Here is a 57,671-nt window from a genome sequence, read left to right as displayed (position 1 = left end):
CGCCGATCAGGTCAACCTCAACAATCCGGTAATGGAGACCATCTTCAATACCGGCGGCAGCGCCAACCTGCAGAACAAGGGCCAGAAGGGTTACGCGCTGCAGAACGATTTCACCTTCTTCGGCTGGCAGGGCCACACGATCAAGGCCGGCTTCAAGTACAAGCTGGTCGACATCAGCGCCTACCAGCGCCAGCCGGCCAATCCGCAGTTCCGCTACGACATCAACCGCAGCCTGACCCAGCCCTACGAGGTCAACTTCTCCTCGACCGGCATCGGCCAGACCGGACCGGTGGAAACCGACAACAAGCAGTTCGGCATCTACCTGCAGGACGATTGGGAGGTCAACGAGCACCTGACCTTGAACCTGGGCCTGCGCTGGGACTACGAGACGTCGCCGGCCTACGAGGATTTCGTCACGCCGGCGGCGGTGGTCACCGCGTTGCGCAACTATCCCAACATCAATAATGCGCGCGTCGACTACGACTACAACGACTTCATCAGCACCGGCAACAACCGTAAGGCGTTCAAGGATGCCTGGCAGCCGCGGTTGGGCTTCTCCTACGATTTCGCCGGCGATCAGCGCCACGTGATCTTCGGCGGCGCCGGGCGTTCCTACAACCGCAACCAGTTCGATTTCCTGGCGCGCGAGCGCTACAACCTGGCCTTCCAGAGCTACACCTATTTCTTCAACGGCCCCGGCCACGTCTGCACGACCAGCACGCCGGACCGTTGCCTGACCTGGGATCCCAAGTACCTCAACCAGAACGAACTGGACGCGCTGGTCGCGGCCAATCCCAATCGCGGCACCCAGGTGGTGTTGCTGGACAACAACCTGAAGACGCCGTACTCGGACCAGTTCAGCCTGGGTATGCGCAACAGCTTCGGCCTGTTCGGCCACGACTGGAATTCGTCGGTGACGGTGATGCACGTGCTCAGCCACGACGGCATCCTGTTCTCGGTCGGCAACCGCCGCCCGGACGGCACGTTCTTCCCGCCGGGCCGTAGCTTCGGCAACACCACGCCGGCCAATCTGCCCGGCTTCGGCCAGTTGCTGATCGGCCGCAACGCGGTGGAGACGCGCCTGACGTCGCTGCTGCTGTCGCTGGAGAAGCCCTATACGCAGGAGTCGGGCTGGGGCGTCAGCCTGGCCTACACCTACAGCGACGCCAAGGAGAACCGCAACAACTCCGACACGTTCTCGTTCGACTATCCCAACCTCGACGACGTGGCGTTCACCGAGGCCCTGGGCATCGCCAAGCACCGCTTCGTGGCTACCGGCATCGTCGATCTGCCGTGGGACATGACGTTCTCGGCCAAGCTCAAGCTGACCAGCCCGATCGCGCGCGAATCGCTGAATTTCATGGCCATCGACGTCAACAACGGCTACTTCGATCCGTACTTTCCGGGCGAAGACATCGCCTTCAAACAGTTGGATGTAGGCTTGCAGAAGGTGTGGGACACCGGCACCGACCTGAAGTTGCGGGTACGTGGCGATGTGCTGAACGTGTTCAATTGGCGCAATTGGAACAATTTCGACAGCGGCCGCGGCAGCGGCTTCAACCCGGCCAACCCGAACGTGCCGGCGCGGCCCAACCCCAACTTCGGGCGCCGCAACGGCGACGGGATCGACCAGCCGACGCGTACGTTCAAGCTCACGTTCGGCGTAGATTGGTGACCGGGCCGGTCGCCCGCTTTCCGGCCGGAAGCGGGCGACGGGTTCGATCGACAGATCCGGCCTCCACCCCGAACGTCCAAGCGATCCCCCACGATCGAAAGGTCTGCTCTCTTCATGTTGCAAGCTGTATCCCGCTCCCGTCAGGTCGTACTCGCGCTGCTGATCGCGGCGCCGTTGTCGTTCATCGGCTGCCAGCGCAATACGCCCACCTCGCAGACCTATCCGATCGCGCCGGCCGGCACGGTCGAGGTCGAGCCGCTGAAGGCGACCAAGATGGAGCTGCCGCCGCTGTTCCGCGACGTCGAGCGGCGCACCTTCCAGTTCTTCTGGGACACCACCAACGAGCAGAACGGTCTGACGCCCGACCGCTATCCGTCGCGACCGTTCGCCAGCATCGCCTCGGTGGGTTTCGCGCTGACCGCGTACCCGATCGGCATCGAGAACGGCTGGGTCAGCCGTAACCAGGCCGTCGACCGCACCCTGTTGACGCTGAAGTTCTTCCGCGACTTGCCCAGCGGCCCGCAACGCACCGGCAAGGGCGCCTACAACGGCTTCTACTACCACTTCCTGGATATGCAGACGGGCGCCCGCTACAACAGCTGGGTGGAGCTGTCGAGCGTGGACACCGCGCTGCTGATGATGGGCGTGCTGTTCGCGCAGTCCTACTACGACCGCGACGACGCGCGCGAGAAGGAGATCCGCGAGATCGCCGACACGCTGTACCGCCGCGTCGACTGGAACTGGCTGCAGAAGAACAAGCCGCTGGTGTCGATGGGCTGGTTCCCCGAAAGCGGCTTCATCAAGCACGACTGGACCGGCTACAACGAGGCCATGCTGCTGTACGTGCTGGCGCTGGGCTCGCCCAGCCATCCGGTCAGCCCCGACGCGTGGACGGTGTGGACGCGGACCTACAACGACGTCTGGGGCGTGTACCAGGGCGAGGAGTTCCTGGCCTTCGGCCCGCTGTTCGGCCATCAGTACAGCCACGTCTGGATCGATTTCCGCGGCATCCAGGACGACTACATGCGCGAACGCGGCATCGATTATTTCGAGAACAGCCGCCGCGCCGCCTACGCCCAACGCGCCTACGCCATCGCCAACCCGATGAAGTGGGAGGACTACGGCCCGGAAGTGTGGGGCCTGACCGCCAGCGACGGACCGCAGCAAACCCTGCAGGAATATCGCGGCGAGCAGCGCCAGTTCCGCCACTACTCGGCGCGCGGCGCCGGCCTGCGCGAGAACTTCGACGACGGCACCATCGCCCCGACCGCGGCGATCGCGTCGCTGCCGTTCGCGCCGGAGATCGTGATCCCCAGCACCGTGGCCATGCACGAGCGCTACGGCGACTATCTGTACTCCAGCTACGGTTTCCTGGATTCGTTCAATCCCAGCTTCAAGTACGACATCCCGCTCAAGACCGGACGCGTGGTGCCGAACAAGGGCTGGGTGGCCAGCGACTACATCGGCATCGACCAGGGCCCGATCCTGGCCATGATCGCCAACTACCGCAACGACTTCGTCTGGAACGTGATGAAGCGCAATCCCTACATCCGTTCCGGCCTGGAGCGCGCGGGCTTCAAGGGCGGTTGGCTGGAGCCGGCCAAGACGCAGGCCGACGGCAAGCCGGCGCAGCCGGAGACGGCGCCCAAGCCGCAGTCCCAGGCCGAAAAGGACGCCGCCACCGCGCGTGCGCTGGGCGAGGCGGAATCGCGTGCGGGCCGTTCCAACGACGCCCAGGCGCCCAAGCCGCAGCCGGAATAAGCTGCGGCCCATGCCTATCCCGACTCTATCGCCGGATCGCCGCTGCCTGCCGCGCGCAACGCGGGTGCGCGCGGGCTGGGCGTGGCTGATCGTCGTGCTGATCTGCCTGCTGGCGACCGCCTGCACGCGCCAGAGCGATCGGCGCGAAGTGGTGCGGTTTTGGGCCATGGGTTACGAGGGCGAGATCGTCGCCCAGCTGATCCCTGAGTTCGAGCGCCTCAATCCCGGCATCCGCGTCGAGATCCAGCAGCTGCCGATCATCTCCGCGCACGAGAAGCTGCTGACCGCTTTCGCCGGCGATTCGCTGCCGGACGTATGCGCGATCGGCAATACCTGGATCCCCGAGTTCGCCTTGCTCAACGCCCTGCAACCGCTGGACCAGCGCATCGCGGCGACACCGTCGCTGGCGGTGCAGGACTACTTCACCGGCGCCTGGGACAGCGGCGTGATCGGCGGGCAGGCCTACGCGGTGCCCTGGTACGTGGAAACGCGGTTGCCGTTCTATCGCCGCGACATCGCGCAGCGCGCCGGCATCGAGACGCCGCCGCGGACCTGGGACGAATGGCGCCAGGCCATGGCCGCGATCAAGCGCGAAGTCGGACCCGAGCGCTACGCGATCCTGCTGCCGCTCAACGAACCCGAGCCGCTGCTGAACCTGGGTATCCAGTCGCCCGAACCGCTGTTGCGCGAAGGCGGCCGCTACGGCAACTTCCGCAGCCCGGGCTTCAAGCGCGCGCTGACCTTCTACCGCGAGATGTTCGACCAGCGCTGGGCGCCGTTGCTGAGCAACACCCAGGTCGCCAACGTCTGGAACGAGTTCGGCCGCGGCTATTTCAGCTACTACGTCAACGGCCCCTGGAACATCGCCGAGTTCCGCAAGCGCCTGCCGGCCGAGGTGCAGGGCGATTGGATGACCATGCCGCTGCCGGGCGAGCACGGCCCCGGCGCCTCGGTCGCCGGCGGCGCCAGCTTCGTGGTGTTTCGCGGTTCCAAGCGCCAGGACGCGGCCTGGAAGTTGGTCGAGTACCTGTCGCGCACCGACACGCAGATCCGTTTTCACGGCCTGACCGGCAACTTGCCGCCACGCCGCAGCGCCTGGAACGCGCCCGCGCTCACCGCCGACCCGTACGCGCGTGCCTACCGCGATCAACTCGAACGCGCGCGTCCGACACCGAAGGTGCCGGAGTGGGAGCGCATCGCGATGGAGATCAAGCTGGTCGGCGAGCAGCTCGCCAATCGTCGCCTGAGCGTGGACGAGGCCGCGGCCGAACTGGACCGCCGCACCGACCGCATCCTCGAAAAACGCCGCTGGATGCTCGACCACCAGGCGGCGCAGGCGGGGGCAGGGCGATGAAGGCCTCGACCGCCGGCTGGGTGTTCGCGGGCCCGGCTCTGACCGTGATCGGCGTGTTCTTCGGCCTGCCGGTGCTGGCCGCGCTGGCGCTGAGCCTGACCGACTTCGACATCTACGCACTAGCCGACATCGGCAACCTGCGTTTCGTCGGCTTGGACAACTACTGGAACCTGCTGCAGAACCCGCTGTTCTGGCGCGCGCTGGGCAATACCTTCTATTTCGTGCTGGTCGGCGTGCCGCTGTCGATCGCGGTGTCGCTGGGCGCCGCGCTGCTGCTGCATTCCAAGCTGGGCTACCTCAAGCCGTTCTTCCGCACCGCCTATTTCGCGCCGGTGGTGACCACCGTGGTCGCGGTGGCGGTGATCTGGCGCTATCTGTTCCATACCCGCTACGGCCTGGTGAATTGGGCGCTGTCGGGGCTGGGCATCGACCCTATCGACTGGCTGGGCGATCCGACCTGGGCGATGCCGACCATCATCCTGTTCGCGGTGTGGAAGAACTTCGGCTACAACATGATCATCTTCCTGGCCGGCCTGCAGGCCATTCCCGAAGACCTGTACGAAGCCGCGCGCATCGACGGCGCATCGCCGTGGCGGCAGTTCCGTCACGTGACCCTGCCGATGCTGGGGCCGGTGCTGGTGCTGGTCGGCATCCTGACCCTGGCCGGCTATTTCCAATTGTTCGCCGAGCCCTACGTGATCACCCAGGGCGGGCCGCTGCAGAGCACGGTCAGCGTGCTGTACCTGATGTACGAGGAAGGCTTCAAGTGGTGGAACCTGGGCAACGCCTCGGCGGTCGCGTTCCTGCTGTTCGTGCTGATGACCGCGGTGACCAGCGGGTTGCTGTGGTTCGCGCGCCGCAAGGGGGTGGAGTGATGCACCCGCGTCTGGCGCGCGCGATCGTCAACGGACTGCTGCTGGGCCTGGCGGTGCTGAGCCTGGCGCCGCTGCTGTGGATGCTGTCGGTGTCGTTGATGCAGCCCGGCGAGGCCGCGAGTTTTCCGCCGCCGCTGCTACCCTCGCGTCCGACCCTTGGCAACTATCACGAGCTGTTCGATCGCATCGGCATGGGCGGTTACCTGCTCAACAGCTTCCTGATCGCGTCGCTGACCACGCTGATCGCGCTGCTGCTGAACACCATGGCCGGCTACGCCTTCGCCAAGCTGCGCTTCGCCGGCCGCGAGCGCGTGTTCCGCGCCCTGCTGGCGGCGCTGGTGATCCCGGCCCAGGTCACGATGATGCCGCTGTTCCTGATGCTCAAGCAGATCGGCCTGATCAACACCTACGCCGGCGCGGTGGTGCCGGGCATGGCCGGCATCTTCGGCATTTTCCTTGTGCGGCAGTACGCGCGCTCGATCCCGGACGAACTGCTGGAAGCGGCGCGCATCGACGGCGCCGGCGAGTTCCGGATCTTCTTCCAGATCGTGCTGCCGGCGCTCAAGCCGATCCTGGTCACGCTGGCGATCTTCAGTTTCCTGGGCGCCTGGAACGATTTCATGTGGCCCTTGATCGTGCTCAGCGACAACGGCCTGCAGACCCTGCCGGTGGCGCTGGCCTCGCTGTCGCGCGAGCACGTGCAGGACAACGAACTGATGATGGCCGGCTCGGTGGTGACCGTGCTGCCGGTGTTGTTGCTGTTCCTGGTGCTGCAGCGCTATTACCTGCAGGGCCTGCTGGTGGGCAGCGTCAAGGGCTGAGCGGCCTGCATGAAGAGGAGCGGGATGTTGGCGAATGCGGCGCGGTGGCTTTGGAGCAAATCCCCCACAGTCCCCCTTTTTCAAAGGGGGAAGACCAGCGGGTTTTCGCAAAGGGGGAGCAGCGTGGGCGAGACGGCAATTCCGGCCCTCGCGCGCTGGATTCCCCCCTTTGAAAAAGGGGGGCTAGGGGGGATTTGCTTCACCGCTTTGCTGCTCGCCAGCCTTCCCGCGGCCGCCCAGTCCCGCCTGCTCGACGACTTCGAATCCACCACCCCCTGGACCCTCGTCGCCTCCAACCAGGTCAGCGGCCAACTGCGCATCGCCGACGGCGCGCAGGGCAAGGCGATCTGCCTGGACTACGACTTCAACGGCGTCTCCGGCTACGTCGGCCTGCAACGCGCCTTGCCGATGCAGTACCCGGACAACTACGCCTATTCGTTCCAGTTGCGCGGCGACTCGCCGGTCAACGATCTGCAGTTCAAGCTGGTCGACGCCAGCGGCGACAACGTGTGGTGGGTGAACCGGCCGAAATACGCGTTCCCGCAGCAATGGACCCCGGTGGTCTACAAGCGCCGCCATATCAGCCGCGCCTGGGGGCCGGCGCCGGACCCGACGCTGCGCCGCAGCGCCAAGCTCGAGTTCACCATTTACAACAGCAGCGGCGGCAAGGGTTCGGTGTGTTTCGACCAGCTCGCGTTCGAGCCGCTGCCGAAGGACGACGGCGCGCCGTTGACCGGCCGTGTCGTCGCGACCACGTCGGCGCAAGGCAGCCGCGCCGAGTACGCCGTCGACGGCAATCCCAAGACCGCCTGGCACGCGGGTTTCGCCACCGATCCCGATCCGGCGCTGACCCTGGACCTGGGCCGAAAACGCGAGTTCGGCGGCGTGGTGCTGCGCTGGTCCGATGAGGAGTACGCCTCGGATTACCGCCTGCAGTTGTCCGACGACGGCAGGCAGTGGCGCGAAGCGCGCGCCGTGCACGGCGGCGACGGCGGCAGCGACTACCTGGCCCTGCCGGAATCGGAAGCGCGCTACCTGCGCCTGCTGCCCGAGAACGGCCTGGGCCTGGGCTTCGGCCTGAGCGAGTTCGGCGTGCAACCGCTGGCGTTCGCGGCCACGCGCAACGATTTCGTCGCGGCGGTCGCCCAGGATCAGCCGCGCGGCCGCTATCCGCGCGGTTTCAGCGGCGAGCAGCCGTACTGGACCGTGGTCGGCATCGACGGCGGCGAAGATCAGGGCCTGATCTCGGAAGACGGCGCCATCGAAGTGGGCAAGGGCGCCTTCAGCATCGAGCCGTTCGTGATCGCCGCCGGCCAGCTGGCGACCTGGGCCGACGTCAAAACCACGCAGTCGTTGCAGGACGGTTATCTGCCGATACCGTCGGTGCACTGGGCCCATCCCCAGTTCGGCCTGACGGTGACGGCGTTTGCCAACGGCACGCGCGAGCGCTCGCGCTTGTATGGGCGCTACAAGCTCAGCAACACCACTCCGGCCAAGCAGCGCTATGTGTTGGTGCTGGCGGCACGGCCGTTTCAGGTCAATCCGCCCAGCCAGTTCCTCAACACCATCGGCGGCGTGAGCGCGATCCGCGGCTTGCGCGCCGACGCGCACGGCTTCGGCGTGGAAGGGCCGGGCGGCGCCGCCTCGGCGAGGCGGGTGCAGACGGTCGCGGCGGATGCGGCCGCGGTCGGCGGCTTCGATGGCGGCGAGATCGTCGCCCGACTCGCGCGCATGCCCTGGAACCAGGAGTGCGCGAACTGCACGCCACAGGGCGAGATTCTGCGGCGCTTGGGCGGCAGCACGGCGACCGAGTTGCAGAACGACCGCACCGAACTGGCGTCCGGGGCCGTGTTCTACAGCGTGGAACTGGCGCCCGGCGAGTCGCGCGAGTTCGGTTGGAGCAGCGCCCTGTCGGGGCCGGACAGCGGCGCCTTCGCCGGCGTCGAAGAACTGGAGGCGACGCAGGCGCTGGTCGCGCAGCAGTGGCGCGACAAACTGGACCGCGTGCGCATCGCCGTGCCGCAACAGGGTCAGCACGTGGTCGACACGCTGCGCACCGGCCTGGCCCACATGCTGATCAGCCGCGTCGGACCGCGTCTGCAGCCGGGCACACGTTCCTACTCGCGCGCCTGGATCCGCGACGGCGCGATGATAGGCGAGGGCCTGCTGCGCATGGGGCGCGAGGACGTGGCCGAGGAATTCCTGCGCTGGTACGCGCCGTACCAGTTCGATAACGGCAAGGTTCCGTGCTGCGTGGACGATCGCGGCAGCGACCCGGTGCCGGAGAACGACAGCCATGGCGAGCTGATCTTCACCGTCGCCGAGGTCTACCGCTACCGCCGCGACCGCGCCCTGCTGGAGGCGATGTGGCCGCACGTGGCCGGCGCGGTGAAGTACATGGACGAGCTGCGCCTGAGCGAACGCACCGATGCCAATCGCGCGGTCAATCCGGCCTTCTACGGCATGATGCCGGCCTCGATCAGCCACGAGGGCTACTCGGCCAAGCCGATGCACTCGTACTGGGACAATTTCTGGGCGCTGCGCGGGTACAAGGACGCGGTCGAGATCGCGCGATGGCTGGGCAAGGACGAGGAGGCGCGGCGCTTCGCCGCCTCGCGCGACCAGTTCCGCGAGGATCTGTACGCGTCCATCGCCGCGGCCACGCGCGACCGCGGCATCGACTTCATCCCGGGCGCGGCGGAGCTGGGCGACTTCGACGCCACCTCGACCACCATCGCGTTGGCGCCGGGCGGCGAGCAGGGGCGCCTGCCGGAACGCTTGTTGCGCAATACCTTCGAGCGCTATTGGAAGGAGTTTGTAGACCGCCGTGACGGCCGCCGCGAATGGAAGGACTACACGCCGTACGAGCTGCGCACCATCGGCAGCTTCGTGCGCCTGGGCTGGCGCGAGCGTGCGCACGAGGCCTTGGATTTCTTCTTCAAGGACCAGCAGCCGCGGGGCTGGAACCAGTGGGCCGAGGTGGTGTCGCGCACGCCGCGCAAGCCGTTCTTCGTCGGCGACCTGCCGCATGCCTGGGTCGAGTCCGATTACGTGCGCTCGGCGCTGGACCTGTTCGCCTATACCCGCGATCTGGACGAGGCGCTGGTGATCGGCGCCGGCCTGCCGGCGGATTGGCTGGACGGCGAGGGCGTCTCGGTCGAGGGCTTGCGCACGCCGTATGGCGCGCTGTCCTACGACTGGCGACGCGAGGGCGCGCAGCTGCGGCTGACGCTGAAGCCTGGGGTGACGCCGCCGGAGGGCGGTGTGGTGTTGAGTTGGCCGTATAGGCAGCCGCCGGGCGCGACGCGTATCGATGGCAAGGCGGCACAGTGGCGCAATGGCGAGCTGCGGATCGATCGCGTACCGGCGGAGGTTTCGATCGAGCAGGGGCGCTAGTAGCAGGAGGTTGTAAATGGCCGCGCCCGGAAGCGATCCCTGTGGGAGCGACGTGAGCCGCGATCGCGTCGCCACGGCCACCTACGCAATCGCGACTCACGTCGCTCCCACAGAAAGCGGGTGCTTTATGCGGGTCCATTACGCCGCAATGCCCGCGCTAACCGCTGTAAGAGCGAGTAAGTTGCGACCGCGCAAGTTGCCGGAGTCGCGTGGTCGCGACTTACGTCGCTCCTACCCCAAAGCCGCGCTGGCTCTAAGTCGCGTCAGAGGGACGGCAGCGCATGGGTTCGAGCTTGCGCGATCGCGACTCACGTCGCTCCCACAGAAAGCGGGTGCTTTTATGCGGGTCCATTACGCCGCAATGCCCGCGCTAACTGCTGTAAGAGCGACGTAAGTCGCGACCGCGCAAGTTGCCGGAGTCGCGTGGTCGCGACTTACGTCGCTCCTACCCCAAAGCCGCGCTGGCTCTAAGTCGCGTCAGAGGGACGGCAGCGCATGGGTTCGAGCTTGCGCGATCGCGACTCACGTCGCTCCCACAGAAAGCAGAGCAGGCTGCGTCCGCCAAACAAAAACGCCGGGCCTGCGTACAGGCCCGGCGCGGGCCGGCGAGGGGAGGGCGCCGGCGGGGGGGCGGTGTTCGTTCTAACGCGCAGCCGTTACGCCGCCAGGCGCAACGGCGCCTGGATCGACGCATGCGCCTGCGCCAGCGCATCGGCGCGGTGCTGCGGCGAATACGCCACGCCTTCGGCGCGTACGAACTCGATCTGCTCGATGCCCAGGAAACCGAACACCTGACGCAGGTAAGGCTCCTGGAAATCGCTGGGTGCGCCGGCATGCAGGCCGCCGCGGCCGCTGGCGACGATCACGCGCTTGCCCTTGGCCAGGCCTTCGGGACCGGCCTGCGTGTAGCGGAAGGTGCGCCCTGCCACGGCGATGCGGTCGATCCAGGCCTTCAGGGTCGAGCTGATGCCGAAGTTGTACATCGGCGAGCCGATCACGATCACGTCGGCGTCCAGGAACTGCTGGATCGCGCGTTCGCCCTCGTCGGCCTCGCCCGGATCCGCCTTGGCCAGGGTGCGGCCGGTAAGATGCGGGATCGGCTCGGCGTCCAGATCGCGGTATTGGACCGACAGTGCCGGAAGGGCGTCCTGCCAACGCGCCACCACGGCCGCGCTGAGTTCGCGGGTCACGGAATTGGCGCCCAGGGCGCTGGAATCGATGTGCAGGAGTTTCATGGCTGGCCTCGGTGGGCGGTAGCGGCGACGCCGCGTTGGGGCAAACTGTAGGTTGTTGCAAAAATAGGATAAAGCTGGTTTACTATCACTTACTGTTCTGAATTCGGAACTATCGCCATGCACGATCTCAACGACCTCTACTACTTCGCGATGGTCGTCGACCACGCCGGTTTCGCCGCCGCCGAGCGCGCGCTGGGTATTCCGAAGTCGCGTCTGAGCCGGCGCATCAGCCAGCTCGAGACCGACCTGGGCGTACGCCTGCTGCAGCGCTCCACGCGCCGCTTCGCCGTCACCGATGTCGGCAACAGCGTCTACCGCCATGCGCAATCGATGCTGGCCGAAGCCCAGGCCGCGCGCGAAGTGGTGGACCGCCTCAGCGCCGAACCGCGCGGCGTGATCCGGGTCAGCGTGCCGGTCGGCCTGGCGCAGCAACACCTGCCCAAGCTGCTGCCCGAATTCCTCGCCAAATACCCGCAGGTGCGCGTGCAGCTGCACGTCAGCAACCGCCGCGTCGACATCATCAACGAAGGCATCGACGTCGCCTTGCGCGTGCGTTCCAAGCTGGACGACGACGGCAGCCTGGTGATGCGCAGCTTCGGCCAGATCCAGGAACTGCTGGTCGCCAGCCCCAAATACCTGACCCGCATGGGCCGGCCCAAGAACCCCGACGAACTGTCCGAGCACGTGACCCTCAGCATCAGCGAGGACGACGCGCGCCAGCGCTGGGAACTGCACGGCCCCGACGGCGAAGTGCGCCGGGTCGAGCTCAAGCCGCGCGTGATGGGCTTCGACTTCCCGATGCTGATGGCGCTGGCCGAGCAGGGCGTGGGCATCACCCTGCTGCCCGAAACCGTCTGCGCCGAGGCCGTGCGCCGCGGCGAGCTGGAAGTGGTGCTGCCGAACTGGCGCCTGCCGCAGGGCATCTTCCACGCCGTGTTCGCCTCGCGCCGCGGCCTGCTGCCGGCGGTGCGCGTGTTCATCGATTTCCTGGCCGAAAAGGCCCCGTCGCTGGTCGAGTCCGCACGCCTGCAGTGCAGCGACATCAAGGGCGCGCCGTGCCCCGACGGCGTGGCCAAGAACGACGCCAAGATCGAGGCCAAGGCGCGCAGCAAGACCGCGGCGTGAGAGAATCCCGCGGCGCCGGCCCCGCCCGGCGCCGCGTCAGCGCTACGGAGAGATGGCCGAGTGGTTTAAGGCAGCGGTCTTGAAAACCGCCGAAGGGTCAAACCTTCCGTGGGTTCGAATCCCACTCTCTCCGCCATGACCCTTGATGCCTCCACGACGGCATCGCAGTGGGACGATCAGGCCTCGACTTGCGGTTCCACGCCGTAAGCGCGGTGCAGCGCCGCCATCAATTGCGGCGCATCCGGCATCGCGACCGAGCCGACCCTGCGCACCGCGATGCCCGGCGTCCACGAGTTCATCACCGCGGCGCCTGCGAGCGACGGCAGATCTTCCAAGCGTATTTCCTGCGAGCGCTGCGGTACGCCCAGGCGTTCGAGTTGGCGGCGCACGATGCCCATGGTGGTGCCGGTCAGCATCTCGGCGATGGGCCATACGACGGCTGCGCCGTCCCAGAACACCAGGTTCCAGATGGTGGCTTCGCTGAGGCGGCCGTGGCGGTCGACGAAGGCAGCGTCGTCGTGGCCCTGCGCGACGGCTTCGCGCAGGTAGTGGGTCTTGGCGACTTCGCCTACGTGCTTGATGGCGGCGAGCGGGCGTTCGTAGTCGACGGCGATCAGCGACAGCGGGCCTTGCGGGCCGGTGGCGGCGGGGCCGGTGCGGATCAGCAGTTCGGGTTCGATGTGCGCGCCGGCGACGACGAATTCGCCGGCCGGGGAGTAGACGGTTGCGGTGAGGGAGGCGTCGGCGGGACTGGCGGCGATGGCGCTGCATAAGTACGCGCGGATGACGTCGTCGGGCAGGGCGCTGCCGAACATGCGCAGCGAGGCGGTGCGCAGGCGGTCCAGGTGCAGGTCGAGGCCGCGGATCTTGCGGTCGCGCACTTGCATGGCGGTGAAGTGGGCGTAGCCGGCGAACGCGAGCGGGGCGAGTGCGTCGGTTTCGGCGTCGTGGCCGTTGCGTTGGACTACGTAGCGGGAAGCATCGGTGGACATGGCGGATGACCGGGAGTGGAAGAGGCCGCACCGCGCCGGGCTCGACGCGTTTGCGATGGCGCGACTATCCGCCGATGCGCGCGTGCGGCGAAGCGAAGGTTTTTTGATGAGGCTTCAAAGCCTGTTTGAAGTGCGAAGGACGGGCCGCCCGGGCGGTGCGCGCGTCGGCGATCGCGGCGTTGGGAGTGGGCTAGAGGTGGCGGGAGGTGCAGGCATTCATGCGGCCGCGACGACCGGCCCTGCCGCCGGGGTCGGCCGCGATGGCCGCCCGCCGTCCGGCCCGGCGTTCGGATTCAAGGGGCGCAAGGACGGCGCGGCGGCATCGCGGACGGACCGGCGCACCGGCGCTGGAGCGCCGCCAACCGCGCTTCGTTCGCATAGGGGAGAGACCGTCATGAAACGACTGCTTGCCGCCGTTCTGGTGTGCGCGTGCTGCGCGCTGTCCGCGCCATCGGCCATGGCCGATACCCAACGGGCCAAGGACGACGCCGATTTCGCCGAGGCGCAGGCGCGCGAGGCCAAGGCGCGTGCCGATAAAGCCGAGCACGAGGCGCGCGAAGCCAAGGCGCGCGCGGAGAAGGCCGAAGCCGAGCGCCGCGAAGCCGAAGCCAAGAGCGCTCCGCCGAAGCCCGCTACCAACTAGCGACGCAATGCAGGGTGCGCCGCGCGCCTTCGCCGCAACGGCAAGCGCGCGGCGTTACTTGCGGATATCGAAGTCCGGCTTGTCGTTGAGCGAGCCGTCGGGTTCCAGCAGGGCGTAGCGGCCGTCGCTGTGGACGACCACCGGCACGGGCTCCTTGAACAGCGGACGGCGCACGAAGCGCAGGGTCCAGCGGAAATGCTCCAGCGTTTCCAGCGCGGCGAGCTGTTCGGGCGTCAGGCCGGCGCGCAGTTGCGCGTCGGTGGGTTCTGCGCCGCGGCGGCGTTCCTTGTCCGGCATATGTCACGGCCCCGTGCGGTCTGGCGTGGCGAGCATCGCTTACTCCGGCACAGGATAGTGCTTGTCGCTGCCGTTGGCGTACTCCCCGTGTGGGCCATGGAAGCACGGAATCGGCGCCCATGCTTCGGACGGGCGTAAAAGATGTGACGTGAATCCTCAATCCGTACGCCGGTGTGCGCGGCTCACAGCTGAAACGCCACCGCGCGCACCGCCCCCTCCAGCAGGTCGGCGCCCACGCCCGCCGGTCGCGGCGCGTACGCCTGCGATTCCTCGCGCCGCGCCGCGACCCAGCGCGCCAGCCAGTCGATGTCGTCGCGGCCGTAGAACAGCACCGAGGCTTCGTGATTGAGGAACAGGCTGCGCAGGTCGAGGTTGATCGAACCGCACATCGCCAGGTCGTCGTCGAACACCACCGCCTTGGCGTGCAGCATGCGCGGGTGCAGCCAGAAGCGCACGCCGGCGGCGGCGAGTTCGCGCATGGAGCGACGGCGGGCGAGATCGGCCAGACGATGGTTGGAGCGCGCCGGCAGCACCACGTCGACGTCGATGCCGCGCAAGGCCGCCAGTTTCAGCGCCAGTTGCAGGCCGTCGTCGGGGACGAAGTAGGGCGTGACGGCGAGCAGACGCCGCCGCAGGCGGAAACCGCCGGCGAGCAGCAGCGCCTGGGCGCTGTCCTCGGGCAGCTCCGGGCCGCTGGGCAGGAACTGCGCGGTGGCGGTGGTCGGCTCCAGTGCGGACACCGGGCGCGACGCGGCCGGCGGCGGCTGCGGCTGGTGCAGGGCCTTGCGCCAATCGCGCTCGAAACGGTCGGCCGCGTCGGCGGCGACGGGGCCTTCGACGGTGAACGAAAGGTCCAACCAGGCCGGCGCCTGCGGGCGGTCGAAGAAGTACTCGGCGGCGAGATTGCGGCCGCCGCTCCACAGGCGCTCGCCGTCGGCGATGGCGAACTTGCGGTGGTTGCGCAGATTGCGCGGCGCACCGTCCGGGCGTTCCAACAGGCCGCGGAAGAACGCCACCTGCGCGCCGCTGCGGCGCAAGGCGCGCAAGGCGCCGCGGTCGGCGCGCAGCGAACCGACGCCGTCCAGCAGCAGACGCACCCGCACGCCGCGTTGCTGCGCGGCGGCCAGCGCCTGCAGCACGCGCACGCCGATCTCGTCGCGGCCGAGGATGAAGCTGCACACGTCCAGGCGCTGCCGTGCGCTCTCGATCAGGGCCAGCACCGCGGCTAGCGCGGCCGCGCCGTCGGCGTCGAAGCGCGTGCGCGACGCAGCCGGCGCGGGCAGGCCGTAGGAGACCAGCAGGTCGGCCGCCCAATGGGCCGGGTGCGAGCCCAGCGCACGCGTATGCACGCGTTCGCGCGTGAGCTTGCGGCGCCCGAACGCGAGGTACAGCGGCAGGGCGAGGTAGGGCAGCAGCGCCAGCGCGATCACCCAGGCGATCGCGGCGGCGGGCGCGCGGCGCTCCTGCGCGACGCGTGTGGTCAGGACATAGATCAGCACCGCCAGCGCGGCGGCGGCCAAGTGCGCGAACGTGCCCGTCAGCCAGTGGAACATGCGTCTGCCTCGGCGCAGGCGCCTGCGCGTTGCCGGCAATGTACACCGGCGCGTCGGGCCGCCGCGTCAGCGGTCGTCGAACAGCGCGTTGATCTGCGGGTAGGGCATCGCCTGGGCCGACAGCGGCGCGGAGTCGCCGTCGCGCAGGAAACCGGAGGCGAGTTCGGCGGCGCGCGCGTACAGGCTCTGGCTCAGGCCGGAACCGGCGCTGAGGCGGCGCACGCCCCACTGCTGCAGTTCCGCCGCGACTGGCAGCCCGGGGCGCGCGAGCACGTTGAGCGGCAGCGGCGTGCCGGCGACGACCGCGGCGATGTCGTCGTGCTGCTGGATGCCGGGCACGAACAGGCCGTCGGCGCCGGCATCGCGGTAGCGCTGCGCGCGTGCCAGGGTGGCGGCCACGCGTTCGCCTTCGGGCGCCAGGCCGCGCAGGTAGATGTCGGTGCGCACGTTGACGAACACGTCGACGCCGGCCTGCGCGCACGCGCTTTTGATCCGTTCGAGCTTGGCGCACAGCGCTTCGGGGCTGCCGGCGCCGTCCTCCAGATTGATGCCGACCGCGCCCAGCGTGCCCAGCCGCGCGATCGTCGCGCCGACCGTCGCGGGATCGTCGGAGTAACCGCCTTCGGCGTCCACGGTCAGCGGCACGCGGATCGCGCGCGCGATGCTTTCGACCGCGGCGTACAGGCGATCCAGGGGCAGAAAGTCGCCGTCTGCGTAGCCGTTGGACCAGGCCAGGCCGGCGCTGGTGGTGGCGACGGCTTTCGCGCCCAGGCTTTCGATCAGACGCGCGCTGCCGGCGTCCCAGGCGTTGGCAAGCAGGAGCAGGCCGTCCTGGTGCAGGCGGCGGAAGGTGGCGGCGTGGTCGCTCATGCGGGGCTCCGATCGGGTAGGGGCGAGGACGCCATGCTGACAGCTTGCGGCGGTTTCGACTCGCCGGATTCGGACTACGCCGTGGTGCGCGCGCGGCATCCGTCCGAGCGATGCGGCATGCGTACGGCTAGCGGCTCACGATAGACCTTGCACCATCGACGACGTGTGCGCCGCTTGCGCATTCGCGCACGGTTGCACCTGAGTTAGCGCCCCGCGACGCGTCGCGGGGCGCAAGGGACGGATCTGGGTGCGCTTACGGCGCGGACTGCGCGTCCCACTGGCGTAGGGCTTGTTCGATGGTATCGACGCCGCGCGCGGCGGCGACCGCGTCGATCTGCTCGACGGTGTCGGCGGCGTTATGGATCACCTGCATCACCTTGGCCGGATGCTTGGGCTTCTTGCCGGCGTAGGCCTCCAGGATCAGCGGGATTTCCTCGGCGCCGATCAGCGAGTACGACACCGCCGGCCAGCCGGCCTTGACGAAGGCCAGGTGATCCGACGGCGGGTATTTGTCGCCGGCCGACAGGCCCAGGGTGGCGGCGTCGCTGGCGGCGCGCGTGGCGGCGACCAGCGGCAGGTTGGGATCGGGCGTCATCATCCACAGCGTGTTGCCCCAGCCGAACACGTCGAAGTTGACGTACAGCGCGGGCTTGAGCTTGCCGTCGGCGACGAAGGCTTTCGCGCCGAGCAGGCCGCGTTCTTCCAGATCCCAGAAGGCGACCGCGACGCGGTGATGGCGCAGCGGCTCGCGCTTGAAGCGCTCGGCCAGGGCCAGCACGGTGGCGCTGCCGGAGGCGTTGTCGGTGGCGCCGTGGCCGGCCTCGACCTTGTCGGAGTGCGCGCCCAGCAATAGCAGCGGCGCGTCGGCCGGACCGGCGACATCGGCCAGCAGGTTTTCGCCGCTGTGTTCGCCGGCGGTGAAGGGCACGCCGCGCCATTGGAGGCCCAGGCCTTGCAGGCGGCGCTGAATGGCGCTGCGACGGTCGGCGGCGACGTTGCTTTCGGAAATCGCGACCACGTCGGCCAGCCAGCTCGCGGCGGCGGGCTGCGTGGCGGCATCCACGCGGATCGGAGGCGCAGCCGGCGCGATGGGCGCGGTTTGCGCGCAAGCGGCGATGGCGAGGCTGAGGGCCAGCACGGCAATGCGGGTTTTTTGCGGCATTTGGGTTCCTTAGCCCGACGAATTAGCTGGAGTTTGCACAGCGCGACAATTGATCGAATGTGCCATAGGTTCGTGGCGGCTTGCGTGCTCCGCGCACGCCGCGTAGCCTCGCTCGCAACAGGCCGCAGCAGGACTGTGCGCGACTTCGGGAGCGCGACTTTGGATCGGCCGAGGGCAGCATGACGATACGCGTTTACCTAGTCGACGATCATGCGCTGGTGCGAACCGGCATGCGCATGATCCTGTCGGCGGAAACCGACATCGAAGTGGTCGGCGACGCCGAGAGCGGCGAGATCGCGCTGCCGGAAATCCGCAAGCTGCTGCCCGACGTGGTGCTGTGCGATTTGCATCTGCCCGGCTACAGCGGGCTGGAAGTGACCGAGCGCGTGGTCAAGGGCGATCACGGCACGCGGGTGATCATCGTGTCGGTGCTGGAGGACGGGCCGATGCCGCAGCGCCTGCTCGCGGCCGGCGCTTCGGGGTACGTCAACAAGGGCGGCGATGCCGCCGAGCTGTTGCGCGCGGTGCGCGATGTCGCCCGCGGCAAGCGCTATCTGGCATCGGCGATCGCGCAGAACATGGCCCTGGCCAAGGTCGACGGCGGTGCCTCGCCGTTCGACGAGCTGTCGCCGCGCGAGATCGAAATCGCGTTGCTGCTGGTGCAGGGCCTGCGCCAGGAAGAGATCGCCAAGCGCTTGAGCCTGAGCGCCAAGACCGTCAACACGCACAAGACGCGTTTGTTCGCCAAGCTGGCGGTGGTCGACACGATCGCGCTGGCGCGGCTGGCCGGCCAGTATGGCTTGGCGGATCCGGCGAACGCGCTGTAGCGCATTGCCGTCGGAAACGAGACGTGGCCGGCCTTCGGCCGTGATGGCACGCTGGCATGCTGGATCGCCGCCTTCGCGGGGATGACGGGCAAAGCGGAGTGCACGAGCAACAGCGGGGCGTACGAGCGAAAGCAGAGCGCGCGAGCAAAAGCAGGCGGTGTCGTGGCCGGTGTGGGCGCACTGGCAGAGCCGACAATGCACCGGACGTGGTCCCCGCGAAGCGAGGGTCAAGAGCGCGAGCGTCCGCTCCCTAGCTGTATCCGCGCCGTGTAGACGCCCCAGCTTCCACGACCCGAAACCCCGGGTAAGCGCCGAATGGGTGTTCGAAGTGGACTCATTGCTCTTCGATGCGAACCCCGCCAGCGGTCGCTGTGTTCGCGTGTCCGGCGAAGGCGGATAAACAACCCCAGAAAAGCAACGGGCCGCGTGTAGCGGCCCGTTGCTTCGACTCGATCGGCAAGCGGATCAGCCGCGCTGCGAGCGATCCTCGTCCGACGTGCCTTCGGCCTGGCCTTCGACGGCGGCGTCGGCCGGGGCCGGTGCGGGACGCGTCGGCTGCGGCACCGGGTCGAACAGGCTGGCGGTGTGCGGCACCGACGGCGCGGCCTCGCTGCGCTTGTCGGCGTCGCCGTTGCCGGTGGCGGTCGGCTCGACATTGACGGCGGGCACCACGGCCGGCGTTTCGACCACGGTGTCCTCGACGGTCACGGGCTGCGGCACGAGCTCGGCTTCCACCACTTCGGGCGCGACCACTTCGGTCTCGACCAGGGCGGCGGGCGCCGCGGCTTCTTCGGCCTTGGGCGCGGGCTGGGCGTACTGCGGCGCGGTCACGACCGGCTTGGGCGCTTCGTAGGCCTTCGGTGCTTCGTACGCCTTCGGCGCTTCATAGGCCTTCGGCGATTCGTAAGCCTTGGGTGCTTCGTACGGCTTGTCGGCGGTGTAGGCCTTGGGCGCGTCGGCATCGACCGATGCGGCTGCTGCGGGAGCGGCAGCCGCGACCGGAGCGATCGCTTCGGCGGCCGCGGCGGCCGGTGTCGGCTCCACGACCGGCGCAGCGACGGCGGGCGCCGTCACGGCAGGCTGGGTCGCGACCGGTTCGGCGGCGACGGCTGCGCTGAGGGCAGGCTCGACCGGGGCCGATTCGATCGCAGCCGATTCGATCGCGGCCGGGGCGCTGGCGACCGGCGCGACGGCCGTGGCTTGCGTCGGCTCGGCACGCTCGGCGACGGCGTCGAAACGCGCGGGCTCGCGGGCTTCGAAGACGGCCTTGTTGACGACCGGCGCGGCGGCGACGGCGGCGACCGGTGCCGCCGCGGCGACCGCGCTGGGCGCGGCCGACACGGGCGCCGGCTTGGCCGGGGCGCTGGTGTCGTCGTCGAAATCGAACTCGGGCTGCGAGCGGTGCGCGGCGGCGATCGGAGTCGCGCCCGGCTCGTCGCTGGCCTCGTCCTCGTCGTCGCTGAGCACGTCGTCGTGCAGCTGCGCTTCGCCGGCGGCGCCGGCTTCGCCCGCACCGCGACGACGGCGGCGACCGCCGCGACGGCCACGGCGGCGGCGACCGCCGCCTTCGCCCGCGGCTTCGTCGCCGTTGGCGCCGTTCTCGTTGCTGGTGTTGACCGCGGCTTCGCGCTTGATCGCTTCCTCGGCGGCCACCGCTTCGCCGGTCGCGGCGGCGACGGCGGGCAGGGCGACGGCGGCGGCGACCGCGGGCACGGTCAGCGCATCGGTGTCGGCCTTGGGCGACGGCTGCGGCTGGGCCGGCTTGGGCTCGCGCGGCGGACGCGGGGCGTTGTTGGCCTGCGCCTGCTGCGGCTGGGCGGCGTTGTTGGCGCGCTCGTCGGCCTGACCCTGCGGCTGCTTGGGCGGCTTGGGCTGTTGCTGCTGCTTGGGCGGGTTCTGCGGCTGCTGTTGCTTAGCCTGCTGTTCCTGCTTGCCGCGGTTGGGCTGCTGCTCCTGCTTGCCGCCGTCCTGCTTGCCGCCCTGGCCCTGTTGCTGGCCCTGCGGCTTGTCGCGGCGCTGCTCGTCGCGGCGACCGCCGTCGCGGCCGCCCTTGCCGTTGCGGCCTTCGTTGCGGCCGTCGCGGCGGCCGCCGTTGCGGTCGTTGCGCTCGTTACGGCCACGGCCGTCCTGCGCACGCGCGGCCGGGGCCGGCGCGGCGGGAGCGGCGGGGGCGCCACGGAACAGATTGATGAGGCGGCCGAACAGGCCGACCTGCGGCGCGGCCACGGCGACCGGCGCCGGCGCGGCGACCACCGCCGGCTCCTCGCGCGGCTCGCGCATCGGCGCGGGCTGGGCCGGCTTGACGTTGGTCACCATCGGCGCATCGGGGATGTTCAGATGGGCCTTGGTCAGGGCGTGCGTGGGCAGCTTGCGCGGGGTGCCGCGCTGGTAGCTGGGCTTGCTGGATTCTTCGCCCAGCTCGTTTTCGCGGATGCGGGTGACCTCGTAGTGCGGGGTCTCCAGCTGCTCGTCGGCGACGATCACGATCGGCGAATCGTGGCGCTGCTCGATCTCGCTGAGCGCGCGACGCTTCTCGTTGAGCAGGTAGTTGGCGATCTCGGTCGGCGCCTGTACCAGCACCTGGCCGGTGTTCTCCTTCATCGCGTGCTCTTCGGCCACGCGCAGGATCGACAGCGACAGCGACTCGACGCTGCGCATGCGGCCGTGGCCGTCGCAGCGCGGGCAGACCAGCTGGCTGGACTCGCCCAGCGACGGGCGCAGGCGCTGGCGGCTGAGTTCGAGCAGGCCGAAACGCGAGATGCGGCCGATCTGGACGCGCGCGCGGTCCTGCTTGAGCGCGTTCTGCAGGCGGTTCTCGACCTCGCGCTGGTGGCGGTTGGACGACATGTCGATGAAGTCGATCACCACCAGTCCGCCCAGGTCGCGCAGGCGCATCTGGCGCGCGACCTCCTCGGCCGCCTCCAGGTTGGTGTTGAACGCGGTTTCCTCGATGTCGCCGCCCTTGGTGGCGCGCGCCGAGTTCACGTCCACCGCGGTCAGGGCCTCGGTCTGGTCGATCACCAAGGCGCCGCCGGAGGGCAGGCGCACGGTGCGCTCGTAGGCGTTCTCGATCTGCGACTCGATCTGGAAGCGGTTGAACAGCGGGGTGTCGTCGCCGTACTTCTTCAGCTTGCGCAGGTTGTGCGGCATCACCTGTTCGACGAAATCGCGCGCTTCGGCGTACATCTCGTCGGTGTCGACCAGGATCTCGCCGATGTCCGGGCGCATGTAGTCGCGCAGGGCGCGGATGATCAGGCGCGATTCCTGGTAGATCAGGAACGGCGAGGGCTTGCTCAGGGCGCCCTCGGCGATCGACTTCCAGACCTGCAGCAGGTAGTCCAGATCCCACTGCAGCTCTTCGGCGTCGCGGCCGACGCCGGCGGTGCGGATGATCACGCCCATGTCGTCGGGGATGGCCAGCTTGTCCATCGCCTCCTTGAGGGCGGCGCGGTCGTCGCCCTCGATGCGGCGCGAGACGCCGCCGGCGGTGGGCGAGTTCGGCATCAGCACCATGTAGCGGCCGGCCAGGGAGATGAACGTGGTCAGGGCGGCGCCCTTGTTGCCACGCTCTTCCTTGTCGACCTGGACCACCACTTCCTGGCCTTCGCGCAGCAGTTCGCGTAGGCCGGCCTTGTTATGGTCGACGCCGGCCTGGAAGTAGTCGCGGGAGATTTCCTTCAGCGGCAAAAAGCCGTGGCGCTCGGCGCCGTATTCCACGAACGCCGCTTCGAGCGAGGGCTCGAGGCGGGTGATGCGGCCTTTATAGATGTTGGACTTCTTTTGTTCCTTGGCCGGTTGTTCGATGTCGATGTCGTACAGGTTCTGGCCGTCGACGATCGCGACGCGCAGTTCTTCCGCCTGCGTCGCATTGATCAGCATGCGCTTCATTGTTGCGTTCCTCGCGCGCTCTACCGCGCGGAACGCCATGGCGTTTCGCTATCTGGGAACCGAAGCCCCGCCGTCGCGGCCTGTACGCAGCAGGGCGGCGAACCGCTCTGCGCCCGGCGCGCGCCGGCGAAACTTCCACTACCAGCGCTTCTACACCACGGCACGCCGCGGGAGCGCTTGTTGCTTTGTTGCCTGACTGTCGGACCGGCGACGCGAGCGTCGCTCGGGGCGGGGGCCCGGCGGCGGCCTTCGGTCTCAACCTTGGCGCCGCACGGGTGGTGTTCATCGCGATGGCGTCGCCCCTGCGGGAGAACCACCGGGCGAGGGCGGGTTCCGCCGGACCGTCGCTGCTAACATGGCTACCCCGTGGGCAGTGGTTAGACGCGGACCGGAATCGCGAGGAGGGGCTTTCGGCCCAATCCTGCGGTCATGCCCAGTCGGCGCGACCTGCGGGACAACTCCCAGCGAAATCAAAACCTTATCTCGCGTCGCGAGTGTAACAGATAACGCTTTCCGCAGATGACCTCTCCAGCCAACTCCGCCGCGGGCCCGGGCGCCCGTACTGTCCGCGTGCCCGACGACCGGGACGGGCAGCGCCTGGACAATTTCCTGCTTGGGCAACTTAAGGGCGCACCCAGGTCATTGATCTACAAGCTGGTCCGCTCCGGACAGGTGCGGGTCAACGGCGGTCGCGCCAAGGCCGAACGCAAGCTGGAGGCGGGCGACGAGGTGCGGATTCCGCCGGTCCGTCTCAGCGAGGTCGGAGAAAAGGCGGCGCCGCCCAAGGGCTTCATGGACGCGCTGGACGCGGCGATCGTGTACGAGGACGCGCGCCTGCTGGCCCTGAACAAGCCCTCCGGCGTGGCCAGCCACGGCGGCAGCGGCATCAGTTTCGGCGCCATCGAGACCCTGCGCGCGCTGCGCCCCGGCCACACCCTGGAGCTGGTCCACCGACTGGACCGCGACACTTCGGGCCTGCTGATCGTGGCCAAGAAGCGCTCGGCGCTGACCGAGATGCAGGCGCTGATGCGCGAGGACGGCGGTATCAGCAAACGCTACCTGGCCCTGCTGACCGGGCGTGTGCCCGACGGGGTGATGAGCGTGGACGCGCCGCTGCACATCGGCCTGCGCCAGGGCGGCGAGCGCCACGTCCAGGTGCACCGCGACGGCAAGGCCTCGCTCAGTCATTTCAAGGTACTGGAGCGGCGCGGCGGACAGTCCTACTGCGAGGTCCGCATCGAGACCGGCCGCACCCACCAGATCCGCGTGCACGCCCAGCACATCGGCCATCCGGTGGCCGGCGACGACAAGTACGGCGAACCCGAGGCCAACAAGCGCCTGCGCGACCAGGCCGGGCTGCGGCGCTTGTTCCTGCACGCGGCGACGCTGGAGTTCGCGTTGGACGGCGGCCGCGAATCGTATCTGTTGAATGCGCCGCTGGCGCCGGAGTTGATCGAGGTGCTGGACCGGCTGGGCGGCTAAGCAGCGTGGCGGTCGCGCCGGGCCACGGGCCCGGACGCGACCGATCGCGAGACGGTCGGCGCGTGCGCCGGCCCGCTCACTCCACGCATTCGGCGACGGCCACCGAGCAGTCCGTCGCGCCTTGCGCGCACTGCTTCAGGGCCGCTTTCTGGGCATCTTCCGGCGTGCGCCCGACCAGTGCGACCGAGTGCAGGCGCGCCTTGGGCGTGATGCCCTGGACAATGGCGTAGCACTGGCCGCTGCGCGCGCGCAGCAGGGTTTCGCAATCGTCCGCCTGGCACTTGCCGCGCGCGGCCGCGACCGCGCCGTCCTCGTTGCGCTCCAGGCCCAGGCCGATCTGGCCGCTGGCGGCGGAGAAGGCGAAGGCCAGCCACAAGTCCGGCGCCGGGGTCAGGCCGATCCGGGCCCAGACCGCGTCGTCGCGCACGTCGCGGTTGACCAGGTTGGCGCGGTCGGCCTTGGGCCGGGTCAGCGCCTGGCGCAGGCGCGGGTTGTAGGTCGCCATCGGCGGCTGGATCAGGACGTCGCCACCGACCTTCGCGGCGACGTCGAAGCGCAGCTTGCGCCACTTGGCGAACAGCGACTTCTGGCCGATGCCGCCCTCGCCGGTGACCGAGTCGATGTAGTTGTAACCGCTGCAGGTCAGTTCTTTCTTGCCCACCTTGCAGGCGCCGGCGCCGGCTTTGCTGCAGGCCTGCGAGGCCAGCGCCGAGGCTTGCTGCGGCTTGACGTCGTCGGCCAGAAACATCTCGCCGCGGTCGCCGCGCGCGATCGCGACGCAGGTGTTCTTGTACAGAACCACCACGTCGCAGCCGTAGCGGATGTTGCAGGCCTGGCGCAGCGGGCCGAAGGCCCACTTGGGCTCGCTCTCGAAGCCGATGTTGACCGCTTCGCCGCTGGGCGCGTGCACGGCCAGTGCGCCCCAGTAATCGGACTCGCGCCCGGCCTTGTCTTCGGCCCATTCGCGCGCGCGGCGCTCGTCGCCCTGGCGCTGCAGCTCCGCCATGTTCCCATAGGCGTCGCCGAACGGACTGGGGCAGGGCACCTGGCCGCCCTGCGGCGCCTGGCAGATGATCTGCTGGGCGGAGGCGGTAAAGGCGGCCAGGGCGAGCAGCGTGGCGAGCAGCCATTGGACGGTGCGGCGTGGTTGCATGGGATCGTGCTCGCGTAGGGGTAGAGGCGGATGCGGGCAGCGGGACGGGGCAGCGCGATGTTTCCCGGCCCTGCTGACGAGGGTGCAGGTGGCATGGTCGCGTCTGTGGCGCTCGCTTGGGCGTTCGAGCGCACTGGTTTGCGCCAGGCCGTGCGTGCGCATCGGTGTGGAGGTTGTGGTTTCGCGCCACGGCGCAAACGCGGCAAGCCGGCGGCGACCGCCACGAAGGGGTGGAGCTGAGCGCACTTCGATCGGCACGCTTCGATCGGCACGCCTCGATCAGCACGCCTCGATCAGCGCACCTCGACCGGCGTGCTGCTGACCAGCCCGCCGTGCATCCAGATTTCCAGCAGGTACGGTCCCGCGGCCAGCGGTTTGGGCGTGGCGAAGTCGAGATGGCTCATTTCCACGCGCGCCGGGCGTTCCAGGCTGCGGCGTTCCTCGTGCACGACCGCGTAGGGAGCGGCATCGCTGCCGGGCGCGGCGTGGCGCAGCACCAGTTTCAGTTCCAGCGGCGCGGGCACGTACAGGCCGATTTTCGCGCGCAGCGGCTGGCCGGCCGGCGGCGGGGTCAGCTGCGCGGCGCCTTGGGCATCGACCAGGGCTACGCTGACGCGCTGGCAGCTTTCCGACGGAACGTCCGGCAGCACAAATTCGACCGGGATACGGGCGCGCGAAACCACCGGCTTTCCGTTGAAGATCTCCGGCGTCCAGCGGGTTTCGCGCGCAGCGTTCATGGCCGCGCGGTCCAGCATGCGATTGCGCGTGCTGCGTTCGACCTGGACCTCGATCACGTCGCCTTTTTCGCCGACCGTGACGATCAGGAAGACGACGCCGTCGACGCGCATGCAGGCCTCCGCGTCGGGATAGCGCACGCGCATCGGCGTTTTCATCTTGGGCTCGCGCTGGCGCAGGCGCGGATCGGTCACGCGCGCCGGCGCCGGCGCGGGCGTGCCGCCCCAGCCCCAACCGGGCGGCGGCGGAGGCGGTTCGGGCGACGGCGGGGGCTCGACGGCCTGGGCGCCCAGCGACAGCAGCGCCAGGGCGAGCGCGCACGCGCGCAGTGCGCTACGGGTCGAGCGGTTGTACATGGAGCGAGGCCTCCCCAGGTCTCGATGGATTTCGACGCCGCGCTGGCGGCGGCGGACGCGATCATCGCCGATCCTGCGCGCGATCGCGGCGTTGGCCGCGCGCCGCAGGCGCACTTTGCGGCAGGACGTGCGCGCGCTGCGGCGGCAACGGCGGCGCGTGTGCCGCCAAGGGCGGAGGCGCTCGGCTTACAGTTTGTTCTTCTGCGCTTCGTCGTACTGGAAGCACGACTCCGGACGCACGTCCGGCGGGCTGAAGGTGATCGGCACCTGGATCGCGACCGGCGTGGGCTTGCCGCCACGGGTGGCGGCGCGGAAGGTCCAGCCGCGCACCGCGGCGACCGCGGCATCGTCCAGCGGTTTGGAGCCGCTGCCGCGGACCTGGCGGATCGCGGTCGGCTTGCCTTCGACGCCGATGGTGACCTGCAGCACCACCTGGCCGCCGATGTCCTGGCAGCCCAGCTCCATCGGGTACTCCGGCGGCGGCGTGTGCACGGCCATCGGTTCGGTCGAGCGGACCACGGGCGCCTCGGCCGGCTTCTGGCAGGCGGCGAGCGCGGCGGTCAGGGCCAGCGCCGCCGCGGCGGCGCGCAATGGACGGGAGCGGAGCGGGGAGCGGCTGGGCATGGCGGCGGTCAACCGTTGAGGACGTCGGCTTTGGCGGCGCAGATGAAGTCGTTCTCGCTGAGCCCGCCGACGTCGTGGGTGGAGTAACGCACCACGCAGCGGTCGTAATGCACGCCCAGGTCGGGGTGATGGTCCTCGCGATGGGCCATGAAGGCCAGCGCGTTCACGAACGCCATGGTGCGGTAGTAGTCGTCGAAGCGGTAGGTGCGGGTGAGGGCGTGGCCGTCCTCGGCCAGTTCCCAGCCCGGCACCTGCGGCAGCAGTTCGCGCACGCGCGCTTCGCTGAGGCGGTGCTCGCTGCCGCGACGGGCCAGGCAGTGCGCCTGGGCGAGGGGGATCAGGTCGTTCATCGGTCTTGCGCTCCTTGCGGCGGTTGCAGCTTCGCTCCGGCTTGCTGAATGGAACTCGCAACGCTGGCCGCCGCGGCCATGGGGTGTGTCTTCACGCGACACGGACCCCGTTAGAATAGCCCCATGATCAACATTTCCGAATCGGCGCAGACCCACTTCCGCAAGCTGATCGAGCGCGAGGCCCTGCCGGGCCTGGGCGTGAAGCTGTCGGCGGTGCATGCCGGCACGCCGCGCGCCGACGTGCGCCTGGAATTCGCCGAGCCCGGCGATCTGAACGGCGACGAGTGGGCGGTGGACTGCGAAGGGTTCACGGTGTGGCTGGACGCGTCCAGCATCCCGTACCTCGACGGCGCCGAGATCGACTACGAAACCCTGGCCACCGGCGGCCAACTGCAGATCCGCGCGCCCAAGATCAAGGGCCAGGCGCCGGCCGAATCGGCCTCGCTGGTCGAGCGCGTGCATTGGCTGGTCGAGCACGAGATCAATCCGCAGCTGGCCGAACACCGCGGCCACGTGTCGGTGCACGAAGTGACCGCCGACGGCGTGGTGCTGCTGCGCTTCGGCGGCGGCTGCCACGGCTGCGGCATGGCCGACGTCACCCTCAAGCAGGGCATCGAGAAGACCCTGATGAGCAAGGTACCCGGCGTGACCGCGGTGCGCGACGCCACCGACCACGCCACCGGCGACGCGCCCTACATCCGTCGCGATTCGGCGGCCTGAGTCCGGCGCGGCGCCGTAGATGTATTCCGCCGCCGCACTGATCGAAGCCCTGCAGCGCAGGCTGCGTCTGAATGTGCGCCGCGACTCGCTCAAGCCCGGCGAGTTTCCGCCCGGCTGGGCCAACTGGTTCACCGCGATGGGCGAGCGCGTCGGCCGGGTGACCGGCGCCAGCGCCGATTCCATCGTCGAACAACTCGCCGGACGGCCGCTGGCCACGCCGCCGCGCCGTGTCGGCGAGCTCAACCGCTGGCAGGCCTTTGCCACCCTGTGGCGTCAGCAATGGCAGCCGCCGGAGCGCGAGACGCGCGGCGTGCATTGGTTCGCCGTCAGCGTCACCTTGCTGTGGCATATCTTCTTCGGCGCCATGCTGCTGTGGCTGATGTACCTGCAGTTCCTCGGCAACGCGGCGCCGCCGCCCGAGGGCGAGACCGTGGTGCAGGTGGAGTACATCGGCGTGGGCACGCCGGAAGAACCCGGTGGCGGTCCAGACCAGCCCAGCGAGCAACCGCAGGCCTCGGCCGCGCAGCCCGCGCCGGCGGAGTCGGCGGCATCGGCCACCGCCAGCATCGCCTCGCCGGCCTTGCCGATGCCGACGCTGGACGCGGCCGTGCCCGATGTTCCGCAGCGCGACGTGCCCGAACCGCAGCTGCCGCCGCCTACGGTGGAACAGCCGGTGGCGGTGAGCGAGCCCGTGCCCAGCGCCGAGACCACCGTGTTCACGCTGCCGCCGACCAAGCGCCGCACCGAGACCGCGATCGCGCTGCCCGAACTGTCGGCGCCGACCCAGCAGCTGCGTCAGGCCGAAGTCTCCGAACCGGTGCAACCGATCCGGCGCGAATTGCCGCAGCGCGAACTGGCGGCGCCGTCGCTGAGCGCGCGCCTGCCCGAAGTGACCGCACGCGAAGTGCCGGCGCCGTTGCAGCGCGCGCAGGTGCGCGAACTGCCGACGCCGACCACCGCCGCGCCCACGCTGCGCTCGGCCACGCCCAACGTGCGCACGCGCGACGTGCCGGCGCCGCCGGCCGCGACCGCCGCGCCCGCAGCCGCGAGCGCATCGACCGCCGCGCCGGCGTCCAGCGCCACGGCGCCGTCCGCCAACCCGGCCGCGAGCGCGGCGCCGACCGCCGCGCCCAGCACCGCCGGCACGCCGCGCCCCAGCGGCGGCAACCCGGCCGCCAGCGCCGGCGCCGGCCCCAAGGCCACGCCGGCGCCGGGCAGCATCGCCACGCCGCGGCGCGGCGACGACTGGGGCCAGTCGAACCGCAACGTGCCGGGCGGCCAGCGCGGCGAGAAACCGGGCCTGTTCAACAGCGACGGCAGCGTGCGCCTGGCCGAACAGCCGGGTTCGGCCTCGCCGGGCTTCCCGCCGGGCACGATCACCCAGGAAATCAAGAACATCGACCGCGCCGGCACCTGGCTGCGGCGCAAGCCCAACGATTACGAGCCGACCTCGTTCGACAAGTACTGGCGGCCCAACGAGACCCTGCTGCAGGAATGGGTGCGCAAGGGCTTCAAGGAAGTCGCGATCCCGATTCCGGGCACCAGCAAGAGCATCGTCTGCGGCGTGTCGCTGCTGGCGCTGGGCGGCGCCTGCAGCATCAACGACCCCAACCTCAACGAGCAGCCGGCGATCGCGCGTCCGCCGCCGGACATCCCGTTCAAGCCCGGTCTGCAGGAAGACAACGGCAGCGTGAAGCCGCCGCCGGGCGGGTGAGGGCGGTCGCTTCGCGTGGCTTCCCGCCGGGCTTTCTGTGGGAGCGGCGTGAGCCGCGATCGGCGGCGGCAGTGGTTTCGTTTCGCCCGGACTGCACCCGCGGGGATGGGGGGGGCTGGCATGGCGCGCGCGGCGCATTGGCCGATGGCGGTTCCGGCTATCTCGGAGGCGTGGGTCTGCACCTGACGCGATCGCGGCTCACGCCGCTCCCACAGAAAGCGCGCGGGTCCAGCCGAACAAAACCACCCCGGCAAACCAGCCCGGCAAAACCACCCCGACAAAACCAGCCCAACAAAAAAGGCCCGCCGAAGCGGGCCTTTCGTTCGAGTCCGGAGCGGGCCGGGCTCAGTGCACGTTGTGCAGATCGTGCAGCTTGCCCTCGCGCGAACCGAAGTAGGCGGCGAGGTCGGCGATCTGCTGGTCGTTCAGGCCCTTGGCCTGGTTCGACATCAGCGAATGCTCGCGGTCGCCATCGCGGTACATCTGCAGCGAGTGGGCGATGTAGTCGTGGTACTGGCCGGCCAGTTTCGGGGTCAGGCCGTCGACCGGGGCGTTGCCTTCGGCGCCGTGGCAGTCCACGCAGGCCTGGCCGGTGGCCGAGAGCTTCTTGTCGCTGGCCAACTTTTCGCCGACGGCGATGTGGCCGGCGGGCAGGCCGGCGGACGAGGAGGTGTGGCCTTCGGCGCGGTCGGCGGAGGAATGCTCGGCCGGGGTGTCGCCCTGCGAGCAGGCGGACACGGCGAGGGCGGCGAACAGGGCGATGGCGAGGTGCTTGGTCGTCATGGGGCGGCTGCTCACTGCTTCGCGGTCGAAAGGAAGGCGGCGATATCGGCGATGTCCTGGTCCGAGAAGCTCTGCGCCTGGGCCTGCATGGTCGGATGCTTGCGCGTGCCCTTCTTGTATTCGATCAGGGCGTTGCTCAGGTACTCCGGCGACTGGCCGACGATCTTGGGCACGTGGTAGTTCGGGTAGGCGTTCTTGTAGCCGGTGACGCCGTGGCAGCCCTGGCAGGTGTAGGTCAGCTGGCGGCCCGTGTCGGCGTTGCCCTTGACGGCCGGCGCCTTGGCGGCGGGAGCCGGAGCGGCGGTGGCCGCGGCCGGGGCGGCGGGAGTAGCGGCCGGAGCCTTGTCCTCGGCGTTCGCGGCCAGTGCGGCGGCGATGGTCAGGGCAAAGCAGGCGGCGATCGTCAGCGGTCGCATCATGTCGTAATCCGCAATCTCGAATGGCTAGCGAAAGAGTTGGTAGCTGGCTGCGCACGGTCATGACCGCGCATAAGTCCGCAAGTATAGCCCGCGATGCGGATGCAACGAAGTCGTCCCTGGACGCATCGCTTACAGCGGGTGTGCCGAGCGGGTGCGCGTCGCGCGTTGTCCGGTAGAGGCGACGGGTGTGTCCGGCGCATGGCGGCAGTCACCATGACCTTCGGCGGATGCGATTTCGAAGGTGGGTGATATACCTATATACAACACCGGCACAAGCGCCGGTTCCAGCTAGCAAGTTCAGCCATCGGGGTCGTCTGAAATGCGTCAAAACACCACTTTCCTTAAGGCCAGCACGACGGCCGGCGCCGTCCGCGTCGCGCTGCTCGCCCTGTCCTGCGCCCTGGCCCTGACGGCCTGCAAGGGCGGCGGCGGCGCCGGCGAAGCCCAGGCCAAGGCCGGAGAACAGAAGGCGCCGGACGCGGTACCGGTCGAGGTCGCCCAGGCTTCGCGCCGGGCCATCGCCGCCAGCTATACCGGCACCGCCCCCCTCGAAGCCCGGGCCGAGTCCCAGGTGGTCGCCAAGACCTCGGGCGTGGCCCTGAACGTGATGGCCGAGGAAGGCCAGATCGTGCGCGCCGGCCAGACCCTGGTGCGCCTGGACTCGGCGCGCTCGGAGCTGCAGGCCGCCCAGACCGCGGCGCAGATGCGCAAGCTGGAAGCCAACTACGCCCGCTCCAAGCAGCTGGCCGAACAGCGCCTGCTCAGCGCCAACGACAACGACCAGCTGCGCTACGACCTGGAGAACGCGCGTGCCGCCAACCGCCTGGCCAACCTGGAACTGTCCTATGCCAGCGTGCAGGCGCCGATCTCCGGCGTGATCGCCTCGCGTTCGATCAAGACCGGCAACTTCGTCCAGATCAACACGCCGATCTTCCGCATCGTCGACACCTCGCGTCTGGAGGCCACGCTCAACGTTCCCGAGCGCGAGCTGGCCACGCTCAAGGCCGGCCTGCCGGTGCAGCTGGCGGTGGACGCGCTGCCGGGCAAGGTCTTCCAGGGCACGGTCGATCGCGTCGCGCCGGTGGTGGATTCGGGCAGCGGCACCTTCCGCGTGGTGTGCAGTTTCGAAGGCGGCGGCACCCTGCAGCCGGGCATGTTCGGCCGCATCCGCATCGACTACGACAACCGCGCCGACGCGCTGGTGGTGCCGCGCATCGCCTTGCTCGAGGACGAGGGCGATCCGGCCGTGTTCGTGGTGCGCAACGCCAAGGCCGCGCGCGTGCCGGTCAAGCTGGGCTACCTGGACGGCGAGTGGGCGGAAGTGCGCGCCGGCATCAAACAGGGCGATCAAGTCGTGATCGCGGGCAAGACCGCTTTGCGCGACGGCACCCTGGTGCAGCTGATCGGTAAGGACGCGCCCAAGCAGGTCGCGGCCGCCGAGAAATCCGATAAGCCGAAGCAGTAAGCGCGGAGACGCACCGTGACCCCGGCTTCCAAGAATCACGCCCACGAGGGCGGCTCCTTCAGTTTGGTCGAATTTTCCACGCGCCGCCGGGTCACGGTGGCGATGGTGACCATCACCTTCATCCTGTTCGGTTTCATTGCGCTGGGCGACCTCAAGGTCAACCTGTTGCCGGACCTGAGCTATCCCACCCTGACCGTGCGCACCGAGTACACCGGTGCGGCGCCGTCGGAAATCGAAACCCTGATCTCCGAACCGGTCGAAGAGGCCGTGGGCGTGGTCAAGGGGCTGCGCAAGCTCAAGTCGGTCTCGCGTACCGGCCAGAGCGACGTCGTGCTCGAGTTCGCCTGGGGCACCGACATGGACCAGGCCAGCCTGGAGGTGCGCGACAAGATGGAAGTGCTGCAGCTGCCGCTGGAGGCCAAGGCCCCGGTGCTGCTGCGCTTCAATCCCTCGACCGAGCCGATACTGCGCCTGGCGCTGTCGGCCAAGACCGACGGCGATTCGGTGCGCCAGCTCACCGCGCTGCGCCGCTACGCCGACGACGATCTGAAGAAGAAGCTGGAGCCGGTCGACGGCGTGGCCGCGGTCAAGGTCGGCGGCGGTCTGGAGGACGAGATCCAGGTCGACATCGACCAGCAGAAGCTGGCTCAGCTGAACCTGCCGATCGACACCGTGATCCAGCGCCTGCAGCAGGAGAACATCAACATCTCCGGCGGCCGCCTGGAAGAGGGGTCGCAGCGCTATCTGGTGCGCACCGTCAACCAGTTCGCCAGCGTGCCGGAGATCCGCGAGATGCTGGTCACCACCCAGAGCGGCGGCGGCAACGCGGCGGCCGACGCGGCCGCGCAGATGGCGGCGATCGCCGCGTCCAGCGGCGACGCGGCGGCGATGGCCGCGGCGGCGTCGGTGCAGAGCGCGAACTCCGGTTCCAGCGCCTCGGTCGCCGGCGGCATGCCGGTGCGCCTGAAGGACATCGCCGACGTGCGCCAGGGCTATAAGGAGCGCGAGGCGATCATCCGCATGGGCGGCAAGGAAGCGGTCGAGCTGGCGATCTACAAGGAAGGCGACGCCAACACCGTCGCCACCGCCGACGCGATCCAGGCGCGCCTGAAGCAGATCAAGGAGCAGATCCCGCCGGACGTCGAGCTGACCACCATCGACGACCAGTCGCAGTTCATCCGCCACTCGATCTTCGAGGTCAAGAAGGACGGCCTGATCGGCGGCCTGCTGGCGATCCTGATCATCTTCCTGTTCCTGCGCGACGGCTGGAGCACCTTCGTGGTCGGCCTGTCGCTGCCGGTCTCGATCGTCACCACCTTCTTCTTCATGGACCGCCTGGGGCTGAGCCTCAACGTGATGTCGCTGGGCGGCCTGGCGCTGGCCACCGGCCTGGTGGTGGACGACTCGATCGTGGTGCTGGAAAGCATCGCCAAGGCGCGAGAACGCGGGTTGGGCATCCTCGATGCCGCCGTTGCCGGCACCCGCGAGGTCAGCATGGCCGTGGTCGCCTCGACCCTGACCACCATCGCGGTGTTCCTGCCGCTGGTGTTCGTCGAAGGCATCGCCGGCCAGCTGTTCCGCGACCAGGCCCTGACCGTGGCCCTGGCGATCGGCATCTCGCTGGTCGTGTCGATGACCCTGATCCCGATGCTGAGCGCGCTCAAGGGTCGTACCTCCATGTCGTTCGCGGAGGAGGCGGCTCCCGCACCCGACAAGCCCCTGAAGGTGCTGCGCGTTGTCATGACCGCGCTGATCCTGGTGGGCGTCTTCTTTCTCGCCAGTGAGAAGATGGGCTACTGGGCGGCTGCCCCGGCGATTGCGGTCGCGGCCGCATTCTGGTTTATCAAGTGGTTGTCGTACGGGGCTGCCTGGCTCGCGATTCGCGCATGGCGCGGCGTCGCCGCCGTGGTCGGCCCGGTCATGCGCAAGGCCAGCGACATCGCGATGTGGCCTTACAGCCGCGCCGAAGCCGGTTACATGCGCCTGCTGCCCAGCGCCATGCGCCGGCCCTGGTTGGTGTTGGGCGCGGCCGCCGCGGCCTTCGCCCTGACCCTGCTGGCGGTGCCGATGCTGGGCGCGGATCTGATTCCGCAGCTGGCCCAGGACCGCTTCGAAATGACGGTCAAGCTGCCGCCGGGCACGCCCTTGCGCGAGACCGATGCGCTGGTGCGCGAACTGCAGCAGAAGCACGGCAAGGATCCCGGCGTGGCCTCGCTGTTCGGCGTCAGCGGCAGCGGCACGCGTCTGGACGCCAATCCGACCGAGAGCGGCGAGAACATCGGCAAGCTCAGCATCGTGATGAGCGACGGCGGCAGCAAGGAAGTCGAGGCCGCCGAGACCGAACGCCTGCGCGAGACCATGCGCGCCCATCCCAGCGCCCAGGTCAACTTCAGCCGTCCCGCGCTGTTCTCGTTCTCCACGCCGCTGGAAATCGAGCTGCGCGGTCAGGACGTGGAAACCATCCAGCGCGCCGGTCAGCGCGTGGCGGCGATGCTGCGCGGCAATGCGCACTACGCCGACGTCAAGTCGACGGTGGAGCAGGGCTTCCCCGAGATCCAGATCCGTTTCGACCAGGAACGCGCCGGCGCGCTCGGCCTGACCACGCGCCAGATCGCCGACGTGGTGGTCAAGAAGGTGCGCGGCGACGTCGCCACCCGCTACAGCTTCCGCGATCGCAAGATCGACGTGCTGGTGCGGGCGCGCGAATCCGACCGCGCCTCGGTCGAGAGCATCCGTCGCCTGATCGTCAATCCGGGCAGCAACCGCCCGGTGACCCTGGACTCGGTCGCCGACGTGGTCGCCACCACCGGCCCCAGCGAAATCCACCGCGCCGATCAGGTGCGCGTGGCGATCGTCTCGGCCAACCTGCGCGACATCGACCTCGGCGGCGCCGTGGCCGAAGTGCAGAAGATGGTCGCCGAGAACCCGCTACCGGACGTGCGCATGCACATCGGCGGTCAGGGCGAGGAGCTGCAGCAATCGATCAACTCGCTGCTGTTCGCCTTCGGTCTGGCGATCTTCCTGGTCTACCTGGTGATGGCCTCGCAGTTCGAATCGCTGCTGCACCCGTTCGTGATCCTGTTCACCATCCCGCTGGCCCTGGTCGGCGCGGTGCTGGCGCTGCTGTTGACCAAGTCGGCGGTGTCGGTGGTGGTGTTCATAGGCTTGATCCTGTTGGTCGGCCTGGTGGTGAAGAACGCCATCATCCTGATCGACAAGGTCAACCAGTTGCGCGAGCAGGGCGTGGCCAAGCGCGATGCGCTGATCGAAGGCGCGCGCTCGCGCCTGCGCCCGATCATCATGACCACGTTGTGCACGCTGTTCGGCTTCCTGCCGCTGGCGATCGCCACGGGGCAGGGCGCGGAGGTGCGCTCGCCGATGGCGATCACGGTGATCGGCGGCCTGCTGGTGTCGACCCTGCTGACCCTGCTGGTGATTCCGGTGGTGTACGACCTGCTCGACCGCCGCTCCGACGAGCACTATCGCGAACGCGCGCGCCGCGCCCGTCGCGAAGCGCGCGCCGCCGCCGAGCTGATCGAGGACGAACAGGCGCCGCTGACCGATCCGTCCGGCCCGGGCCACGCGTGAGGAGCGCACGATGAGCATCGCTGAGCTCAGCATCAAGCGTCCCGTCACGGCGGTCATGCTGTTCGTGTCGCTGTTCGTGGTCGGCCTGATCGCCGCGATCCGGCTGCCGCTGGAGGCGTTCCCGGAGGTCTCGCCGCCCTTCATCTTCGTGCAGATGCCGTACACCGGCTCGACCCCGGAAGAGGTCGAGCGCACGGTGCTGCGTCCGGTCGAGGAAACGCTGTCGACCATGACCGGCATCAAGCGCATGGACGCCAGCGCGCGCGCCGACGGCGCCAACATCTTCATCCAGTTCTCCAACTGGGACCGCGATGTGGCGATCGCCGCGTCCGAGGCGCGCGAGCGCATCGACGCGATCCGCTCCGACCTGCCGGACGACTTGCAGCGCTATTTCGTGCTCAAGTTCTCGACCACCGACCAGCCGGTGCTGCGCGTGCGTCTGGCCGGCGACATGGACCTGACCGGCGCCTACGACCTGATCGACCGCGAGTTCAAGCGCCGCATCGAGCGTCTGCCCGGCGTGGCCCGGGTCGAGGTGTCCGGCGCGCCGCCCAACGAGGTCGAGATCGCGATCCAGCCCGATCGCCTGACCGCGCACAACCTCAGCCTCAACGATCTGACCACGCGACTGCAGGCGGTGAACTTCTCCGTCTCGGCCGGCCAGATCGACGACGGCGGCCAGCGCCTGCGCGTGCAGCCGGTGGGCGAGGTGACCGACCTGCAGCAGTTGCGCGATCTGGTGATCGGCGGCAACGGCACCCGCCTGGGCGACATCGCCGACGTGCGCATGAAGCCGGCGCGCATGGACTACGGGCGCCGCCTGGACGGCCGTCCGGCGGTGGGCCTGGACATCTTCAAGGAGCGCAACGCCAACCTGGTCGAGGTCTCGCGCCTGGCCCTGCAGGAAGTCGAGGACATCCGCAAGGAGCCCTCGCTGAGCGGCATCCAGATCAAGATCATCGAGAACCAGGGCGAGAACGTCACCACTTCGCTGCTGGACCTGGCCGAGGCCGGCGGCATCGGCCTGCTGCTGTCGATCGCGGTGCTGTTCTTCTTCCTGCGCCACTGGCCGTCGACGCTGATGGTGACCCTGGCGATTCCGATCTGCTTCGTGATGACCCTGGGCTTCATGTACTTCGCTGGCGTCACCCTCAACATCCTGTCGATGATGGGGCTGCTGCTGGCGGTGGGCATGCTGGTGGACAACGCCGTGGTGGTGGTGGAGAGCATCTACCAGGAACGCGAGAAGATGCCCGACCAGCCGCGGCTGGCCTCGATCCTGGGCACCCGCCACGTCGCCATCGCGCTGTCGGCCGGCACGCTGTGCCACTGCATCGTGTTCCTGCCCAACCTGTTCGGCGAGCGCAACTTCCTCAGCATCTACATGGCCCAGATCGCCATCACGATCTCGGTCTCGCTACTGGCCTCGTGGCTGGTCGCGGTCAGCCTGATCCCGATGATCTCGGCGCGCCTGAAGACGCCGCCGCTGGTCAACAATCCGCGCGGCCTGATCCCGCGGCTGCAGACGCGCTACGCCGGTTTCCTGCGCTGGACCCTGGCCCACCGCGGCTGGAGCGTGCTGGGCATCGTGCTGATCATCGCGATCAGCGTGTTTCCGATGACCAAGACCAAGTTCGACATGTTCGGCGGCGACGAGGGCGGCGAGGTCAACGTCTTCTACCAGTGGAAGGGCAGCTACACCAAGGAACAGATGTCGGACGAGGTGCTGCGCATCGAGAAGTTCCTCGACGCCAACCGCAAGAAGTTCCACATCACCCAGGTGTACTCCTACTACAGCGAGGTCGGCGGTGCCGGCACCCGCATCACCTTCGACACCAAGGAAGTCAGCGCCACCAAGCCGCTGATCGACGCGATCAGCAAGGCGCTGCCGAAGTCGGCGCGCGCCGACATCGGCATCGGCGACCAGGGCGGTCCTGGCGGCGGTGGCGGCCAGCCCGGCAAGAACGTGCAGGTGCAGCTGGTCGGCGATTCCACCCAGACCCTGGCGGAAGTCGCCAAGGACATCGTGCCGATCCTGGCCAAGCGCAAGGAACTGCGCGACGTGCGCGTGGACGCGGGCGACCAGAACAGCGAACTGGCGGTGCGCGTGGACCGCGAGCGCGCGGCCTCGTTCGGCTTCAGCGCCCAGGAGGTCTCGCGCTTCGTCGGCCTGGCCCTGCGCGGCGCGCCCTTGCGCGAGTTCCGCCGCGGCGAAACCGAGGTGCCGGTGTGGGTGCGTTTCGCCGGCGCCGAGAACTACGGCGTGGCCGACATCGCCTCGTTCACCGTGCGCGCCCCGGACGGCCGCACCGTGCCGCTGCTGAGCATGGTCGACGTCAGCGTGCGTCCGGCCGCCACCGAGATCCGCCGCGCCAACCGCCAGACCACGCTGACCATCCAGGCCAATCTGGCCGACAAGGCCACCGTGCCGGAAGCGCGCAAGGCGATGGAGGACACGCTCAAGGCGGTCACGTTCCCGGCCGGCTACAGCTACTCCTTCGAAGGCGGCGCGTTCGAGGACGAGGACGACGCGATGGGCCAGATGCTGTTCAACCTGGCGCTGGCGCTGATCATGATCTACGTGGTGATGGCGGCGGTGTTCGAGTCGCTGCTGTTCCCGGCGGCGATCATGAGCGGCGTGCTGTTCTCGGTGTTCGGCGTGTTCTGGCTGTTCTGGATCACCAACACCACCTTCGGGATCATGTCCTTCATCGGCATCCTGGTGCTGATGGGCGTGGTGGTGAACAACGGCATCGTCATGATCGAGCACATCAACAACCTGCGCCGGCGCGGCCTGTCGCGTACCGAGGCCTTGGTGGAAGGCAGCCGCGAACGCCTGCGGCCGATCCTGATGACCATGGGCACGGCGATCCTGGCGATGGTGCCGATCGCGCTGTCGACCAGCGGCAGCAACGACATGCCGGCCTACTACCCGATGGCGCGCGCGATCGCCGGCGGCCTGGCGTTCTCCACCCTGGTCAGCCTGCTGTTCCTGCCGACCATCTACGCCATCCTCGACGACATGCGTAACGGCAGCGTGCGCGCGGTCCGCCGCGCGCGCGGCAAGCCGGCCGATCCGGCGGGCCTGCCGGCTGCCTCGGTCGCGGCCTTGCACGCCGAGTGAGTCCCGGTCCCGGGTCCGCCACACGGCGGACCCGGGGCAGGACGGGGCGGCCGCCTTGGGGTAGGAGCGGCCCCGCAACGGCCCGCGCAAGCCCCGTCCGAGCCGGCTCCGGCCCCAAACCGGCGCCTCGAGCCCGGATTCGGCCCCCGCGGGCGCCTTCCCAAACCCCCGATTTGCACCTAAGCCCTTGACCCTGCCATAATTTCCGGCTCCCGCGCGGCCGCATGCCGTCGCAGGACCCTTGCCCTACCGCGCCCGGCGATCCCTCGCCCGGTGGCGGGGGGCTGAACCGGCCCGGTCGACGGGCCGACACCCACAAGGAAACAACGATGCGTCATTACGAAGTCGTGTTCCTGGTCCACCCGGACCAGAGCGAGCAGGTCCCGGCCATGATCGAGCGCTACAAGTCGCTGATCGAAGCCGGCGAAGGCAAGATCCACCGTCTCGAGGATTGGGGCCGCCGTCAGCTGGCCTACCCGATCGAGAACCTGGTCAAGGCCCACTACGTCCTGCTCAACATCGAAGTCACCCAGACCGTGCTCAACGAGCTGGTCGACGGCTTCCGTTTCAACGACGCGGTGCTGCGTCACCTGGTCATGAAGCGCGACGAGGCCGACACCGAACAGTCCCTGATCATGAAGTTCAAGGACGAGAAGGGCGACAAGCCCGAGCGCGGCGAGCGCCGTCGTCGTGACGACGACAGCGACAACGCAGTCGGCACCGCCGACAGCGCCGAAGACAACGCCGAAGCCGCCTAAGGGATCGCACTCATGTCCAAGTTCTTCCGCCGCCGCAAGTTCTGCAAGTTCACCGCCGAGGGCGTGAAAGAGATCGACTACAAGGATCTCAACACCCTGCGCCAGTACCTCACCGAGACCGGCAAGATCGTGCCGAGCCGCGTGACCGGTACCAAGTCGAAGTACCAGCGCCAGCTGTCGACGGCCGTCAAGCGCGCCCGTTTCCTCGCGCTGATCCCGTACACCGACAACCACAACGCCTGAGTAAAGCCGTTCGCCCGCTGGCGGGCGAACTCTTTGTCCCCCTCTCCCGTTCACGGGAGAGGGCAGGGGTGAGGGCCGCGACCGCGACCGAACCCGCACAAAGCTTTTCGGACAGCGAACCCGCTGCGGACCTACAGGCCCGCTAACGAATACGGAGCACCACCATGCAACTGATCCTCCTGCAGAAAGTCACCAACCTCGGCAACCTCGGCGACAAGGTCAACGTGAAGCCGGGCTACGGCCGCAACTTCCTGGTCCCGCAGGGCAAGGCCGTGCCGGCCACCGCCGCCAACCTGGCCGAGTTCGAAGCCAAGCGCGCCGACTACGAGGCCAAGGCCAAGTCGCTGCTCGACGGCGCCGAAGGCCGCAAGGCCAAGCTGGAAGACGTGTCGGTGACGATCCACGCCAACGCTTCCACCGAAGGCAAGCTGTACGGCTCGGTCACCCCGCGCGACATCGCCGACGCCCTGACCAAGCACGGCCACCCGGTCGAGAAGTCGGAAGTGATCATGGGCGAAGGCCCGCTGCGCCGCACCGGCGAATACGACATCCTGCTGCACCTGCACGCGGACGTCGAAGTCACCGTCAAGGTCGTGGTCGAAGGCGAAGTCGCCTGATCCGATCCTCGCGCCAGCGATGACGACGAAAGGCGCCGCGAGGCGCCTTTCGTTTTTTGCGGTCCTGTCGCGTCCGGTTTTGGGGCGCGCCGACCGCACCCGTCGCAGCCGGTGAGAACGCAGTGTGCGATAGAGTCGGAGTTGCCCACCTCTTATCCACAGCTTCGTCACAGGCTTGTCTGCAACGCCGGCGGGGCATTCGCCTCTACGATGGCCGACCGGCCGGGCCCCGCGCGGGTCCACTGATCACCCGACATAAACGGCCGTGTTGGACGGCTGCGCAGCGAGGAACGCGACACAGATGAGCGCACGAACCGGATTCAGAGGAGAGAAGCGGTTCGAAACCCGCGCCGAGCAGCGCATCGACCAACTGCGCGTGCCGCCGCAGTCGGTGGAGGCCGAGCAGGCCGTGCTGGGCGGCCTGATGCTGGCGCCCGACGCCTATGACCGCGTCGCCGACCAGCTGGTCGAAGAGGATTTCTACCGTCGCGACCACCAGCTGATCTACCGCGCGATCCGCGAGCTGGCCGAGAAGAACAAGCCCTTCGACGCGGTGACCCTGGGCGAGTGGTTCGACTCGATGGGCCTGTCCGAGCAGGTCGCCGGCGGCGCGTATCTGATCGAGCTGGCCAGCACCACGCCCTCGGCGGCCAACATCGCCGCTTACGCCGAGATCGTGCGCGACAAGGCGGTGCTGCGGCAGCTGATCGAGGTCGGCACCGGCATCGTCAACGACGGCTTCCAGCCCGACGGCCGCGACAGCGGCGAGATCCTGGCCAAGGCCGAGCAGGAGGTGTTCGCGATCGCCGAGGCCGGCGCGCGTGGGCGCACCGACTTCACCCCGGTCAACAAGGCGCTGTCGGAAGCCTTCGACGTGCTGCAGACGCGCTACGCCAACGGCGGCAGCGTGACCGGCCTGCCGACCGGCTACACCGAATTCGACGAGATGACCGCCGGTCTGCAGAACACCGACCTGCTGATCCTGGCCGCGCGTCCGGCCATGGGCAAGACCACCCTGGCCCTGAACATGGCCGAGTACGCCGCGTTCCGCAGCAAGAAGGCGGTGGCGATTTTCTCGATGGAAATGTCGGCCAGCCAGTTGGCGCTGCGCCTGATCTCCTCGGTCGGCCGCGTCAACGCCCAGCGCCTGCGTTCGGGCCAGCTCGAGGACGAGGACTGGAGCCGCGTGACCAGCGCGATCCGCCAGCTGCGCGAGGCCAAGATCTTCATCGACGACACCCCGGGCCTGTCGCCGGACGTGCTGCGCGCCAAGTCGCGCCGGCTCAAGCGCGAGCACGACCTGGGCCTGATCGTGATCGACTACCTGCAGCTGATGTCGGTGCCAGGCAACAGCGAGAACCGCGCCACCGAAATCTCCGAGATCTCGCGCTCGCTCAAGCACCTGGCCAAGGAACTCAACCTGCCGGTGATCGCGCTGTCGCAGCTCAACCGCTCCTTGGAAACCCGCGCCGACAAGCGTCCGGTGATGGCCGACCTGCGCGAGTCCGGCGCTATCGAGCAGGACGCCGACGTGATCGTGTTCATCTACCGCGACGATTACTACAACAAGGAAACCTCGCCGGACAAAGGCCTGGCCGAAGTCATCATCGGCAAGCAGCGTTCCGGCCCGACCGGCTCGCTCAAGCTCAAGTTCTTCGGCGAGTACACGCGTTTCGACAACCTCTCGCACGACTCGGTGGGTTCGTTCGAGTAAGCCGCCCGACGAGTCGTGCCGGCCGACGCTGCCGGCGGCGCACGCCGCCGCTGCGCCGGACTGGGCGCGCGCACGCGGTATTGACGCTCTGCAAAGACCGCATGTGCTAACAAGCGGGCAGGAGCATCGATGCGCCAGGCGCCTTCGCGCTACCGCAGGCACCGGACGACATCGCGGTGCGCAAGCATGGCTCCAGGCAGCGAAGCAGATCGCTCTCCAGGAGGCACGCACCATGAAACCGACCGCAACGCCGCCCATCGTCGACCGCGACGAGTGGGAACGCGCCCGCGCCGAACTGCTGCTGCGCGAGAAGGCGCACACGCGCGCCGGCGACGCGCTGGCCGCCGCGCGCAGGCGTCTGCCGATGCTGCGGATGCCACCGGTCACGGTCGTGGGCCGGGACGGGCCGTTGCCGCTGCAGGAGGTATTCGAAGGCCGGCGCATGCTGATCGTCTATCACTTCATGTGGCATGCGGGCGCGCCGCACGAGAAGCAGTGTCCCGGCTGCACGCACAGCCAGTCGGCCATGAATGCCGCCGTCCGCGCCTATCTGGCGGCGCGCGACGTGAGCTACGCGGTGTTCAGCAGCGGCCCCTGGGACGAATTGGCCGCCTACCGCGACTTCATGGGCTGGACGGCGCCGTGGTACTCCACCGCCGATTCGACGGCGCTGCCGAAGATTCGCAACGGCGGCGACCTGCGCTGCTACCTGCGCGACGGCGACGAGGTCTTCCAGACCTACGAAACCAAGTGGCGCGGGATCGAGGCCATGCTGCCCACGCTGCAGTTGCTCGACCTGACGGTGTACGGCCGGCAGGAGAAGTGGGAGGACTCGCCGCCGGGTTGGCCGAACCAGGACGAGCCCGGTTCGTGGTGGGATCGCGATGGCCGACCGGTCGCGCAATGGACGCGGCTGTAGCGAGGAGGGCGGGGCGGCGCGTCGATGCGGCGCTCCTGCGCTGAGAGCAAGATCAAAATGGGTTCCGGCTTTCGCCGGAATGACGCAGGTATGGGAATGGCGTTGGTCGCGTCGGCGATGCGCGATGGTCGATGCAGCGAAAGATCTCGCAACCCGCGTGACACTTCGAAACATCCCAAACCGTCGTTCCGGCGAAAGCCGGAACCCGTTTTGCTCCTGCGCGTCCGAGCGCCCTGAATTCGCGCTGCCCTCCAAGCGCCCACAGCGAATCCTTGATCGCACTCTCAATCCCGCCATCGCAGCCCACTCGCGCCGGCGCGCGTTCAGCCTGGCCGCGCTAGGGTTGCGGCCACGGCCCTGCGGCTTGACGCGCTCCCCACGCGCGCAGGCGCATCGTCGGCCTGCTCTCCAACCTTTCCCGGGTGACCCCATGAACGCCAAGCTCAAATCCACGATTGCCGTCGCGCTGATGTCCTGCGTCATGGCGACCGGCGCCGCTACCGCCCAGACCAAGTCCAAGCCCAAGCCCAAGCAGCCGCATTGCTACGACGTCGAGGTGCAGCGCCCCAAGCAGGTCAAGGACAAGCACAAGATCACCGGCACCGCTCTGGGCGCGGTCGCGGGCGGCCTGCTCGGCAACCAGGTCGGCGGCGGCAGCGGCAAGAAGGTCGCGACCGCGGCCGGCGCCGTCGGCGGCGCGCTGGTCGGCCGCAAGATCCAGGAAAACCAGCAGAACAAGACCGAGACCGTGATCGAGCGTCGCTGCGACTAAGGTCGCGACGTTCGGGAGCGAAGGACGGGCCGGCTCAGCCGGCCCGTTTCTTTTGGGCCGATCGCTCCGCCGGCGCCGTGCATGACAAACGTAACTTGTACGCGCGCCGCCGCTTCGTCAGCATGCGCCCACCGCCAGCGTTCGAGCGCGTGCATGCGACGATTGATCGAAGTGCGTACCTATCGGCTCAAGCCGGATGCGGCGGCCCGGTTCGAGCAGGCGATGACCCTGCGCGCCTTGCCGCTGCTGCGCGAGCGCGGCATGGACGTGGTCGCGTTCGGCCGCTGCGACCACGAGCACGACAGCTGGCATCTGATCCGCGCCTATCGCGACCGCGCCGACCTGATCGCGCAGCAGGACGCGTTCTACGGCTCGGCCGCCTGGCGACAGGGCCCGCGCGCCGAGGTCGTGGATTGCATCGACGACTACCTCAATACCCTGCTGTGGCTGTCCGAGGCCGCGATCGACGAACTGCGCGATCCGCGCTGAGGCCTCGCGCCGACGGCGCACGTTCTTCCTCCCACCACCACCGGACGCTCCACCCACATGCGCGCCTTCGTCTCGGCCCTGCTGTTTTCGTACGCCGGCCTGCTGCACGCCGCCGACGCCACCGCTCCCTTGCGCCAGTCCTTCGATCTGCAGGTGCCGGCTGCGCCGGCGCCGGTCGTCGTCGAAGGCAAGTCGCTGCTGATCTACGAGCTGCACCTGACCAACTTCAGCAGCGAACCGCTGCGCGTGCGCGAGGTGGAAGTACGCGACGCCGCGCGCGATCGCACCGTGGCGCGGTATGAAGGCGAGGCGCTGAGCAAGCGCTTCGACCGCCTGGCCGCCGCCAAGGGCGAGGACGCGTTGCTGCTGGCCCCGGGCCAGCGCGGCGTGCTTTATCTGGAGCTCGCGCCCGAAGCGCCCCTGCCGCAAACGCTGACGCACCGCATCGCCTACCTGGCGCCCAACCACCAGACGCCGCAGCAGGTCGCCGGCGGCGAGCTGCAGGTGGCCGCGCCGGCCGCGCTGGACCTCAGCCCGCCGGTGCGTGGCGGCCCCTGGATCGCCATCCACCATCCCGACTGGGCGCGCGGCCACCGCCGAGTGATCTACACCGTCGACGGCCGCGCGCGCATTCCCGGCCGCTACGCCATCGACTGGGTGAAGCTGGACGCGCAGGGCCGCACCGCGCACGGCGACAAGGACCTCGTCGCCAACAGCTACGGCTACGGCGAGGCGGTGCTGGCCGTGGCCGACGCCACCGTGGTCGGCGTGCGCGACGACGTGGCCGAGACCGAACGGGTCTCGCAGCACGGCAAACAGGCGCTGGGCGACGCCACCGGCAACTACGTCGCGCTGGACCTGGGCGACGGACGTTATGCGTTCTACGAGCACCTCAAGCCGGGCAGCGTGACGGTGACGCGCGGCCAGCGCGTGCGCCGCGGCGAGGTGCTGGGCGCGCTGGGTTTCACCGGCGACTCCACCGGCCCGCACCTGCATTTCCACGTCGCCGACCGCGCCTCGCCGCTGGGATCGGACGGCGTGGCGTTCGCGTTCGACCGTTTCCGCGTGCTCGGCCATTACCCGGACTTGTCGCAGATGGGTAAGGCGCCTTGGCTGCCGCCGCCGGCGTCCGAGCGGCTCAGTCGCGAGCGCGAGCGCCCGGCGCCGAACACCGTGCTGCAGTTGGACTGACCCGCGGCCGGGCGTGCGCGGCCCGACAGGCGTGCGCAGGTCGCGGCATCGCGGGCGATGCCGACAGCCTGCGCACGCCCGTCAGCCGATAAACTAGGGCGATGGCACGTCCGACCTCCGCAAGCATCCACACCGACGCCCTGCGTCATAACCTCGCCCAGGCACGTACGCGCGCCCCGCACAGCCGGGTGATGGCGGTGGTCAAGGCCGACGGCTACGGCCATGGCCTGGAGCGCGTGGCGCGCGCGCTGGAAGGCGCGGACGCGTTCGGCGTGGCCGCGCTGTCCGACGCCGACCGCTTGCGCGCGGCCGGCCTGTCGCAGCCGATCGTGCTGCTGTCGGGCTTCGACGAGGCCGACGACCTGCCGCAGCTGCGCCGGCTCGGCGTGGAAACGGTGGTGCACCACCACAGCCAGATCGAGATGCTGGAGCAGGCCGCCGACGGCGAGCCGATCCGCTGCTGGCTCAAGATCGACACCGGCATGCACCGGCTGGGCTTCGCGCCCGAGCAGGTGCGCGAGGCGTACGCGCGCCTGTCGGCGCTGGCGGGCGTGGCCGGCAACATCGTGCTGATGAACCACTTCGCCAGTTCGGACGAGTTCGACAAGCCGCAGACGCGCGCGCAGCTGCAGGCCTTCGCCGAGTCCACCGCCGGCCTGGACGGCGCGCGCTCGCTGGCCAATTCCGCCGCCGTGCTCGGCTGGCCCGACGCGCACGCCGACTGGATCCGCCCCGGCGGCGCGTTGTACGGCATCTCGGTGGTGGAGGGCACCACCGGCGCGGATTTCGGCCTGCGCCCGGCGATGACGCTGTCCACGCGCCTGATCGCGGTCAACCGCGTGCGCCGCGGCGAGCGCATCGGCTACGCCGCGACCTGGGAATGCCCCGAGGACATGAACGTCGGCGTGGCCGCGATCGGCTACGGCGACGGCTACCCGCGCGCGGCGCCGTCCGGCACGCCGGTGCTGGTCGGCGGCCAGGCCGCGCAGGTGATCGGCCGCGTGTCCATGGACCTGATGACCATCGATCTGCGCGGCATCCCCGACGCGCGCGTCGGCGATCCGGTGCTGCTGTGGGGGCCGGAGCTGCCGGTGGAACGCATCGCCGAGGTCTCCGGCACCATCGGCTACGAGCTGACCTGCTCGATCACGCGACGGGTGCGGTTCGTCGAAAGCTGAAGCGCCGGCGCCGCGGGCGGCTCATCGATGCCGCGCAAACCCGCATGCCCCTGCAGGGCTGCCAAGCAGCCCGATACCGCCGCAGCGGCGAGTTTTCCAAAACTGATAATTCAGTCACATAATCGGATTATTTCTACGCGCGGGTAGGGGGATGCCGGTTTCGTCCCGTTGGAATTAGGTCGGTCGATCGGGCGCTTACGGCACGCCCGAGCCTAAGCCGCTCCGCTCGGAGCGCGACCGGCATTCCATTGGGGGATCGATGAAGCAGAGCAAGCTGATGTACGCGCTGGGCCTGGGCCTGGCCACGATGGTCGCTGCCACCGCCGCCGCGGCGCAGGAGCAGCCCAACCCGAATCGCGTCTGGGTGAAGTTCAAGGCCGGCACCGCCAGCGCCGCCGCCGGCAAGAGCGCCGGTGCCTCCACCCAGAGCCTGGGCCAGCGCATCCAGGCGCTGCGCGGCAAGCTCAGCGCCGCGCGCGGCGGCGATGCCGTCCTCAATTACCAGTTCGACCGCCTCAACAGCGCGGTCATGACCCTGTCCTCGCCCGAGGCCATCAAGGCCCTGCGCGGTAACCCCGACGTCGAGTCGGTCGAGATCGACCAGCCGCGCTATCTGCAGGCGCAGAGCGTGCCCTACGGCATCGACCAGGTGCAGGCGCGCAGCGTGTGGGACGCCAACCAGGACGGCGTGCTCGACACCGGCGCGGCCACCGGTGCCGGCATCAAGGTCTGCGTGATCGACTCGGGCATCAACAAGACGCACGAAGATTTCGCCGGCATGACCATCACCGGCTACCCGACCGGTTGGGACACCGACACCTGCGGCCACGGCACCCACGTCGCCGGCACCATCGCCGCGGCCAACAACAGCACCGGCGTGGTCGGCGTGAGCCCGGGCAAGGTCTCGCTGCACATCATCAAGATCTTCGGCACCAACGGCACCAACGGCAGCGGCCATGGCCAGTGCAACTGGACCTATTCGTCGACCCTGGTCGACGCGGCCAACCGCTGCAACACCGCCGGCGCCAAGATCATCAGCATGAGCCTGGGCGGTCCGAACAGCTCGACCACCGAGCAGAACGCGTTCCAGACCCTGGCCAACAACGGCGTGCTGAGCATCGCCGCGGCCGGCAACGACGGCGACTCCAGCCTCAGCTACCCGGCGTCCTACGCCAGCGTGGTGTCGGTGGCGGCGGTGGACTCGGCCAACGTCAAGGCCGACTTCTCGCAGTTCAACAGCGCCGTCGACATCGCCGCGCCGGGCGTGGACACGCTCAGCACCTATCCGCTGAAGAACGACCCGCTGGTGGTCGGCACCTCCAGCTTCGCCGCCGTGCCGGTCGCCGGTTCCAAGCAGACCAGCGCCAGCGCCGGCTGGGTCAACGGCGGCCTGTGCCAGACCTCGTCCAACACCTGGCGCAACAAGATCGTGCTGTGCCAGCGCGGCACCAACACCTTCGTCGACAAGATCACCAAGGCCAAGTCCGGTCGCGCCCTGGGCGTGGTGATCTACAACAACGTCGCCGGCGAGCTGCGTATCGGCATGTACGACGCCAACGGCAATCCGCTCACCACCACCTTGCCCGCGGTGGGCATCAGCCAGGCCGACGGCCAGGCCATCGTCGCCGGCCTGGCCGGTCAGACCATGAGCGTCGACGCCACGCCGTCGGTGTCGAACACCGCGTACCAGACCATGAGCGGCACCTCGATGGCGACCCCGCACGTGTCGGGCGCCGCGGCGGTGGTGTGGAGTTCCAAGCCGACCGCGACCGCCGCCCAGGTGCGCGATGCCCTGCTGACCACCGCGCAGGACATCGACGCCGCCGGCTACGACAACAACACCGGTTGGGGCCTGGTCCAGGCCAAGGACGCCATCACCGAGCTGCAGTCGCCGTAAACGTCGCGAAACTGCGGACGGGGCCTCGCCAGGCCCCGTCCGTGGACCGGCCCGGGGACGGCATACTGGCCGTCCCTAGGCCGATCCGGTTCCGCGATGCCCGACGCCTCCGCCACCGCGCTGGTCTGGTTCCGCGACGACCTGCGCCTGGCCGACAACCCGGCCCTGCGGGCGGCCCTGGAAGACGGCTACACGCCGATCCCGATCTACATCCACGCACCGGACGAGCAGGGCGACTGGCGGCCCGGCGCCGCCGCCGATGCCTGGCGCCATCATTCGCTGGACGCGTTGGACCGGGCGCTGCGCGCACGTGGGTCGCACCTGCGCCGCTTCGTCGGCCCCAGCCTGCCGACCCTGCAGTCGCTGCTGCTGGCCACCGACGCCGAGGCGGTGTACTGGAACCGCCGCTACGAACCGGCGATAGAAAAACGCGACACCCGCATCAAGCAGACCCTGCGCCGTCAGGGCGTGCGCGCGGAAAGCCATAACAGCGCGCTGCTGTTCGAGCCTTGGCAGCTGGCGACCAAGCAGGGCGAACCCTATCGCGTGTTCACGCCGTTCTGGCGTACGGCCCTGGCGTCGTGGCGCTTGCAGCCCACCTGGGACGCGCCTGCGTCCTTGCCCCACAGCCCGCAGGGGCCCGAAGGCGTGCCGCTGGAAGCGCTGAAGCTGCTGCCGACGCCGGCCTGGGACCGCAGTTTCTGGGAGCACTGGACGCCGGGCGAGGCCGGCGCGCACGAGGCCCTGGAGACGTTCCTCGAGGGCGCGCTGGACGGCTACGCACAACAGCGCGACCGCCCCGACCGCGTCGGCACCTCACGTCTGTCGCCGCACCTGCACTTCGGCGAGATCGCGCCCTGGCGCGTGATCGCCGCGTTGGAAACCCAGCGCAGCGCGGCGCGCGCCGGCGACATCGATGCCGCGATCCGCGAACTGGGCTGGCGCGAGTTCGCCCACCATCTGCTGCATCACTTCCCCGACACGCCGCAGCGCAACTTCAACCCGCGCTTCGAGGATTTCGACTGGGCCCGGGTAGTGCAGCCGCGCCTGCAGGACTGGCAGCACGGCCGCACCGGCGTGCCCATCGTCGACGCCGGCATGCGCGAGCTCTGGCACACCGGCTGGATGCACAACCGCGTGCGCATGATCGTCGCCAGCTATCTGACCAAGCACCTGCGTTACCACTGGCGCCACGGCGCGCGCTGGTTCTGGGACACCCTGGTCGACGCCGACCTGGCCAACAACACCCTGGGCTGGCAATGGGTCGCCGGCACCGGCGCCGACGCGGCGCCGTACTTCCGCGTGTTCAATCCGGTCACCCAGGGCGAGAAGTTCGACCCGGACGGCCGCTACGTCGCGCGCTGGGTGCCCGAGCTGGCGCCACTGCCGCTGCCGCTGCGCCACGCCCCCTGGCGCGAACCGGCCACACTGCGCCGCGTGGCGCCGGATTACCCGCCGCAACCCCTGGTCGACCTGGCCGCCGGCCGCGACGCGGCGCTGGCCGCGTATCGCAAGCAGCGCGGGTAGGGCGGCGAGGCAAGGGCGCGAGACGTCATCGCCATCGGCCGGTCGACCGTCGCCATCGCCGCAATCCGGCCAGGCACCACCCGATCGCCACGCCACCCCCGATCCGTCATCCCCACGAAGGCGGGGATCCAGGGACTTCAGCGTGTAGCTCCGTGCCTGACTTACGCGTCCCCGCAATCGAAGCTGCGGTCCTTTGACGATTGCGTCGTGTGTGCGGGGCCGACCCGGTCACTGGATCCCCGCCTTCGCGGGGATGACGAATCGAAACAGCGCCGACGGCCATAGTCCATCCCGAATCCCAAGCGCACCCACCCAACAGCAGCTCAATCCGGGCTGCACTCGGCCCACGATCGCGTCTGCACGACCATCCGCTCAATTTGCTTCGGGCGCTCCAATCCAACCTCACCGCGTTGACGCCGCTCGCAACCGCGTGATTCACTCGCCGCAGACGCTTTGGAGGGCGCATGGCCACAGCAGAACCGCGCAAGCGCGCGCGTCGCGAACCGATGTCGCGAGTGGATACGGCCTGGTTGCGCATGGAGCGACCGACCAATCCGATGATGATCACCGGCGTGCTGATGTTCGCCGAACCGATGTCCATCGATACCTTGCGGCGCGTGGTCAAGCAGCGCTTCCTGGCCTACACCCGTTTCCGCCAGAAGGCTGTCGACACGCCGGCCGGCGCGTCCTGGCAGACCGACGACGACTTCGATCTCGACTGGCACGTGCAGCTCACCGCGCTGCCGGGGCGCGGCGGCAAGCGCGGGCTGGAACGCTTCGTCAGCCAGCTCGCCTCCAGCCCGCTGGATCACAGCCGGCCGCTGTGGCAGTTCCACCTGGTCGAACGCTACGACGGCGGCTCGGCGCTGATCGCGCGCATCCACCACAGCTACGCCGACGGCATCGCCCTGGTCCAGGTGCTGCTGTCGCTGACCGACACCACGCGCGAGCCGGCCAAGGGCAGCGACCTGCCGCATGCCTGGCTCAAGACCGACGGCGCCGAGGTCGCGCGCCGGGTCGGCGCGGTTGACCGCTACATGAAGCTGGGATCGCGCGCGCTGGAAAAGGGCATGGAGATGTACCGCGACCCGACCCTGGCCGGCATGCTGGCCAAGGAAGGCGGCGAGATCGCGCGCGAGCTGCTCAACGCGCTGGCCCTGTCCGACGATCCGCCTTCGCTGCTGCGCGGCAAGTTGGGCGTGAGCAAGCGTGTGGCCTGGGCCGAACCGCTGGACCTGGAAGAAGTGAAGGCGGTCGGCCGCGCCTGCGACTGCACCGTCAACGACGTGCTGATGGCGACCGCCGCCGGCGCGCTGCGCAACTACATGATCGAACGCGGCGACAACGTCGACGGCGTGACCCTGCGCGCGACCGTGCCGGTCAACCTGCGCCCGCTCGAACACGCCAAGAAGCTGGGCAATCACTTCGGCCTGGTGTTCCTGGAGCTGCCGGTCGGCGAGGGCAATCCGATCCGCCGGGTCGAGCGTGTCGCCGAATGCATGAATAACTTGAAGAATTCACGGCAAGCTATTGTTGCATTTGGGCTTTTGGCTGCTCTTGGCATGGCGCCGTCGCAGGTGCAGGGGCTGGCGCTTGAACTCTTCAGCCGCAAGGCCACCGCGGTGGCGACCAACGTGCCCGGCCCGCAGCAGCCGCTGTACCTGGCCGGCTGCACCCTGCGCGAGATGATGTTCTGGGTGCCGCAGACCGGTTCGATCGGCGTCGGCATCTCCATCCTCAGCTACAACGGCCGCGTCCACTTCGGCCTGATCGCCGACGCCAAGCTGATCCCCGACCCCGATGCCGTGATCAGCCGTTTCGGCGCCGAGTTCGACAAGCTGCTGTACCTGGCGCTGATGGGCAACTGGGACCACACCCTCGACGCCGCCGGCGCCGACGCCCTGGTCGCGATCGACGAGTAACGCAGCCGGCATCGCGCGGGTGCGACACGCACCGCGCCCGCGCGACCACCGCACTGGCCCATGCCCGCTTCGCTTTGGCGTAGGAGCGGCGTAAGTCGCGACCGCGCCAACACACCCACGACGCAACGCGTCTTTTTCCGGGTAGGCGCGGCGCAAGCCGCGACCGCATATCGCCGCGGTCGACGCACTCCGCGCTCGCCGTACCTGCACCGTCAAACCGACAGATTGAATTGCCTCTCCCGCTTGCGGGAGAGGGCTAGGGTGAGGGGATGAGCGCGACGCGCGAATGCTTTTGCTCTCACGCGATCCGCATGGATTGCGGCCATCGCGACGGGCTTGGTTGCCGCTGAGAGCGAGGGCTCGCCCGCCCGCGCCACCCCTGCCGAAACCTGAACTGGCCGGCGCACCCATCACCCATCCGTGACGCCGGCGTGATTAGCTTGGGGCCGCCGAAACTCAGCTCAGGACGCCCCCATGAAAACCCAGATCAAGATCGCGATGGCCGCCGCCGCGATGACCGCCGCGCTCGCCGGTTGCGCCACCGGCGGTGGCGGCTACTACGGCGGCCAGCCGCAGGGCCAGTACCCGCAAGGTCAGTACCCGCAAGAACGCCAGGGCATGAGCAAGACTCAGAAGGGCGCCCTGATCGGCGCGTTGGCCGGCGTCGCCGCGGGCCTGCTCAGCGGCGACGACGCCACCGAGCGCCGCCAGCGCGCGCTGATCGGCGCCGGCGTCGGCGGCCTGGCCGGCGGCGCGATCGGCAACTACCAGGACCGCCAGGAGCGCGCGCTGCGCGAGCGCATGGCCGGCACCGGCGTCGACGTGGTGCGCCAGGGCGACAACATCACCCTGAACATGCCCAGCAACATCACCTTCGCCTTCAACAGCTCGCAGCTGGAGTCGCAGTTCTATCCGGTGCTCGACAACGTCGCCTCGACCCTGCAGGAGTACAACCAGACCATCGTCGAAGTCGCCGGCCACACCGACAGCATCGGCACCGACGCGGTCAACCAACGCCTGTCCGAACAGCGCGCCGCCTCGGTCGGCAACTACCTGATGTCGCGCGGTCTGGTGCGCGACCGCTTCATCCTCACCGGCGCCGGCAAGACCCGCCCGATCGCCAGCAACGACACCGAGGACGGCCGCGCCCAGAACCGCCGCGTCGAAATCACCTTGGTGCCGCTGCGCTCCTGAGTGATTGCAGGGCAGGCGCCAAGCGCGCAAGCCATTGCCTGCGCTAAGTAAACCGAACGGGCCGCTCATGCGGCCCGTTCGCGTTTCGATCCTGATCCCGCTTTGGATAGCGCCCTAATCCGCCGCCGCCGCAATCGAGCCCTGCGCGGCAACGATATGTTCCTCGGCACCAAGAACGTAGCGGAACTACTTCCCCCTTTGAAAAAGGGGGATTGAGGGGGATTTGCTCTGCGCCGTTGCTTCGCGCCCAACAACAAGCGCAAATCCGCCCCAGCCCTCCAAGCCAGCAGGCCTAGCTGCCGGCGTTCGGCCGCGCACGAACCTGCGCTTCGTAAACGCCTTCCTCCATAGGTCTGCGGGCCACGCCTCCGCCGTCCTCACCCGTTCCGCTCGAACGAAAACAAGGCCGCCAACGGATGCCGCCGGCGTTCGATCAGCGCGCGCAGCAGTCCCGCGCCGATTTCGGAATAGGTGATGCCGTTGCCGCCATAGGCCATCGCGAAATGCACGCGCGGGCCGTACTGCGCATGCGGGCCGAAATAGGGCAGGCCGTCGTCGGTCTCGGCGAAGGTGCCGGCCCAGGCGAAGGTGGGCGCCAGTTCCAGGCCGGGAAAACGCCGCGAGACCTGCTTCGCCAGCCGCCGCGTCTTCTTGCCCAGGCGCGCGTCGCGGCGCGCGGGGATATCGACCGCATCGTCCTCGCCGCCGACCATGATGCGGCCGTCGCCGGTGCCGCGCAGATACAGATAGGGACGCGCCGACTCCCACACCATGGTCCTGTCCAGCCCGCGCGACTCGCTGGCCGGCATGGGGTCGGTCACGAAGGCATAGCTGCTGCGGTTGCGCGCCACCCGCTGGCGCAGCCAGCGCTGACCCGCGTAGCCGATCGCCAGCACCGCCTGCGCGGCGCGGATCGTCTGGCCTTGCGCGGTGCGCAGCAGCACCGACCGCGCCCTCGGCTCGATCGCCGCGATCTCGCTGCGGTCGTGCACGCGCACGCCGCGGCGGACCAGGCGCATCAGCAGGCGGTAGGTCATGCGGTATGGATCCACGCGCGCCGCCAGCCGGCTCAGGATCGCGCCGGGCGCATGCAGCCCATAGCGTTCGTGCAGGTCGGCGGCGTTGAGCCAGCGCACCTCGAAGCCATGACGACGGCGCAGCGCGAGCTCGTGCTTGAGTGGGTAGACATGGCGCTGTTTGCTGGCGCAGTAGACGCTGTCGGCGCGCGCGAAGCCGACGTCGCCCAAGCCGCTCGCGCGCTCGCGCAGGGCCAGCACCGCTTCGCCGCAGGCGCGGTAGGCGAGGGCGGCCGCGTCCTCGCCGTAGCGCTCGCTCAGGTCGATCATGTGGGTGTCGATCTCGTACTGCAGCAGCGCCGTGCTCGCGGCGGTGCTGCCCCAGCCGATATCGCGCTGTTCGACCACCACCACCTCATGGCCGTGCGCGGCCAGCTCGTCGGCGATCAGCGCGCCGCTGATGCCGCCGCCGATCACCGCCACCTCGCAATGCAGGTCCTCGTCCAGGGCCGGGAAGGCGTGCATCAGGCCGTTGCGCACGGCCCAATAGGGGTAACCGCTCTTCAGGTCCATGCTCATGCGCGGCACCGAGGCATGCGTGGGCTCGTCGGGGTAGGCGGCCACAGCACAGCGCAGGCGCCGTCATCGCGGAGTGAGCGCGCCGGCCACGGACGGCGCGTGGGGCGCGATTCACGATCATCGCGACGGTGCGAAGACACGCATGCGTCCGATCTTGCGCAAGCCCGCGTCAGCGCGATTCATGCGCGCGCGTGGCGAACCATCGCGACCGCGCGCTAACGAAATACTGCCGTGGCGTTTACCGCCGGCGGACTAGCCTCGCCTCGGCAATGCGATCCGCTCACAGGCAAAGGAGCCTCCCATGCCGCGTGGAGATAAATCCGCCTATACCGATAAACAGAAACGTCAGGCCCAGCACATCGAAGAGGGCTACAAGAAGGAAGGCCTGTCCGAGGAAACCGCCGAGAAGCGCGCTTGGGCGACGGTCAACAAGCAAGACGGCGGCGGCAAGAAGTCCGGTTCGGGGCGCGACAAGCATCACTGACGTTCGCGCACCTTCGTTCCATCAATCAAGGAGCATCCGATGAAGACGATCACCACCACTATGCTGGCCGCCGCGCTCATGATCGGCGTGCCTGCGCTGTCGGTTGCGCAAGAGCGCAATCCGCCGCCCGCGACCGGCGAATCCACCCAGCCGGTCAGCGACACCTGGATCACCACCAAGGTCAAGGCCGAGTTGCTGGCGGCCAAGGACGTGTCGGGCCTGATGATCGACGTCGACACCGTCAACGGCACGGTCGCCCTGTCGGGCAAGGTAGACAGCCGCGCCCAGGCCGAGAAGGCGGCGGCGGTAGCCAAGGGCGTGCAGGGCGTGCGCAGCGTCGATGCCAAGGGCCTGGTCGTGGCCAAGGCCGGTCATTGATCGCCAGGCATACCGACCGCTAGGAGCATCGGTGTCGATCGATACCGACGCGTTCGCGCTCGAGCCGCGCGAAAGCGGGCCGCGACGGCACGACTGCCGCCGTCGCGGCCGACGCGGTCAGGCCGGCGGCGGCGAATGCGCGTCGTCGCCCAGTACTTCGTTCCAGCTCAACTCGGTGCCTTTGCGATGACCTTTCTCGGTCAGCTTCAAACCGTGGGCGTCGATGGTCAGGGTGTAGAGCTTGTCGCCGATTTCCAGTTCGCGTCGCAGCGGCTTGTCCAACTTGGTCGTCATGGCGTTCTCTCCGTTGATGTCGCATCGCGGGGCGTATCGCGTCAAGGACGCATACGCGGCCGAGGATACAACGGCTGGAGCGGCCGCGGCGTGGGTTGCGCTGCGAATTCGCGTGGCCGTTCTTGTCCTCGGCTTGCGTTTCACGCGCCGCTCACGCCGTCCGTCGCAACGCCGGTGTGATGGCCGCCGGCAAACCGTTTCCCGAATTACCGAGGAATCCGATATGGCGAACGTCAGTGCGTTCATGACCGCTAATCCCGTAGCCTGCGATGTCACCACTTCGTTGCGCGATGTCGCGCGCATGATGGCCGATCACGATTGCGGCGAGATTCCCGTGCTCGATGCACGCGGTGTGCCATTGGGTGTGGTCACCGATCGCGACATCACCGTGCGCGTGGTCGCGGCGGGCCGCGACGGCACCGCCACCGCCGGCGATGCGATGACCGCGCCGGCGCGCTGCGTGGGCCTGCAGGCGGATTTGCGCGACTGCATCGAATTGATGGAGCGCGCCCAGATCCGGCGCGTGCCGGTGGTCGATAGCGAAGGCCGTCTGGCCGGCATCGTGGCGCTGGCCGACATCGCCCTGGCCGGCAAGCGCCAAGCCACCGCCGAGGTGGTGCGCGAGGTGTCGACACCGCCGGGCTAGGCGCCGCCCGTCGCAATCGCTGAGACGACCCGCGGGCATCCTGCTCGCAGGGCCGGACGGCCGCAGCGATGAACCGTTCAGCGCCTGCCGCCGCCACGGCGGCGTTACCATTCCGCAAGGCCCTGTCCGTCCCCATATCGGTGCGGACCCCTTACAGGAACGTCGCCGCTGCGATCGCGCCCGCGCGCCATGCCACTGACCGCTTTCCATCCTGCCGTCGCCGCCTGGTTCGCGGCGACGTTTCCGGCCCCGACCCAGGCCCAGGTGCTGGCTTGGCCGTCGATCCGTGCCGGCCGGCATACGCTGGTCGCGGCGCCGACCGGTTCGGGCAAGACCCTGACCGCGTTCCTGGCCGCGATCGACGCCCTGGTGCGCCAGGCCGAAGCCGAAGGCGGGCTGCCGGACCAGACCACCGTGGTCTACGTCTCGCCGTTGAAGGCGCTGTCCAACGACATCCATCTGAACCTGGACGCGCCGCTGGCGGGCATACGCGAGCAACTGGCGCGCATGGGCCGGCCCGATCCCGGCATTCGCAGCGCGGTGCGCACCGGCGACACCACCGCCAGCGAGCGAGCGCGCATGCGCAAGCTGCCGCCGCATCTGCTGGTGACCACACCCGAATCGCTCTACGTGCTGATGGGGTCCGAATCGGGCCGCGACATGCTGTCGAACGTGCGCACCGTGATCGTCGACGAAATCCACGCCGTCGCCGCGAGCAAGCGCGGCAGTCACCTGGCGCTGACCCTGGAACGCTTGCAGGCCCTGTGCGAGCACCCGGTCGCGCGCATCGGCCTGTCGGCGACGCAGAAGCCGATCGAGCAGGTCGCGCGGTTCCTGGTCGGCGCCGCCGCGATCGGCGCCGACGG

44 protein-coding genes, 1 tRNA gene and 3 pseudogenes (2 of these 48 running past the window's edge) are annotated in these 57,671 nt (G+C 69.0%); 33 read left to right on the top strand and 15 right to left on the bottom strand.

What is annotated here, in order from left to right:
* From LVB77_RS13110 to LVB77_RS13085, 6 genes are all read left to right on the top strand, one after another.
* A protein-coding gene (locus LVB77_RS13110) for a TonB-dependent receptor (RefSeq protein ID WP_232906546.1) crosses the window boundary here: on the top strand, positions 1 to 1,675 show its 3' portion. 1,340 nt of this gene lie to the left of the window's left edge; only the last 1,675 of its 3,015 coding nucleotides appear in the window; the start codon falls outside the window, past its left edge; the stop codon is at positions 1,673 to 1,675.
* A gap of 114 nt (positions 1,676 to 1,789) precedes the next feature.
* Positions 1,790 to 3,436 carry a glucoamylase family protein gene (locus LVB77_RS13105; protein ID WP_232906545.1) on the top strand — a complete coding sequence of 549 codons (1,647 nt, stop codon included), beginning with the start codon at positions 1,790 to 1,792 and terminating at the stop codon, positions 3,434 to 3,436.
* 10 nt (positions 3,437 to 3,446) lie between these two features.
* Positions 3,447 to 4,790 carry a sugar ABC transporter substrate-binding protein gene (locus tag LVB77_RS13100; protein WP_232906544.1) on the top strand — a complete coding sequence of 448 codons (1,344 nt, stop codon included), beginning with the start codon at positions 3,447 to 3,449 and terminating at the stop codon, positions 4,788 to 4,790.
* Positions 4,787 to 5,665, top strand: coding sequence for a sugar ABC transporter permease (locus tag LVB77_RS13095; protein WP_232906543.1), 879 nt, complete (start codon positions 4,787 to 4,789; stop codon positions 5,663 to 5,665). The genes LVB77_RS13100 and LVB77_RS13095 overlap by 4 nt, the downstream gene beginning before the upstream one ends.
* Entirely contained in the window at positions 5,665 to 6,486 is an 822-nt protein-coding gene (locus LVB77_RS13090; RefSeq protein ID WP_232906542.1) for a carbohydrate ABC transporter permease, read from the top strand. Before LVB77_RS13095 ends, LVB77_RS13090 begins: the two co-directional genes overlap by 1 nt.
* Positions 6,487 to 6,693: 207 nt before the next feature.
* Positions 6,694 to 9,882 carry a discoidin domain-containing protein gene (locus LVB77_RS13085; protein ID WP_232906541.1) on the top strand — a complete coding sequence of 1,063 codons (3,189 nt, stop codon included), beginning with the start codon at positions 6,694 to 6,696 and terminating at the stop codon, positions 9,880 to 9,882.
* 656 nt (positions 9,883 to 10,538) lie between these two features.
* Here LVB77_RS13085 and LVB77_RS13080 read toward each other — a convergent pair.
* On the bottom strand, positions 10,539 to 11,117 hold the full coding sequence (locus tag LVB77_RS13080; RefSeq protein WP_232906540.1) for an NAD(P)H-dependent oxidoreductase: 579 nt from the start codon (positions 11,115 to 11,117) through the stop codon (positions 10,539 to 10,541).
* 117 nt (positions 11,118 to 11,234) lie between these two features.
* On the opposite strand from LVB77_RS13080, the pseudogene LVB77_RS13075 reads away from it, so the two are divergent.
* Together LVB77_RS13075 and LVB77_RS13070 are read left to right on the top strand one after the other, a co-directional pair.
* Positions 11,235 to 12,113, top strand: a pseudogene (locus LVB77_RS13075) (LysR family transcriptional regulator); the annotation flags it as partial.
* A gap of 175 nt (positions 12,114 to 12,288) precedes the next feature.
* Positions 12,289 to 12,378 (top strand) — tRNA-Ser (locus tag LVB77_RS13070).
* A 40-nt stretch (positions 12,379 to 12,418) separates the two neighbouring features.
* Here the strand turns inward: LVB77_RS13070 and LVB77_RS13065 are convergent.
* Entirely contained in the window at positions 12,419 to 13,234 is an 816-nt protein-coding gene (locus LVB77_RS13065; RefSeq protein ID WP_232906539.1) for an aminotransferase class IV family protein, read from the bottom strand.
* On the opposite strand from LVB77_RS13065, the gene LVB77_RS13060 reads away from it, so the two are divergent.
* The gene (locus LVB77_RS13060; protein WP_232906538.1) at positions 13,227 to 13,877 is read left to right on the top strand and encodes a hypothetical protein; all 651 of its coding nucleotides are present in this window, start codon (positions 13,227 to 13,229) and stop codon (positions 13,875 to 13,877) included. The two genes, LVB77_RS13065 and LVB77_RS13060, sit on opposite strands and share 8 nt — an antisense overlap.
* Before the next feature lie 54 nt (positions 13,878 to 13,931).
* On the opposite strand, the gene LVB77_RS13055 is transcribed toward LVB77_RS13060, so the two are convergent.
* From LVB77_RS13055 to LVB77_RS13040, 4 genes are all read right to left on the bottom strand, one after another.
* The gene (locus LVB77_RS13055) at positions 13,932 to 14,174 is read right to left on the bottom strand and encodes a hypothetical protein (protein ID WP_232906537.1); all 243 of its coding nucleotides are present in this window, start codon (positions 14,172 to 14,174) and stop codon (positions 13,932 to 13,934) included.
* 182 nt (positions 14,175 to 14,356) lie between these two features.
* The gene (locus tag LVB77_RS13050) at positions 14,357 to 15,727 is read right to left on the bottom strand and encodes a phospholipase D-like domain-containing protein (RefSeq protein WP_232906536.1); all 1,371 of its coding nucleotides are present in this window, start codon (positions 15,725 to 15,727) and stop codon (positions 14,357 to 14,359) included.
* A 66-nt stretch (positions 15,728 to 15,793) separates the two neighbouring features.
* Positions 15,794 to 16,597, bottom strand: a complete 804-nt coding sequence (locus LVB77_RS13045; RefSeq protein ID WP_232906535.1) for an isocitrate lyase/phosphoenolpyruvate mutase family protein — start codon at positions 16,595 to 16,597, stop codon at positions 15,794 to 15,796.
* Positions 16,598 to 16,850: 253 nt separating this feature from the next.
* Positions 16,851 to 17,759: a M28 family peptidase gene (locus LVB77_RS13040; RefSeq protein WP_232906534.1), complete on the bottom strand. Its 909-nt coding sequence runs from the start codon at positions 17,757 to 17,759 to the stop codon at positions 16,851 to 16,853.
* Between the two features lie 179 nt (positions 17,760 to 17,938).
* On the opposite strand from LVB77_RS13040, the gene LVB77_RS13035 reads away from it, so the two are divergent.
* The gene (locus LVB77_RS13035; RefSeq protein ID WP_232906533.1) at positions 17,939 to 18,586 is read left to right on the top strand and encodes a response regulator; all 648 of its coding nucleotides are present in this window, start codon (positions 17,939 to 17,941) and stop codon (positions 18,584 to 18,586) included.
* Positions 18,587 to 19,051: 465 nt separating this feature from the next.
* On the opposite strand, the gene rne is transcribed toward LVB77_RS13035, so the two are convergent.
* A complete protein-coding gene (rne, locus tag LVB77_RS13030) occupies positions 19,052 to 22,474 on the bottom strand; it encodes a ribonuclease E (protein WP_232906532.1) in 3,423 nt (1,140 codons plus the stop codon).
* A gap of 519 nt (positions 22,475 to 22,993) precedes the next feature.
* Between rne and LVB77_RS13025 the strand changes: the two genes are divergently transcribed.
* The gene (locus tag LVB77_RS13025) at positions 22,994 to 23,956 is read left to right on the top strand and encodes an RluA family pseudouridine synthase (RefSeq protein ID WP_232906531.1); all 963 of its coding nucleotides are present in this window, start codon (positions 22,994 to 22,996) and stop codon (positions 23,954 to 23,956) included.
* 76 nt (positions 23,957 to 24,032) lie between these two features.
* On the opposite strand, the gene LVB77_RS13020 is transcribed toward LVB77_RS13025, so the two are convergent.
* The 4 genes from LVB77_RS13020 to LVB77_RS13005 form a co-directional block, all read right to left on the bottom strand.
* Positions 24,033 to 25,109, bottom strand: coding sequence for a DUF4189 domain-containing protein (locus LVB77_RS13020; protein ID WP_232906530.1), 1,077 nt, complete (start codon positions 25,107 to 25,109; stop codon positions 24,033 to 24,035).
* 293 nt (positions 25,110 to 25,402) lie between these two features.
* A complete protein-coding gene (locus LVB77_RS13015) occupies positions 25,403 to 26,200 on the bottom strand; it encodes an energy transducer TonB (RefSeq protein WP_232906529.1) in 798 nt (265 codons plus the stop codon).
* Positions 26,201 to 26,386: 186 nt separating this feature from the next.
* Positions 26,387 to 26,824: an energy transducer TonB gene (locus tag LVB77_RS13010; protein ID WP_232906528.1), complete on the bottom strand. Its 438-nt coding sequence runs from the start codon at positions 26,822 to 26,824 to the stop codon at positions 26,387 to 26,389.
* Positions 26,825 to 26,832: 8 nt separating this feature from the next.
* Positions 26,833 to 27,174: a 4a-hydroxytetrahydrobiopterin dehydratase gene (locus LVB77_RS13005; protein WP_232906527.1), complete on the bottom strand. Its 342-nt coding sequence runs from the start codon at positions 27,172 to 27,174 to the stop codon at positions 26,833 to 26,835.
* Between the two features lie 123 nt (positions 27,175 to 27,297).
* Here LVB77_RS13005 and LVB77_RS13000 point away from each other — a divergent pair, with 123 nt between their 5' ends.
* Together LVB77_RS13000 and LVB77_RS12995 are read left to right on the top strand one after the other, a co-directional pair.
* Entirely contained in the window at positions 27,298 to 27,894 is a 597-nt protein-coding gene (locus tag LVB77_RS13000) for an NfuA family Fe-S biogenesis protein (RefSeq protein ID WP_232906526.1), read from the top strand.
* Between the two features lie 19 nt (positions 27,895 to 27,913).
* Entirely contained in the window at positions 27,914 to 29,608 is a 1,695-nt protein-coding gene (locus tag LVB77_RS12995; RefSeq protein ID WP_232906525.1) for a hypothetical protein, read from the top strand.
* 345 nt (positions 29,609 to 29,953) lie between these two features.
* Here LVB77_RS12995 and LVB77_RS12990 read toward each other — a convergent pair whose 3' ends face one another.
* Together LVB77_RS12990 and LVB77_RS12985 are read right to left on the bottom strand one after the other, a co-directional pair.
* The gene (locus tag LVB77_RS12990; RefSeq protein ID WP_232906524.1) at positions 29,954 to 30,391 is read right to left on the bottom strand and encodes a c-type cytochrome; all 438 of its coding nucleotides are present in this window, start codon (positions 30,389 to 30,391) and stop codon (positions 29,954 to 29,956) included.
* An 11-nt stretch (positions 30,392 to 30,402) separates the two neighbouring features.
* A complete protein-coding gene (locus tag LVB77_RS12985) occupies positions 30,403 to 30,807 on the bottom strand; it encodes a cytochrome c (protein WP_232910287.1) in 405 nt (134 codons plus the stop codon).
* Positions 30,808 to 31,124: 317 nt separating this feature from the next.
* Between LVB77_RS12985 and LVB77_RS12980 the strand changes: the two are divergent.
* The 16 genes and pseudogenes from LVB77_RS12980 (at position 31,125) to LVB77_RS12905 (ending at position 53,408) form a co-directional block, all read left to right on the top strand.
* Positions 31,125 to 32,275, top strand: a pseudogene (locus LVB77_RS12980) (efflux RND transporter periplasmic adaptor subunit).
* Positions 32,276 to 32,290: 15 nt separating this feature from the next.
* Positions 32,291 to 35,863: an efflux RND transporter permease subunit gene (locus LVB77_RS12975; protein ID WP_232906522.1), complete on the top strand. Its 3,573-nt coding sequence runs from the start codon at positions 32,291 to 32,293 to the stop codon at positions 35,861 to 35,863.
* Positions 35,864 to 35,873: 10 nt separating this feature from the next.
* Complete coding sequence (locus tag LVB77_RS12970; protein ID WP_232906521.1) at positions 35,874 to 38,987, top strand: efflux RND transporter permease subunit; 3,114 nt, start codon at positions 35,874 to 35,876, stop codon at positions 38,985 to 38,987.
* A gap of 329 nt (positions 38,988 to 39,316) precedes the next feature.
* Positions 39,317 to 39,745 (top strand): 30S ribosomal protein S6, encoded by a 429-nt coding sequence (gene rpsF / locus LVB77_RS12965; protein WP_056175092.1) that lies wholly within the window; start codon positions 39,317 to 39,319, stop codon positions 39,743 to 39,745.
* Between the two features lie 12 nt (positions 39,746 to 39,757).
* A complete protein-coding gene (gene rpsR / locus LVB77_RS12960) occupies positions 39,758 to 39,988 on the top strand; it encodes a 30S ribosomal protein S18 (RefSeq protein ID WP_055899483.1) in 231 nt (76 codons plus the stop codon).
* Between the two features lie 164 nt (positions 39,989 to 40,152).
* Positions 40,153 to 40,605 carry a 50S ribosomal protein L9 gene (gene rplI, locus LVB77_RS12955; protein WP_232906520.1) on the top strand — a complete coding sequence of 151 codons (453 nt, stop codon included), beginning with the start codon at positions 40,153 to 40,155 and terminating at the stop codon, positions 40,603 to 40,605.
* A gap of 301 nt (positions 40,606 to 40,906) precedes the next feature.
* Complete coding sequence (locus LVB77_RS12950) at positions 40,907 to 42,319, top strand: replicative DNA helicase (RefSeq protein WP_232906519.1); 1,413 nt, start codon at positions 40,907 to 40,909, stop codon at positions 42,317 to 42,319.
* A gap of 232 nt (positions 42,320 to 42,551) precedes the next feature.
* On the top strand, positions 42,552 to 43,238 hold the full coding sequence (locus LVB77_RS12945) for a DUF899 family protein (protein WP_232906518.1): 687 nt from the start codon (positions 42,552 to 42,554) through the stop codon (positions 43,236 to 43,238).
* Between the two features lie 430 nt (positions 43,239 to 43,668).
* Positions 43,669 to 44,010, top strand: a complete 342-nt coding sequence (locus LVB77_RS12940) for a glycine zipper 2TM domain-containing protein (protein ID WP_232906517.1) — start codon at positions 43,669 to 43,671, stop codon at positions 44,008 to 44,010.
* A gap of 153 nt (positions 44,011 to 44,163) precedes the next feature.
* Positions 44,164 to 44,499 (top strand): antibiotic biosynthesis monooxygenase, encoded by a 336-nt coding sequence (locus LVB77_RS12935; protein WP_232906516.1) that lies wholly within the window; start codon positions 44,164 to 44,166, stop codon positions 44,497 to 44,499.
* 57 nt (positions 44,500 to 44,556) lie between these two features.
* Positions 44,557 to 45,690 carry a M23 family metallopeptidase gene (locus tag LVB77_RS12930; RefSeq protein WP_232906515.1) on the top strand — a complete coding sequence of 378 codons (1,134 nt, stop codon included), beginning with the start codon at positions 44,557 to 44,559 and terminating at the stop codon, positions 45,688 to 45,690.
* 101 nt (positions 45,691 to 45,791) lie between these two features.
* Positions 45,792 to 46,868, top strand: coding sequence for an alanine racemase (alr, locus tag LVB77_RS12925; protein WP_232906514.1), 1,077 nt, complete (start codon positions 45,792 to 45,794; stop codon positions 46,866 to 46,868).
* A 259-nt stretch (positions 46,869 to 47,127) separates the two neighbouring features.
* Entirely contained in the window at positions 47,128 to 48,765 is a 1,638-nt protein-coding gene (locus LVB77_RS12920) for a S8 family serine peptidase (RefSeq protein WP_232906513.1), read from the top strand.
* Between the two features lie 96 nt (positions 48,766 to 48,861).
* Positions 48,862 to 50,292, top strand: a complete 1,431-nt coding sequence (locus tag LVB77_RS12915) for a deoxyribodipyrimidine photo-lyase (RefSeq protein ID WP_232906512.1) — start codon at positions 48,862 to 48,864, stop codon at positions 50,290 to 50,292.
* 464 nt (positions 50,293 to 50,756) lie between these two features.
* Positions 50,757 to 52,214, top strand: coding sequence for a wax ester/triacylglycerol synthase family O-acyltransferase (locus LVB77_RS12910; RefSeq protein ID WP_232906511.1), 1,458 nt, complete (start codon positions 50,757 to 50,759; stop codon positions 52,212 to 52,214).
* 474 nt (positions 52,215 to 52,688) lie between these two features.
* On the top strand, positions 52,689 to 53,408 hold the full coding sequence (locus tag LVB77_RS12905) for an OmpA family protein (RefSeq protein ID WP_232906510.1): 720 nt from the start codon (positions 52,689 to 52,691) through the stop codon (positions 53,406 to 53,408).
* Positions 53,409 to 53,785: 377 nt separating this feature from the next.
* Here LVB77_RS12905 and LVB77_RS12900 read toward each other — a convergent pair whose 3' ends face one another.
* Positions 53,786 to 54,997 (bottom strand): FAD-binding oxidoreductase, encoded by a 1,212-nt coding sequence (locus LVB77_RS12900; RefSeq protein ID WP_232910286.1) that lies wholly within the window; start codon positions 54,995 to 54,997, stop codon positions 53,786 to 53,788.
* A 307-nt stretch (positions 54,998 to 55,304) separates the two neighbouring features.
* Between LVB77_RS12900 and LVB77_RS12895 the strand changes: the two are divergent.
* Positions 55,305 to 55,472: pseudogene (locus LVB77_RS12895) on the top strand (HupB); the annotation flags it as partial.
* 54 nt (positions 55,473 to 55,526) lie between these two features.
* On the top strand, positions 55,527 to 55,865 hold the full coding sequence (locus tag LVB77_RS12890; protein WP_232906509.1) for a BON domain-containing protein: 339 nt from the start codon (positions 55,527 to 55,529) through the stop codon (positions 55,863 to 55,865).
* A gap of 117 nt (positions 55,866 to 55,982) precedes the next feature.
* On the opposite strand, the gene LVB77_RS12885 is transcribed toward LVB77_RS12890, so the two are convergent.
* Complete coding sequence (locus tag LVB77_RS12885) at positions 55,983 to 56,159, bottom strand: hypothetical protein (protein WP_232906508.1); 177 nt, start codon at positions 56,157 to 56,159, stop codon at positions 55,983 to 55,985.
* Here LVB77_RS12885 and LVB77_RS12880 point away from each other — a divergent pair.
* A complete protein-coding gene (locus tag LVB77_RS12880; protein WP_232906507.1) occupies positions 56,158 to 56,805 on the top strand; it encodes a CBS domain-containing protein in 648 nt (215 codons plus the stop codon). The genes LVB77_RS12885 and LVB77_RS12880 overlap by 2 nt on opposite strands.
* Positions 56,806 to 56,994: 189 nt before the next feature.
* Positions 56,995 to 57,671, top strand: partial view of a DEAD/DEAH box helicase gene (locus LVB77_RS12875; protein ID WP_232906506.1) — the 5' end (the start) only. It continues 3,739 nt past the right edge of the window; 677 of the gene's 4,416 nt are visible here — the first part of the coding sequence; the start codon lies at positions 56,995 to 56,997; its stop codon lies beyond the right edge, outside the window.

The organism is Lysobacter sp. 5GHs7-4, from assembly GCF_021284765.1.
Lineage (GTDB): Bacteria > Pseudomonadota > Gammaproteobacteria > Xanthomonadales > Xanthomonadaceae > Lysobacter.
This window is presented reverse-complemented; position numbering and strand designations above follow the sequence as displayed.

Bases quoted from the DNA above. Each gene is read 5' to 3' on its own strand.
- LVB77_RS12995 (WP_232906525.1), top strand. From the start codon at position 27,914: ATGTATTCCGCCGCCGCACTGATCGAAGCCCTGCAGCGCAGGCTGCGT.
- LVB77_RS12940 (WP_232906517.1), top strand. From the start codon at position 43,669: ATGAACGCCAAGCTCAAATCCACGATTGCCGTCGCGCTGATGTCCTGC.
- LVB77_RS13040 (WP_232906534.1), bottom strand. From the start codon at position 17,759: ATGCCGCAAAAAACCCGCATTGCCGTGCTGGCCCTCAGCCTCGCCATC.
- LVB77_RS13065 (WP_232906539.1), bottom strand. From the start codon at position 13,234: ATGTCCACCGATGCTTCCCGCTACGTAGTCCAACGCAACGGCCACGAC.
- LVB77_RS13020 (WP_232906530.1), bottom strand. From the start codon at position 25,109: ATGCAACCACGCCGCACCGTCCAATGGCTGCTCGCCACGCTGCTCGCC.
- LVB77_RS13095 (WP_232906543.1), top strand. From the start codon at position 4,787: ATGAAGGCCTCGACCGCCGGCTGGGTGTTCGCGGGCCCGGCTCTGACC.
- LVB77_RS12935 (WP_232906516.1), top strand. From the start codon at position 44,164: ATGCGACGATTGATCGAAGTGCGTACCTATCGGCTCAAGCCGGATGCG.
- LVB77_RS12920 (WP_232906513.1), top strand. From the start codon at position 47,128: ATGAAGCAGAGCAAGCTGATGTACGCGCTGGGCCTGGGCCTGGCCACG.
- LVB77_RS12950 (WP_232906519.1), top strand. From the start codon at position 40,907: ATGAGCGCACGAACCGGATTCAGAGGAGAGAAGCGGTTCGAAACCCGC.
- LVB77_RS13100 (WP_232906544.1), top strand. From the start codon at position 3,447: ATGCCTATCCCGACTCTATCGCCGGATCGCCGCTGCCTGCCGCGCGCA.
- LVB77_RS13005 (WP_232906527.1), bottom strand. From the start codon at position 27,174: ATGAACGACCTGATCCCCCTCGCCCAGGCGCACTGCCTGGCCCGTCGC.
- LVB77_RS12890 (WP_232906509.1), top strand. From the start codon at position 55,527: ATGAAGACGATCACCACCACTATGCTGGCCGCCGCGCTCATGATCGGC.
- LVB77_RS12985 (WP_232910287.1), bottom strand. From the start codon at position 30,807: ATGCGACCGCTGACGATCGCCGCCTGCTTTGCCCTGACCATCGCCGCC.
- rpsF (WP_056175092.1), top strand. From the start codon at position 39,317: ATGCGTCATTACGAAGTCGTGTTCCTGGTCCACCCGGACCAGAGCGAG.
- LVB77_RS13055 (WP_232906537.1), bottom strand. From the start codon at position 14,174: ATGCCGGACAAGGAACGCCGCCGCGGCGCAGAACCCACCGACGCGCAA.
- LVB77_RS13080 (WP_232906540.1), bottom strand. From the start codon at position 11,117: ATGAAACTCCTGCACATCGATTCCAGCGCCCTGGGCGCCAATTCCGTG.
- LVB77_RS12945 (WP_232906518.1), top strand. From the start codon at position 42,552: ATGAAACCGACCGCAACGCCGCCCATCGTCGACCGCGACGAGTGGGAA.
- alr (WP_232906514.1), top strand. From the start codon at position 45,792: ATGGCACGTCCGACCTCCGCAAGCATCCACACCGACGCCCTGCGTCAT.
- LVB77_RS13045 (WP_232906535.1), bottom strand. From the start codon at position 16,597: ATGAGCGACCACGCCGCCACCTTCCGCCGCCTGCACCAGGACGGCCTG.
- LVB77_RS12905 (WP_232906510.1), top strand. From the start codon at position 52,689: ATGAAAACCCAGATCAAGATCGCGATGGCCGCCGCCGCGATGACCGCC.
- LVB77_RS13000 (WP_232906526.1), top strand. From the start codon at position 27,298: ATGATCAACATTTCCGAATCGGCGCAGACCCACTTCCGCAAGCTGATC.
- LVB77_RS13015 (WP_232906529.1), bottom strand. From the start codon at position 26,200: ATGTACAACCGCTCGACCCGTAGCGCACTGCGCGCGTGCGCGCTCGCC.
- LVB77_RS12915 (WP_232906512.1), top strand. From the start codon at position 48,862: ATGCCCGACGCCTCCGCCACCGCGCTGGTCTGGTTCCGCGACGACCTG.
- LVB77_RS13035 (WP_232906533.1), top strand. From the start codon at position 17,939: ATGACGATACGCGTTTACCTAGTCGACGATCATGCGCTGGTGCGAACC.
- LVB77_RS12910 (WP_232906511.1), top strand. From the start codon at position 50,757: ATGGCCACAGCAGAACCGCGCAAGCGCGCGCGTCGCGAACCGATGTCG.
- LVB77_RS13010 (WP_232906528.1), bottom strand. From the start codon at position 26,824: ATGCCCAGCCGCTCCCCGCTCCGCTCCCGTCCATTGCGCGCCGCCGCG.
- LVB77_RS12990 (WP_232906524.1), bottom strand. From the start codon at position 30,391: ATGACGACCAAGCACCTCGCCATCGCCCTGTTCGCCGCCCTCGCCGTG.
- LVB77_RS13025 (WP_232906531.1), top strand. From the start codon at position 22,994: ATGACCTCTCCAGCCAACTCCGCCGCGGGCCCGGGCGCCCGTACTGTC.
- LVB77_RS12885 (WP_232906508.1), bottom strand. From the start codon at position 56,159: ATGACGACCAAGTTGGACAAGCCGCTGCGACGCGAACTGGAAATCGGC.
- LVB77_RS13090 (WP_232906542.1), top strand. From the start codon at position 5,665: ATGCACCCGCGTCTGGCGCGCGCGATCGTCAACGGACTGCTGCTGGGC.
- LVB77_RS13050 (WP_232906536.1), bottom strand. From the start codon at position 15,727: ATGTTCCACTGGCTGACGGGCACGTTCGCGCACTTGGCCGCCGCCGCG.
- LVB77_RS12880 (WP_232906507.1), top strand. From the start codon at position 56,158: ATGGCGTTCTCTCCGTTGATGTCGCATCGCGGGGCGTATCGCGTCAAG.
- LVB77_RS12930 (WP_232906515.1), top strand. From the start codon at position 44,557: ATGCGCGCCTTCGTCTCGGCCCTGCTGTTTTCGTACGCCGGCCTGCTG.
- rpsR (WP_055899483.1), top strand. From the start codon at position 39,758: ATGTCCAAGTTCTTCCGCCGCCGCAAGTTCTGCAAGTTCACCGCCGAG.
- rplI (WP_232906520.1), top strand. From the start codon at position 40,153: ATGCAACTGATCCTCCTGCAGAAAGTCACCAACCTCGGCAACCTCGGC.
- LVB77_RS12900 (WP_232910286.1), bottom strand. From the start codon at position 54,997: ATGGACCTGAAGAGCGGTTACCCCTATTGGGCCGTGCGCAACGGCCTG.
- LVB77_RS12970 (WP_232906521.1), top strand. From the start codon at position 35,874: ATGAGCATCGCTGAGCTCAGCATCAAGCGTCCCGTCACGGCGGTCATG.
- LVB77_RS13105 (WP_232906545.1), top strand. From the start codon at position 1,790: ATGTTGCAAGCTGTATCCCGCTCCCGTCAGGTCGTACTCGCGCTGCTG.
- rne (WP_232906532.1), bottom strand. From the start codon at position 22,474: ATGAAGCGCATGCTGATCAATGCGACGCAGGCGGAAGAACTGCGCGTC.